The 44772-nt window shown below is 59.4% G+C and carries 37 protein-coding genes; 10 read left to right on the plus strand and 27 right to left on the minus strand.

Going from position 1 to position 44772, the window contains the following annotated elements; genetic code table 11:
- Positions 1-122: 122 nt before the first annotated feature.
- A complete protein-coding gene (locus AC3WMT_RS28770; protein WP_103306806.1) occupies positions 123-1556 on the minus strand; it encodes a heavy metal sensor histidine kinase in 1434 nt (477 codons plus the stop codon).
- Positions 1553-2227, minus strand: a complete 675-nt coding sequence (locus AC3WMT_RS28775; RefSeq protein ID WP_103306805.1) for a heavy metal response regulator transcription factor — start codon at positions 2225-2227, stop codon at positions 1553-1555. The genes AC3WMT_RS28770 and AC3WMT_RS28775 overlap by 4 nt, the downstream gene beginning before the upstream one ends.
- Positions 2228-2638: 411 nt before the next feature.
- On the opposite strand from AC3WMT_RS28775, the gene AC3WMT_RS28780 reads away from it, so the two are divergent.
- The 6 genes from AC3WMT_RS28780 to AC3WMT_RS28805 all read left to right on the plus strand — a co-directional run bounded on the left by AC3WMT_RS28780 (position 2639) and on the right by AC3WMT_RS28805 (position 9887).
- The gene (locus AC3WMT_RS28780; protein WP_103306804.1) at positions 2639-3886 is read left to right on the plus strand and encodes a TolC family protein; all 1248 of its coding nucleotides are present in this window, start codon (positions 2639-2641) and stop codon (positions 3884-3886) included.
- A 49-nt stretch (positions 3887-3935) separates the two neighbouring features.
- Positions 3936-5138, plus strand: coding sequence for an efflux RND transporter periplasmic adaptor subunit (locus AC3WMT_RS28785; RefSeq protein ID WP_103306803.1), 1203 nt, complete (start codon positions 3936-3938; stop codon positions 5136-5138).
- A 15-nt stretch (positions 5139-5153) separates the two neighbouring features.
- Positions 5154-8300: a CusA/CzcA family heavy metal efflux RND transporter gene (locus AC3WMT_RS28790; RefSeq protein WP_103306802.1), complete on the plus strand. Its 3147-nt coding sequence runs from the start codon at positions 5154-5156 to the stop codon at positions 8298-8300.
- 235 nt (positions 8301-8535) lie between these two features.
- A complete protein-coding gene (locus AC3WMT_RS28795; protein WP_103306801.1) occupies positions 8536-8736 on the plus strand; it encodes a co-regulatory protein PtrA N-terminal domain-containing protein in 201 nt (66 codons plus the stop codon).
- 68 nt (positions 8737-8804) lie between these two features.
- A complete protein-coding gene (locus AC3WMT_RS28800; RefSeq protein WP_103306808.1) occupies positions 8805-9137 on the plus strand; it encodes a DUF2790 domain-containing protein in 333 nt (110 codons plus the stop codon).
- Positions 9138-9506: 369 nt separating this feature from the next.
- On the plus strand, positions 9507-9887 hold the full coding sequence (locus AC3WMT_RS28805; protein ID WP_103306800.1) for a DUF6124 family protein: 381 nt from the start codon (positions 9507-9509) through the stop codon (positions 9885-9887).
- Positions 9888-9954: 67 nt separating this feature from the next.
- Here AC3WMT_RS28805 and AC3WMT_RS28810 read toward each other — a convergent pair whose 3' ends face one another.
- Positions 9955-10737: a hypothetical protein gene (locus AC3WMT_RS28810; protein ID WP_256583596.1), complete on the minus strand. Its 783-nt coding sequence runs from the start codon at positions 10735-10737 to the stop codon at positions 9955-9957.
- Between the two features lie 217 nt (positions 10738-10954).
- The gene (locus tag AC3WMT_RS28815; RefSeq protein WP_103306799.1) at positions 10955-12280 is read right to left on the minus strand and encodes an OprD family porin; all 1326 of its coding nucleotides are present in this window, start codon (positions 12278-12280) and stop codon (positions 10955-10957) included.
- Positions 12281-12799: 519 nt separating this feature from the next.
- Here AC3WMT_RS28815 and AC3WMT_RS28820 point away from each other — a divergent pair.
- On the plus strand, positions 12800-13267 hold the full coding sequence (locus AC3WMT_RS28820; protein ID WP_103306798.1) for a GNAT family N-acetyltransferase: 468 nt from the start codon (positions 12800-12802) through the stop codon (positions 13265-13267).
- Between the two features lie 70 nt (positions 13268-13337).
- Here the strand turns inward: AC3WMT_RS28820 and nuoN are convergent, their stop codons facing one another.
- The 22 genes from nuoN to AC3WMT_RS28930 form a co-directional block, all read right to left on the minus strand.
- Complete coding sequence (gene nuoN, locus AC3WMT_RS28825; protein ID WP_007920173.1) at positions 13338-14801, minus strand: NADH-quinone oxidoreductase subunit NuoN; 1464 nt, start codon at positions 14799-14801, stop codon at positions 13338-13340.
- A gap of 7 nt (positions 14802-14808) precedes the next feature.
- Entirely contained in the window at positions 14809-16341 is a 1533-nt protein-coding gene (gene nuoM, locus AC3WMT_RS28830; RefSeq protein WP_103306797.1) for an NADH-quinone oxidoreductase subunit M, read from the minus strand.
- Between the two features lie 39 nt (positions 16342-16380).
- Positions 16381-18234, minus strand: a complete 1854-nt coding sequence (nuoL, locus tag AC3WMT_RS28835; RefSeq protein WP_103306796.1) for an NADH-quinone oxidoreductase subunit L — start codon at positions 18232-18234, stop codon at positions 16381-16383.
- Entirely contained in the window at positions 18231-18539 is a 309-nt protein-coding gene (gene nuoK, locus AC3WMT_RS28840; RefSeq protein WP_003180046.1) for an NADH-quinone oxidoreductase subunit NuoK, read from the minus strand. Before nuoK ends, nuoL begins: the two co-directional genes overlap by 4 nt.
- Before the next feature lie 3 nt (positions 18540-18542).
- Positions 18543-19043 (minus strand): NADH-quinone oxidoreductase subunit J, encoded by a 501-nt coding sequence (gene nuoJ / locus AC3WMT_RS28845; protein WP_025108991.1) that lies wholly within the window; start codon positions 19041-19043, stop codon positions 18543-18545.
- 9 nt (positions 19044-19052) lie between these two features.
- Positions 19053-19601 carry an NADH-quinone oxidoreductase subunit NuoI gene (gene nuoI / locus AC3WMT_RS28850; protein ID WP_016987418.1) on the minus strand — a complete coding sequence of 183 codons (549 nt, stop codon included), beginning with the start codon at positions 19599-19601 and terminating at the stop codon, positions 19053-19055.
- A gap of 11 nt (positions 19602-19612) precedes the next feature.
- Positions 19613-20620, minus strand: coding sequence for an NADH-quinone oxidoreductase subunit NuoH (gene nuoH / locus AC3WMT_RS28855; RefSeq protein ID WP_007964859.1), 1008 nt, complete (start codon positions 20618-20620; stop codon positions 19613-19615).
- Positions 20617-23331 (minus strand): NADH-quinone oxidoreductase subunit NuoG, encoded by a 2715-nt coding sequence (nuoG, locus tag AC3WMT_RS28860; protein WP_103306795.1) that lies wholly within the window; start codon positions 23329-23331, stop codon positions 20617-20619. The genes nuoH and nuoG overlap by 4 nt, the downstream gene beginning before the upstream one ends.
- A 134-nt stretch (positions 23332-23465) precedes the next feature.
- On the minus strand, positions 23466-24821 hold the full coding sequence (gene nuoF, locus AC3WMT_RS28865; protein WP_103306794.1) for an NADH-quinone oxidoreductase subunit NuoF: 1356 nt from the start codon (positions 24819-24821) through the stop codon (positions 23466-23468).
- Entirely contained in the window at positions 24818-25315 is a 498-nt protein-coding gene (nuoE, locus tag AC3WMT_RS28870; RefSeq protein ID WP_007920186.1) for an NADH-quinone oxidoreductase subunit NuoE, read from the minus strand. The genes nuoF and nuoE overlap by 4 nt, the downstream gene beginning before the upstream one ends.
- Before the next feature lie 2 nt (positions 25316-25317).
- Positions 25318-27102: an NADH-quinone oxidoreductase subunit C/D gene (gene nuoC, locus AC3WMT_RS28875; RefSeq protein WP_103306793.1), complete on the minus strand. Its 1785-nt coding sequence runs from the start codon at positions 27100-27102 to the stop codon at positions 25318-25320.
- 73 nt (positions 27103-27175) lie between these two features.
- Complete coding sequence (locus tag AC3WMT_RS28880; protein WP_103306792.1) at positions 27176-27850, minus strand: NuoB/complex I 20 kDa subunit family protein; 675 nt, start codon at positions 27848-27850, stop codon at positions 27176-27178.
- A 10-nt stretch (positions 27851-27860) separates the two neighbouring features.
- On the minus strand, positions 27861-28274 hold the full coding sequence (locus AC3WMT_RS28885) for an NADH-quinone oxidoreductase subunit A (RefSeq protein ID WP_003223812.1): 414 nt from the start codon (positions 28272-28274) through the stop codon (positions 27861-27863).
- Between the two features lie 644 nt (positions 28275-28918).
- Positions 28919-30244, minus strand: a complete 1326-nt coding sequence (gene aceA, locus AC3WMT_RS28890) for an isocitrate lyase (protein ID WP_093434273.1) — start codon at positions 30242-30244, stop codon at positions 28919-28921.
- 477 nt (positions 30245-30721) lie between these two features.
- Entirely contained in the window at positions 30722-31486 is a 765-nt protein-coding gene (locus AC3WMT_RS28895) for a secretin N-terminal domain-containing protein (protein WP_103306791.1), read from the minus strand.
- Positions 31487-31740: 254 nt separating this feature from the next.
- Positions 31741-32166 (minus strand): GNAT family N-acetyltransferase, encoded by a 426-nt coding sequence (locus AC3WMT_RS28900; RefSeq protein ID WP_034155132.1) that lies wholly within the window; start codon positions 32164-32166, stop codon positions 31741-31743.
- Positions 32159-33328, minus strand: a complete 1170-nt coding sequence (locus AC3WMT_RS28905; protein WP_103306790.1) for a ribosomal protein uL16 3-hydroxylase — start codon at positions 33326-33328, stop codon at positions 32159-32161. The genes AC3WMT_RS28900 and AC3WMT_RS28905 overlap by 8 nt, the downstream gene beginning before the upstream one ends.
- A gap of 86 nt (positions 33329-33414) precedes the next feature.
- Entirely contained in the window at positions 33415-34785 is a 1371-nt protein-coding gene (gene purB / locus AC3WMT_RS28910) for an adenylosuccinate lyase (protein WP_003223822.1), read from the minus strand.
- Positions 34786-34911: 126 nt separating this feature from the next.
- Positions 34912-35535 (minus strand): high frequency lysogenization protein HflD, encoded by a 624-nt coding sequence (hflD, locus tag AC3WMT_RS28915; RefSeq protein WP_103306789.1) that lies wholly within the window; start codon positions 35533-35535, stop codon positions 34912-34914.
- Complete coding sequence (gene mnmA / locus AC3WMT_RS28920; RefSeq protein ID WP_103306788.1) at positions 35532-36656, minus strand: tRNA 2-thiouridine(34) synthase MnmA; 1125 nt, start codon at positions 36654-36656, stop codon at positions 35532-35534. The genes hflD and mnmA overlap by 4 nt, the downstream gene beginning before the upstream one ends.
- A gap of 59 nt (positions 36657-36715) precedes the next feature.
- Positions 36716-37162: an NUDIX hydrolase gene (locus AC3WMT_RS28925; protein WP_103306787.1), complete on the minus strand. Its 447-nt coding sequence runs from the start codon at positions 37160-37162 to the stop codon at positions 36716-36718.
- Positions 37163-37367: 205 nt separating this feature from the next.
- Positions 37368-39593, minus strand: coding sequence for an NADP-dependent isocitrate dehydrogenase (locus tag AC3WMT_RS28930; RefSeq protein WP_103306786.1), 2226 nt, complete (start codon positions 39591-39593; stop codon positions 37368-37370).
- 481 nt (positions 39594-40074) lie between these two features.
- Here AC3WMT_RS28930 and icd point away from each other — a divergent pair, with 481 nt between their 5' ends.
- Complete coding sequence (icd, locus tag AC3WMT_RS28935; RefSeq protein ID WP_095192705.1) at positions 40075-41331, plus strand: NADP-dependent isocitrate dehydrogenase; 1257 nt, start codon at positions 40075-40077, stop codon at positions 41329-41331.
- Between the two features lie 78 nt (positions 41332-41409).
- Here icd and AC3WMT_RS28940 read toward each other — a convergent pair whose 3' ends face one another.
- Positions 41410-41697, minus strand: coding sequence for a cold shock domain-containing protein (locus AC3WMT_RS28940; RefSeq protein WP_103306785.1), 288 nt, complete (start codon positions 41695-41697; stop codon positions 41410-41412).
- A gap of 224 nt (positions 41698-41921) precedes the next feature.
- On the opposite strand from AC3WMT_RS28940, the gene clpS reads away from it, so the two are divergent.
- A complete protein-coding gene (gene clpS, locus AC3WMT_RS28945; protein ID WP_011334948.1) occupies positions 41922-42305 on the plus strand; it encodes an ATP-dependent Clp protease adapter ClpS in 384 nt (127 codons plus the stop codon).
- A 30-nt stretch (positions 42306-42335) separates the two neighbouring features.
- A complete protein-coding gene (gene clpA, locus AC3WMT_RS28950) occupies positions 42336-44606 on the plus strand; it encodes an ATP-dependent Clp protease ATP-binding subunit ClpA (RefSeq protein ID WP_103306784.1) in 2271 nt (756 codons plus the stop codon).
- Positions 44607-44772 lie beyond the last annotated feature (166 nt).

Consider the following 44772-nt stretch of genomic DNA (forward strand, 5'->3'; position numbering starts at 1 on the left):
GTGAGCCTGCTCGCGATAGCGGTGTGTCAGACAACAAGGATATTGACTGACCCGCCGCTTTCGCGAGCAGGCTCACTCCTACAGGTTTCGGTGGTGTCCAAAAAATCCTGGAACAGTCGAGATCATTGTGGGAGCTGGCTTGCCAGCGATGGGGCCGTTGGAGTCACCGCAGGAAATCCAAGTCTGAACACGGTCATCGCGCCAGGCAGGCTTTTTACGTCGGCCACACCCTGATGCAGGCTCATGATCGAACGGACGATGGCCAGCCCCAATCCGGTGCTGCCCTGTGAACGCGAACGGCTGCTGTCGACACGGTAGAAGCGGTCGAACAGATGCGGCAGATGCTGTGCCTCGATCCCCGCGCCGGGGTTGCTGACCAGCAGTGAGGTTTGCGTTGCGCTTTGTTCAATCAGCAATGTCACGGTTTTTCCGGACGGACAATGCCGCAAGGCGTTGGACAGCAAATTGGAAATCGCCCGCTGAATCATCAACCGATCACCCAGCACCGACGCGTTGCCAAGCACATTCAAATGAATCTGCTTGTCCTGCGCCGACAGCGAAAACATATCGGCCACTTTTGTCGCCTCAACTTCCAGCGCAACCGATTCAAAAGGCGCCAGCGCCGACGGATGACTGACCTGCGCGAGAAACAGCATGTCCGAGACAATCCGCGCCACGCGCTCCAGTTCCTCGGTGCAGGACACCAGCACGTCCTTGTATTCCTCGGTGGTGCGCTCGCGGGACAAGGTCACCTGCGCCTTGCCCATCAGGTTGTTGATCGGCGTGCGCAGTTCATGCGCCAGGTCATCGGAGAACTGCGACAACTGCTGCACCCCGGCATCCAGCCGATGCAGCATGAAGTTGATGCCTTGGGCCAGTTCGCTCAACTCCTGCGGCATGTTCACCACCGACAGCCGATGGTCCAGGTCCTGGGTCGAGACCATCGCCGCGACCTTGCGAAACTCACGCATCGGCGCCAGCCCGCGCTGCACCGCGCCCCAGGCCGTCAGGCCAATGAAAATCAGCAGCAACGGCAAGGCCATCAGCGTCGAGCGCAGGTAGGCACTGAGCAAGGCCTGATCGTGCGCGTTGTCCATCGACAGCAGCACCGGTACTCGGGTGCCGTCCTTGAGGCTGATCAGCTTCGAGACGGTGAGGAATTTAGCGCCATCGGCGTCGGTGCTGGTCGAGTAGGCGAGGTCATCGGTGATCGCCCGCACGACCTTCAATTCAAGCCGCGGATCAGCCAGGCCGGTGCCGGACTTGAGCAGCGGCGTGCGCAAATTGCGACGGTCGTAGATCGTCAGCGTCAGGTTGTCATGGCCCATGACCTGATCGAGCAGAATGTGCGGTTTGCCGCTGATTTCATTGGCGTCGACGTACAGCGACAGGCTGTGCTCGACCTGCGCCATCTTCTTCTCAAGACTGTCGCGGGACAGCGCATTCAGCTCATGGGTCAGCGCGAAATACGCGAGGATCGCCAGAAACACCACCAACAGCGCGCCGAGAATACTCACCGTCAAACCCAGGCGCATCGACAGGCTGGCCGGCTTCATTCCCGCGCCTCCAGCACGTAGCCGACACCGCGCAGTGTGTGGATCAACTTGTGCTCAAACGGGTCGTCGATTTTCGCCCGCAACCGGCGGATCGACACTTCGACCACGTTGGTGTCGCAGTCGAAATTCATGTCCCATACCAGCGAGATGATCTGCGTGCGGGTCAGCACCTCGCCGGACTGGCGCATCAGCAGATGCAGCAGGGCGAATTCCTTGGTGGTCAGGTCGATGCGCTGCGCGCCGCGAAACGCGCGATGACGGCCCGGGTCGAGTTCCAGATCGGCGACTTTCAGCACTTGCGGTACCGGGATGTTTTCGCTGCGCCGCATCAATGTGCGCACCCGCGCCAGCAACTCGGGGAATTCGAACGGCTTGACCAGATAATCGTCGGCGCCCAGATCCAGCCCGCGAATCTTGTCGGCCAGACGTCCGCGGGCGGTGAGCATCATCACTCGCGTGGAGTGGGTGCGGCGCAGTTGCTCCAGCACGCCCCAGCCGTCGAGTTCCGGCAGATTGATGTCGAGAATGATCAGGTCATAGACCTGTTGTTGCGCCAGGTGTAAACCATCGGCGCCAGTGGCGGCGCGGTCGACGATATAACCACTTTCGGTCAAACCCTGATGCAAGTATTCGGCAGCTTTAAGCTCGTCCTCGATCACAAGGATTCGCATGATCTATCACCACTTTTATTTAATGGATATTTAATTAAGGGTGGCCGGGAAAGTTGTTGTTTTTGTAGGGGCTTCCGGGTGCAGTAAATAACTGAGTGACGTGCACGGTAAACGCTGTAGTGGCTACAGGGTCAACGTTTGACCCCTTTAATTCGGCCATCTGCGACAGCCTGTCGCAGCAGGAAGGTGCAAATAGCTATGTGTTGCGTTCAGGCAAGTGCTGTTGGGCAGATAACTTCGGCGTATTTGTTTCCATGTATTGCATAGTTGCGTTGCGCACTCCGCATGCTAGAGCAAAACAACTTCCTGCAACCGTGGATAACGGATTTGTAATCTTCCAGTCACCTTGTCGATAAGTTCAAAACCCTACCGTGGCGGCATCAAAGATTCTTGATTAAAGGAAGTCTTCCATTGCCCGGTTTAACAGAACTGATGGCGCGATCACGCCTGAAAAAAATAGCCAGCGGCATTCTGTTGCTGGCCACTGCAAACCTTGCGGTCGCATCGACCCTGACTCTGGAGCAGGCCCTGCAAACCGCATTCGCCGGCAACCCCGATCTGGCCGCTGCCCAATGGGAAATCGGCATCGCCGAGGGCGACCGCAAACAGGCTGGCCTGATCCCCAACCCTGAAGTCTCGTGGGAGGCCGAGGACACCCGCCGCGAATCCCGCACCACCACAGTGAAGCTCAGCCAGCCGATCGAACTGGGTGGCAAACGCGGCGCGCGCATTGACGTCGCCAGCCGTGCGCAGGATGCCGCCGGAATCGAGCTTGAACGCAAGCGCAACACCTTGCGCGCCGATGTCATTCAGGCGTTCAACGGCGCCCAGACCGCGCAGCAACGCTTGCAGTTGTCGCGCCAGTCACTGCAATTGGCCGAGCACGGCTTGCGCGTGGCGAAAGGGCGGATCGAGGCCGGTAAATCATCGCCAGTCGAAGGTACGAGGGCGCAAGTGCAACTCTCCGAAGTGCGCCTGGAACTGAGCCGCGCCGAACGCGATCAGGCCAACGCCTATCAACAATTGGCGCAGATCATGGGCGCGCCGTTGCCGAGCTCGACCACGGTGCAAACCGCGACGCAAAACCTCGCCAATGTGCCGCCGCCGAACCGTTTGCTTGAGCGTCTGAACGAGACCGCCGAGCTGCGTCTGGCCCAATTGCAGATCGATCAGCGCGAAGCGTCGCTGGGGCTGGAAAAATCCCAACGCATCCCCGACCTGACCGTGAGCATCGGTAGCCAGTACAGCGAAACCGAGCGCGAGCGGGTCAACGTGGTCGGCCTGTCGATGCCTATTCCGCTGTTCAATCGCAATCAGGGCAACGTCCTCGCGGCGGCGCGGCGCACCGATCAGGCGCGGGATCTGCGCAACGCCACCGAGCTACGCTTGCGCACGGAAATCCAGACCAGCCTTGCGCAATGGCAGACCGCCAACGGCGAAGTCACAGCGTTCAACCAGACCATCCTGCCCGCCGCGCAGAGTGCGGTTGAAACCGCCACACGCGGCTTCGAAAGGGGCAAGTTCGGCTTCCTTGATGTGCTCGACGCCCAGCGCACCCTGATCGCTGCGCGCAGCCAATACATCCAGGCCGTCAGCGAGGCGACCGACGCCCGCGTACGCATTGAACGGATCTTCGGCGACCTCAGCGTCCGCCCTTGAATTTCATTTTTCAGATCACTGCGCGAAGTCACGGCGCAGAGGAGTTTCCATGGATAAAAAACTGATTGGGGTCGCTGCGGCGACGCTGGCTTTGGGCATCGGCATCGGCTCGATGTGGGCGGGCAACGGCGCTATCGACGCGCACGCCGATGAGGCTGCGGAACATGCCGATCACGCGGATCACGCCGAGGAGGGCGCCGCTGCCGAAGGCGAACATGGCGAAGAAGGCCACATCGAATTGAGCGCCGAACAGATCACCGCCGCCGGCATTCAACTGGTCGAAGCGCGGGCGCAGACCATCAGCCTCGGCCTGCCGTTCCCCGGCGAAGTGCGTTTCGACGAAGACCGCACCGCCCACGTCGTGCCGCGTGTTCCCGGTGTGGTCGAGTCGGTGGCAGTCAACCTCGGCCAATCGGTGAAGAAGGGCCAGTTGCTGGCTGTCATCGCCAGTCAGCAGATCTCCGATCAGCGCAGCGAGCAGGCGGCAGCGCAACGCCGTTTGGCCTTGGCGCGCACCACCTATGAGCGCGAAAAGAAGCTGTGGCAGGACAAGATCTCCGCCGAGCAGGATTTTCTGCAGGCGCGCCAGGCCTTGCAAGAAGCCGAAATCGCCGTGAGCAATGCCCGGCAAAAAATCAGCGTGCTCAGCGGCAGTATGGTTGCCACCGGCGGCAACCGCTACGAATTGCGCGCGCCGTTCGACGGTGTCGTGGTGGAAAAGCACCTGACGCCGGGGGAAGTGGTCGATGAGTCTACGGCAGCGTTCACCCTCTCGGATTTGTCGCGGGTGTGGGTGACGTTCGGCGTATCACCGAAGGATCTGAACAAGGTCCAGGTGGGCAAAAAAGTCACGGTCAGCGCAGCGGAGCTGAATGCCGAAGTGGTCGGCAGTGTGGCTTACGTCGGCAGTCTGCTCGGCGAGCAGACTCGTACCGCAACGGTTCGCGTGACGCTGGAAAATCCGCAGGGTTCTTGGCGACCGGGCCTGTTCGTCACCGCGCTGGTCGCTACCGACAGCCGCGAAGCTAAAGTCGCCGTGCCGGAAACTGCGATCCAGACGGTCGAGGACAAACCCTCGGTGTTCGTGCGTACCGACGACGGCTTCGAGACGCGAGCCGTGGAGCTGGGCAGCCGCGCCGATGGTTTTGTGGAAGTCACCCAAGGCCTGGACGCAGGCGCACAAGTCGCCAGCGCCGGCAGCTTTGTCCTCAAATCGGAACTGGGCAAAGCCTCAGCCGAGCACAGTCATTAATCCTGGAAGGTCCTCATGTTCGAACGCCTGATCCAGTTTGCCATCGAGCAGCGCATCATCGTCCTGCTCGCCGTTTTGCTCATGGCCGGCCTCGGCATCGCCAGTTATCAAAAACTGCCGATCGACGCCGTGCCCGACATCACCAACGTCCAGGTGCAGATCAACACCGGCGCCGCCGGGTTCTCGCCGCTGGAAACCGAGCAGCGCATCACTTTCCCGATTGAAACCGCCATGGCCGGTTTGCCGGCCCTGGAGCAGACCCGTTCGCTGTCGCGCTCGGGGCTGTCGCAGGTCACGGTGATCTTCAAGGACGGCACCGACCTGTTCTTTGCCCGCCAATTGGTCAACGAGCGTTTGCAAATCGCCAAGGAGCAATTGCCCGAAGGTGCAGAAGCGGTCATGGGGCCGATCTCCACCGGCCTCGGCGAGATTTTCCTGTGGACGGTTGAAGCCAAGGAAGGCGCGCTGAAGGACGACGGCACGCCGTACACGCCAACCGATCTGCGGGTGATTCAGGACTGGATCATCAAGCCGCAATTGCGCAACGTCCCGGGCGTGGCCGAGATCAACACCATTGGCGGCTTCGCCAAGGAATATCAGATTGCCCCGGACCCGAAACGCCTGGCCGCCTACAAGCTGACCCTCACCGATCTGGTCACGGCGCTGGAGCGCAACAACGCCAACGTCGGCGCCGGTTACATCGAGCGCAGCGGCGAGCAGTTGCTGATTCGTGCGCCGGGGCAAGTGGCGAGTACCGAGGACATCGCCAACATCGTCATGGCCAATGTCGACGGCACGCCGATCCGCATCAAGAACGTCGCCACCGTGCAAATCGGCCGCGAACTGCGCAGCGGCGCGGCCACCGAAAACGGCCGTGAAGTGGTGCTCGGCACCGTGTTCATGCTGATCGGCGAGAACAGCCGCACGGTCTCGCAAGCGGTCGCCAGCAAGCTCGAACAGATCAATAAATCGTTGCCCGTCGGGGTGATCGCCGTGCCGGTGTACGACCGCACGCACTTGGTCGACAAAGCCATCGCCACGGTGAAAAAGAACCTCATCGAAGGCGCGATCCTGGTGATCGCGATTCTGTTCCTGTTCCTCGGCAACATCCGCGCCGCGTTGATCACGGCGATGGTGATTCCGCTGTCGATGCTGTTCACCTTCACCGGGATGTTCAGCAACAAGGTCAGCGCCAATTTGATGAGCCTCGGTGCGCTCGACTTCGGCATCATCGTCGACGGCGCGGTGGTGATCGTCGAAAACACCCTGCGCCGGCTCGCTCATGCGCAGCAGCACCATGGGCGCTTGCTGACTCGAAGCGAGCGATTCAAGGAAGTGTTTGCGGCAGCCAAAGAAGCACGGCGGCCGCTGATTTTTGGCCAGTTGATCATCATGGTCGTGTACCTGCCGATCTTCGCCCTGAGCGGCGTTGAAGGGAAAATGTTCCACCCGATGGCGTTCACTGTGGTGATTGCGTTGCTCGGTGCCATGTTGCTTTCGGTGACTTTTGTTCCAGCGGCGATTGCGCTGTTCGTCACTGGCAAGGTCAAGGAAGAAGAGGGCGCGGTGATGCGCGGCGCACGCAAGGTGTATGCGCCGGCACTGGCCTGGGTCATGTCGCATCGCGCTGTCGCCGTGGGCGCGGCGGTGGCGGTGATCGTGCTCAGCGGCGTGCTCACCAGCCGTATGGGCAGCGAGTTTGTGCCGAGTCTCAGCGAGGGCGATTTTGCCTTGCAAGCCTTGCGCGTGCCGGGCACCAGCCTGACGCAATCGGTGGATATGCAGCAGCGGCTGGAGACGTTGATTCTGGCCAAGGTGCCGGAAGTCGAACGTGTATTTGCCCGCACCGGCACCGCCGAAATCGCCTCCGATCCAATGCCGCCGAACATCTCCGACAGCTATGTGATGCTCAAACCCAAGGAGCAGTGGCCGGACCCGGGCAAGTCCCGCGAAACCCTGATGGCCGAACTGCAAGCCGCCGCCGCGGCGCTGCCGGGCAGTAACTATGAACTGTCGCAGCCGATCCAGTTGCGCTTCAACGAACTGATCTCCGGCGTGCGCAGTGACGTGGCGGTGAAAGTGTTTGGCGATGACATGGATGTGCTCAATGCCACCGCCGCGAAGATCGCTACGGCGATGCAGAAGGTCAACGGCGCCTCTGAAGTGAAGGTCGAGCAAACCACCGGGTTGCCAGTGCTGACCATCAACATTGATCGCGATAAAGCGGCACGTTATGGGCTCAACGTCGGTGATGTGCAGGACACCATTGCCGTGGCGGTGGGTGGTCGCAAGGCCGGGACGTTGTATGAGGGCGATCGGCGTTTCGACATGGTCGTGCGTTTGTCCGATGCCATGCGCAAGGACATCGATGGCTTGTCGGCGCTGCTGATTCCCGTGCCCGCCGTGAACGGCGCGGCCAACCAGATCGGCTTCATCGCACTGCAAGAAGTCGCCAGCCTCGACCTGGTGCTCGGGCCGAATCAGGTCAGCCGTGAAAACGGCAAGCGTCTGGTGATCGTCAGCGCCAACGTGCGGGGGCGTGATATTGGTTCGTTTGTCAGCGAGGCGGGCGCAGTGATCGAGCGTGATGTGCAGGTGCCGGCCGGTTACTGGACCAGTTGGGGCGGGCAGTTCGAGCAACTGCAATCGGCGGCCAAGCGCTTGCAGATCGTGGTGCCGGTGGCATTGCTGCTGGTGTTCGGGTTGTTGTTCATGATGTTCAACAACTTGAAGGATGGTTTGCTGGTGTTTACCGGGATTCCGTTTGCGTTGACCGGTGGGGTCATGGCGCTGTGGTTGCGCGATATTCCGCTGTCGATCTCGGCCGGGGTCGGGTTTATTGCGTTGTCCGGGGTGGCAGTGCTCAACGGCTTGGTGATGATCGCGTTTATCCGCAATCTGCGGGAGGAGGGGCGCTCTCTCACGGATGCGATCAACCTCGGTGCGCTGACACGCCTGAGGCCGGTCTTGATGACGGCGCTGGTGGCTTCTCTGGGGTTCATTCCGATGGCGCTCGCGACCGGCACCGGTGCAGAAGTGCAACGGCCATTGGCGACGGTGGTAATTGGCGGAATTCTGTCTTCGACCATTCTCACGCTGCTGATCTTGCCGGCGCTGTACCAACTCGCCCATCGCCGGGATGAGGACTCAATGCCCACCTGATTGTGAACACAACCCTGTGGCGAGGGGATTTATCCCCGATGGGTCGCGCAGCGGCCCCAAAAAAGCAGGCCTGCTGCGCAGTCCATCGGGGATAAATCCCCTCGCCACAGGTATTGCGCAGGCTGCTCAGTGGTGGGGTAAGGCCAGATAACGGATATGTAATTTCCCCGCCACCGTCCCGATAGGTTCGGATTGTTACCTTGATCCCGTCAGCTACTTAAACGAGGAATCAAAGATGAAATTCGCTCAGATCAGTGCCTTTACCGCAGCTTTGGCGTTGTCTTCCCTGGCCATGGCCGAAGGTGGCGGCGACCGCACTTTCGAAAAAATGATGACCGCCAACGACCGCTCCGTAGAGCTGTACGTTGCCCGCGAACAGGCCCGCGATCCGGTCGTCGTCAATGACAAGAAAGACGACAAGACTCAAGACCTGTAAACGCAGCCATGCTGGAACAAGCCTGTCATCGCGCATCGATGCCGGGCTTTTTTATGGAGGAATTGAACATGAAATTGATCAAGTGGATGGTGTTCGCTGGGGTGATGGCGATGTCCATTAATGTGCTGGCCGAGGGCGGGGGCGACCGCGCGTTCGAGCGCGCATTCAGCGCCAATGCCAAAGCCATGGCGCAATACGCCGCCAACCAGGGCAAAGCGCCGCCTGTGGTGAGGGATTACGCGTACGGGATGAAGCTGGACGTGGTGAAAATCGTCAGCGTGGTGAAGCCGCAGCCTGCCTGCTCGGTCGTCCCCACCGCCATGACCTATGAAGATTCGCAAGGGCAGCTCAACACCCTCAAATACAGCGTGGCGGGCGTTTGCCGGAACAGCGGTGGATAGCCGACACCGGGGGTATTGCAATATCACGATCTGTATTTCGCTTCGGGATGTTTAAGTGTGTAGGTCAATCGCAGAACCTTCCCACAATGTTTTCAGGTTGTCCGTCGGACGTCGGCTCTCTAGTGTGTGGATGTCGCTGCCAAATCAGCGATCGGGATTGGAACCCCGGAGAACGTGTCAGCGCCAAAGCGTCATTCATGACGTATGCTTGCGCACCTTCACGGTGTGCAGCCTGTTATGGCGGCTGTGCGCGGGAGACTTTCGAGTCTGCCGGGTTTCTCCGTTCCCCGGGTTCCAACCTGCGTACAGCTGCCACCCCTTCGCGTGGAACCGAATGGATCAGCTTCATCGTTCAGAAGGAGAAACAACATGAAAAAGCCAACGCCGAATCCGCCGGAAACAACCGTTCCAGCGGACGCCGACACAACATCCCCCTACGTCTCCGCCGATATTCGAAAACTCCACAAAGCCGCCGACCGCGCCCTCGACTTTTACCTCAAACCCAGCGCCGCCATCATGGCCACGCCCTACACCCCCAATCAGATGTTCCTGGCCAATCCCAAAGCCGACACCGAATCCCTGCTGGCCAACGCCTGCGAATCCCTGGCCTCCGCCTCCGTCATGCTCGGCGACTTCGCCGCGCTGCTGGAAGGCACGCATCGCAAGACGATTCTGGGGATTGCCCAAGTTGTGATGCTCGGTGAACTGGCGGTGAACAGGGCTTTGGATAACGTCGAGCCTGCTGGCTGATCAATCTGCCGAGAGGGGTGAAAAAACGCGGCGCTATCCAGGCCGCGTTTTATTGAAAGACTGATCGTCAGGCGAACACTGCGAAGATCCACGCCGTGCAGTAAACCGCGACAAAACCCGGAACAGAGTAGCCAAACATCCGGGCCGGAATATTGACCCACTGCCGCAGAGGCAACGGGAAACGGTCAATCTCGGGAATGGCATCGGGATCACTGGCCTGCAGATAGCCATAGTCCAGGAACAGAATGTTCGAGATGTGGTACAGGCGGCAGGAGCGGCCATAAACACTGTCACCCAGCACCCGCCTGTTTCGTTCGACGAAGTAGGACTCTTTCAGAAAAGACTCGATTTCAGTCAGTTTGAAAAAACTGACGTACGTCCGCACGAGCAGCGCCACAGCTGCCATCAGTACACAGGCGATCAAGACTGCCGCGTACAGCAGCTTGGCGTCGCTCGCCGGTGTGGAAAGCGTCGTACATAGCCGCTCGAAACCGAGCCAAAGCAACAGTAGACAGGCCCCCATCAGAGCCATTCGCAGAAGGCATCGTGGCATCGCCAGCCACTTTTTCAGATGCGCCGGTAAGCGCTCGGCCTCCATGACCGCGTGGCGCTCCAGCATAAGGGGGTAAGTGATTCGGCCGGTGAGTGTGCGAATCTGCCTGACTCTCTTCATTCGCCCCAACGGGCCATTGCCCAGTCTTTTTCGTTCAGTGCCGACAAAGTCAGACTCGATGAATTGGCGTTCCATCTGATCGAGCCGGAACCCGGCGGCAAACAGCGTTATTGCTTCGCTGAGGAAAATCAGCAGCAGTACAACGCCCCATGAAGCGCGGTAAATGAGGTCAAGCACAATTGATCCTTGGAATTGATCCACCTGACTCCGATTCAGGTGTAGGGAACGTCGGAACGCCACTCTTTACCTGATAGTTCTTGGGGTCACAAGCGCTCTCGCCACTCTGTCTGTTAAACACCGGGCATAAAAAAGGCGCCCCGAAGGACGCCAAAAGATTCACCTCTTACCAAAGGAGCAAGGAGCTTCTAAAGGTGAATGTGTTGTGCTCGTGAACTCAGAGAATCGCCAACGGGTATTCGACAATCACCCGAACTTCATCCAGATCGGACTCAAACGCCGTGGCGCGGGTTGTGGCCTGGCGCAAGCGCAATGACAGGTCTTTCATCGAACCACTCTGCACCACGTATTTGACTTCGATGTCGCGCTCCCAACGCTTCTGATCGGTCAGCGGGTTACCTTCGGCATCCCGGCGCATGTACACCGCGTTGGCGTTGGAATAATCGGCATCGGTGCCGCGCGCGTAACGGGTCATGAACGACAGACCGGGCACGCCGTAGGTCGTCATGTCGAGGTCGTAACGCACCATCCACGAACGCTCTTTCGGCGAGTTGAAGTCGCTGTACTGGATGGAGTTGTCGAGGAAGATCGAGTCGGATTGGCGCAGGTAATCGAAGTCGTCATTACCATTGTTGCGCTGGTGGGAGAGGGCGACGGAGTGGGCGCCGAACTTCACGCCGGCACGGCCGCTCCAGATGTTGTTGTCGAATTCGCCGAGCAGTTGTTTGCCCTCGTCGACTGCCTTGTAGTAATTCAAACCACCAAACAGCGACAAGTCATCCGACAGCGGATATGTCCACGCCGTGCCGGCGTAGTACTGATTCCAGGCATCCTTGAGACGACTGGAGTACAGGCTGAAACTGAGGTTTTTGTTCATCACATAGTCGCCGCCGCCGTAAGCGATCCACGGCGAATTGACCGGGCCGGCATAGAAGGTCGCGAAGTTCTCGCGCATGTCGCTGGACACCGGTTGGCTCATCGCGTGCAGTCGACCGCCCTGCACCGACAGACCTTCAATGCTGGTGTTGGTCGCTGTCACGCCGCGAAAGCTTTCTGGCAGCAAACGAGAGTCACCCGCCGCCACGACCGGGTTTGCCGGGAATACATCACCGACCCTGACCACCGTATCGAATGCCCGCACTTTCGCGGCCCCCCCGATCTTGGTGTATTCGTCCCGCGCCTCGCCGTCGCTGTTGACCGGCAGCACATCAAACGAACTGCGGCCACCGTTGCGCCCGTCACCGGTGTCGAGTTTCAAGCCGATCATGGCAAACGCATCAACACCGACCCCGACGGTGCCTTGGGTAAAGCCGGACTCGAACTTGCTGATCACCGCGTGCGACCAGGCCTCGGAATAACCGTTGCCGGTCGGGCTGGACTGGCCGTTGCGGTGCTCACGATTGAAATAGAAATTACGGTTGAGCACCGTCAGGCTGCTGCCTTCGATAAAGCCCTCGGCTTTTTCTTCTGCAAACACCATGGACGGCCCGGAGCCAACCACCACCGCTAAAGCGGCCATCGATATTTTTGTATTGTTAACCATCAAACACTCCTTGGGTTCGGCAGAACGGGAACGTGCTTCGGCGTGGGTTTTATTGTTCGGCGGGGCAGGGCCCGCCGGCATGGTCGCCGGGTGACATCGTTGCAAGCTGCGGATAACGCCAAGGTGATGCGGGAATTACAATTTCGTCATGTGGCTGTAACGCCAAGCCATGCGGGTGTACCTGGATTTATGAACACCACTGAAACCTGTGGGAGCGGGCTTGCCCGCGAAAGCGTTGGGTCAGGCAATGATGATGCTGAATGTGCCGGCGTCATCGCGGGCAAGCCACGCTCCCACATGGGTTTAGGGGAAACTTCGCGATTGACGCGTCGGAACAATCCACAGCACTATCGCCCAATGAATACCCAACACCGAATGAACATGATGTGCTCCTCTATGACCGCTTCCGGCGGGCCATAAGGTCATACGTGTTTTCCATTTCACGTGTTACCCGAAGCCCCGCCAGAAATGGACGGGGCTTTTTCATTGCCCGTCCGCACATGGCTCATGGAGAGAGAAATGTTCGAAATCAGAAGAGCGACCCCGGACGATGCCCAGATTGCCTTCGATATCCGGCGACTAGCGATTCGGCATCAGTGCATCGGTGCCTACAGCGAGCAGCAAATGCTCGATTGGACGAGAGGTTCGGCCGAGGACGGTTACGACACACTCATGGCAAAGCATTTCTATTTGGGGTGCGTGGACGGTGAAGCGGTAGCGACCGGGATGCTTGATCTGCAGCATCGTGAAATCGGCGCGATCTTTATTCTTCCTGATTTCATGCAGCGGGGGTTGGGTCAGCGTGTACTGTATTTTCTTGAGAGCCTGGCGCGAGAGCTGGGGCTGACAGAGGTGTGTCTGGACGCAACGTTGAACGCTGCCGACTTTTACCGGCGTTGCGGTTACGTCGGGGAGGGGAGTGCGATTTATCAATCGCCTTCGGGTCTGCAACTGGCGTGTGTGCCAATGGTGAAAGCGTTGCGATAAAGATCAAGAGACCGCACAAAACAAAAACGGCACCCGAAGGTGCCGTTTCCGTTTCCAGCCAGCCAAGCAATCAGCCCGCCAGACCCGCCTGCTGAACCAGTGTCAGCAATGGCTGCGGGTAAACGCCGAGGAAGAACGCAACCAAGGCGATGGCCAGCAGCATCACGCCGCCTGCCTTCTGTTCCCAGTGCAGTTGCGCATCGTGGCGGCGCAGGTTTGGTTCGATCAGGTACAGGGTGACCATCACGCGCAGGTAGTAGAAGACGCCGATGGCGCTGCCCAGTACCAGCGAACCGACCAGCCACCATTGGTGCGACTCGACACCGGTAGCGATGATGTAGAACTTGCCGATGAAGCCTGCGGTAAGCGGGATACCGGCCAGGGACAGCATCATCACGGTCAGTACGGCGGTCAGGTACGGACGGCGCCAGAACAGGCCGCGATACTCGTACAGGGCATCTGCGTCACGGCCGTTGTACGGCGAGGACATCAGAGTGATCACGCCGAACGCGCCAAGGCTGGTGATCACGTAGGTGACCAGGTAGACGCCGATGGCTTCCACCGCCAGACCCTTGCTCGCCACCAGTGCGATCAGCAGGTAGCCGAAGTGCGCGATGGACGAGTAACCGAGCAGACGCTTGAGGTTGCTCTGGGTCAGGGCCAGCAGGTTACCGAACAGGATCGAGGCGATGGCGATGACAGTCAGCACATCGCTCAGTACGCCACTGCTCGCGGCAGGGGAGATCTGGAACAGACGCACCATCACCGCAAACACGGCAACCTTGGACGCAGTGGCGAGGAACGCAGCGACCGGTGCCGGCGCACCTTCGTAGACGTCCGGCGTCCACAGGTGGAACGGTACCAGCGACAGCTTGAACGCCAGACCGATCAGCATCATGCCCAGGCCCAGTTGTGCCAGCGAGCTAGGCAGGCCAGTTGCAGCCAGTGCCTGACCGATACCGACGAAGCTCAGCGAACCCGAGTCTGCGTACAGCAGTGCCATACCGAACAACAGGAACGCGGAACCGGCGGCCGACAGCACCATGTATTTGATGCCGGCTTCCAGCGAGCGCTTGTTGAAGAAGGCGTAAGCCACCAGACCGTAAACCGGCACCGACAGCAGTTCCAGACCGATGAACAAACCGGCCAGGTGCTGCGCGCTGACCAGAACCAGACCACCGGCGGCGGCCATCAGGATCAGCAGGTACAGTTCTTCACGGTTGCCCGGGTAACCCGAACCGCCATCGCCCAGGTAGGCGTGGGCGAGGGTCACACAGGCGAGAGTGGCGACCAGGATCAGCGCCATGTACAGGCAGGCGAAGGTGTCGATCTGCAGCAGTGGAGTCACGGCCAGAGGCGCGACTTTCAGGGCTGGCAGGATCGACAGCAAAGCCAGGTTCAGACCGGCGACCGAGATCAGGAAGGTCTGCGAGTGGTTGCGGCGCCAGGCGATTGCCAGCATCACCACGATAATGGTGAGGCTGGTGATCAACAGTGGCGCAAGCGCAATAAAGTGTTGAATCGTGAATTCCATAGCGCTCTTACCGGGCCGAAGCGAGTTGAGTGAAGGCGGTGCCGAGCCACTGCTGAACGCCATGCATCGTGGCGGCAGAAGTGTCGAGGAACGGTTGCGGGTACACGCCGATGTAGATCAGCAACACCGCAAGGCCCAGCACCATGATCAGTTCGCGAGCGTCCATACCGTGCAGGATCGAATCCGATTTGGACGGACCGAAATACGCACGGTGGATCATGATCAGCGAGTAGACCGAACCGAACACCAGACCGGAGGTGGCAATCGCAGTGATCCAAGGCCAGCTGGCGAAAGAGCCGATCAGGATCAGGAACTCGCCGACGAAGTTACCAGTGCCCGGCAGACCCAACGAAGCGGCTGCGAAGAACAGGCTGATTGCCGGCAGGTAAGCGATACGCGACCACAGACCGCCCATCTCACGCATGTCACGAGTGTGCAGACGCTCGTACAACTGACCGCTGAGGATAAACAGTGCTGCCGCCGACAGACCGTGCGCGAGCATCTGGATGACTGCACCTTGCAGTGCCAGTTGGCTACCGGAGTAGATGCCGATCAGTACGAAGCCCATGTGGGAAACGGACGAGAAGGCGATCAGACGCTTGATGTCGGTTTGCGCGAACGCGAGGAACGCACCGTAGAAGATCCCGATCAGACCGAGGGTCATGGCGATCGGCGCGAACTCGGCCGAGGCATTCGGGAACAGCGGCAGGGCGAAACGCAGCAGGCCGTAGGCAGCGGTTTTCAGCAGGATACCGGCGAGGTCGACGGAACCGGCAGTCGGCGCCTGGGCGTGAGCGTCAGGCAACCACGAGTGGAACGGTACGACGGGCAGCTTGACCGCGAAGGCGATGAAGAAGCCGAGCATCAGAATGTACTCGGTGGTCATCGACATCTTGGTTTTCAACAGGTCGGCGTAGTTGAAGGTAATCACGCCAGTGTTGTTGAAGTTGACCAGTACCAGACCGAGGATCGCCACCAGCATGATCAGGCCGGAAGCCTGAGTGAAGATGAAGAACTTGGTCGCTGCGTAGATCCGGGTTTTCTTGCCGTCCGAAGAACTGTGACCCCAGAGCGCGATGAGGAAGTACATCGGCACCAGCATCATTTCCCAGAAGAAGAAGAACATGAACAGGTCGAGGGCGAGGAACACGCCGACAACGCCGCCCAGGATCCACATCAGGTTCAGGTGGAAGAAGCCAACATGACGTTGAATCTCTTTCCACGAGCAGAGTACCGAGAGGATACCCAGCAGACCGGTCAGCAGGATCATCAACAGCGACAGGCCGTCGAGGGCCAGGTGCACGTTGATGCCGAAGCGCTGGATCCAGACATGCTTGAACTCAAGCGCCCAGGTCGGATCGGCGCCGGGCGCCGGAGCAAATGAATAGTCACCGTGGGCCCACAGCCAGAGGCCGAGGGCGAGTTCCAGGGTCATGGTCAACAGCGCAATCCAGCGGGGGAGGGTAGCGCCGAAGCGCTCACCCATCCAGCACAGCAGGCCGCCGATGAAGGGGATCAGGATTAGCCAAGGCAGAATCATGACGGGCTCGTTTCCTTTCGCAAATTCGCAAGGTTCATATCAGACCGCTACCAGCACGATGGCGCCGATTACCAGCACGGCACCAGCAGCCATCGAAGCAGCGTACCAACGCAGTTGACCGGTCTCGGTGCGGCTCAGGGCAGTGTGACCACCCTTGGCCATACGCGGGATCAGACCGATGGTCTGGTCGAGCGGGTCTTTGCGCAGCATGTGGCTGATCGCAAGGTACGGCTTGACGAACAGTTTGTCGTAGATCCAGTCGAAGCCCCAGGCAGCGAACCACCAGGCCGAAAGGAAACGGCCGATGCCGCTGTTGGCGATTGCCGTCACGAAGCGACGCTTGCCAAGGAACAGCAGGGCCGCCAGCAGGATACCGGCCAGGGCGATGGCGCCCGAAGCGATTTCCAGACTGTGCTTGGCTTCGCCGCCGGCATGCCCAACGCTTTCCGGCAGGACGCCGTGCAGCGGTGGAACGATCATCGCGCCGATGAAGGTCGACAGCACGATCAGCACCGACAGTGGCAGCCAGTGAGCGATGCCGTGACCGGCGTGGGCTTCGGTCTTGGCTTCACCGTGGAACGTGATGAAGATCAGGCGGAAGGTGTACAGCGAAGTCATGAACGCGCCGACCAGACCTGCGTAGAGCAGACCGTGGTTGCCGCTGGCAAACGCTTCCCAAAGGATTTCGTCCTTGGAGTAGAAGCCTGCGGTAACCAGTGGCAGGGCAGCCAGGGCCGCGCCGCCGACGATGAAGCTGGCGTAGGCCAGTGGCAGTTTTTTCCACAGACCGCCCATCTTGAAGATGTTCTGCTCGTGGTGGCAGGCAACGATAACCGCACCGGAAGCAAGGAACAGCAGGGCCTTGAAGAAGGCGTGGGTCATCAGGTGGAAAATCGCGCCATCCCATGCACCAACGCCCAGCGCCAGGAACATGTAGCCGATCTGGCTCATGGTCGAGTAGGCGAGGATACGTTTGATGTCGGTTTGTACCAGTGCGGCGAAACCGGCCAGAACCAGAGTCACGCCGCCGACGATGCCGACCAGGTGCAGGATGTCCGGCGCCAGGGTGAACAAGCCGTGGGTACGGGCGATCAGGTAAACACCTGCGGTCACCATGGTGGCGGCGTGGATCAGTGCCGAAACCGGGGTAGGGCCGGCCATCGCGTCCGCGAGCCAGGTTTGTAGCGGCAGTTGTGCCGATTTACCGACTGCGCCACCCAGCAGCATCAGAGTCGCCAGGGTGATCCAGAAGTCACCGACCTGGAATTTCTGTGGTGCCAGCACCAGCAGTTCCTGGATGTTCAGCGTGCCCACTTGCTGGAACAGGATGAACAGGCCGATGGCCATGAACACGTCGCCGATCCGGGTCACGATGAAGGCCTTGAGTGCGGCGTTACCGTTGTTGCGGTTGCTGTAGTAGAAACCGATCAACAGGTACGAGCACAGGCCTACGCCTTCCCAGCCGAAGTACAGGAACAACAGGTTATCGCCCAGGACGAGGAACAGCATGCTGGCGATAAACAGGTTGGTGTACGAGAAGAAGCGCGAGTAACCCGCTTCACCGCGCATGTACCAGGAGGCGAACAGGTGGATCAGGAAACCGACGCCCACCACCACGCCGAGCATGGTGATCGACAGGCCGTCGACGTAGAGGGCGAAGTCAGGCTTGAAGCCTTCGACCGCCATCCACTGCCAGAGCACCAGGGTGTAGTGACCGCCTTCGGGTGGCGCGACGTTGAATTGCCAGATGACGTAAGCGGCGACAATCGCCGACAAGCCAATGGAACCCACGCCGATCAGCGCCGAGAGGTTTTCCGACCAGCGTCCACGGGAGAACGACAGCAGCAGGAAACCGATCAGAGGGAATACGAAAGTCAGAAAGATCAGGTTCATCCGCGCATCTCACTGGCAGCGTCGATATCGAGCGTGTGGAAGCGGCGATACAGTTGCAGCAGGATCGCCAGACCAATACTGGCCTCGGCAGCTGCAAGGCTGATCACCAGGATGAACATGATCTGTCCATCCGGCTGCGCCCAGCGGGCGCCCGCGACGATGAAGGCCAGTGCAGAGGCGTTCATCATCACTTCCAGACTCATCAACACGAACAAAATGTTGCGGCGGACCATCAGGCCGACCAGACCAAGGCAGAACAGGATGCCGGCAACGGCCAATCCATGTTCGAGAGGGATAGCAGGCATGTCTTACTCCTTCGCCTCGTTACGGCCCAAATGGAACGCCGTGACGGCTGCGGCAAGCAGCAGCATCGAGGCGAGTTCGACCACCAGCAGGTACGGGCCGAACAGGCTGATGCCCACGGCTTTCGCGTCTACGGTGGTGTGGCCGATGGCCTGACCGCTCTGGTGAGCGAACAGCACATACAGCAATTCGGCCAGCAGCAGCGCGGCGAGAATCACCGGCCCGGCCCAGATGCCAGGCTTGAGCCAGCTGCGTTCTTGCTGAACCGAGGCGGGCCCCAGGTTCAGCATCATCACCACGAACACGAACAGCACCATGATGGCGCCGGCGTAGGCGATCACTTCCAGCACGCCGGCGAACGGTGCGCCGAGTGCGAAGAAGGTCATGGCCACGGCGATCAACGAGATGATCAGGTAGAGCAGGGCGTGCACAGGGTTGGTGTTGGTGACCACGCGAAGCGTGGACACAACAGCGATACCCGATGCGAAATAGAAAGCGAATTCCATCGTTCTTCCTTAAGGCAGCAAGCTCTTCACGTTGATCGGTTCGGCTTCGTTCTGCGCGGCGCCTTTCGGCTTGCCAGCGATTGCCATACCTGCAACACGATAGAAGTTGTAATCAGGGTTTTTGCCGGGGCCGGAGATCAGCAGATCTTCTTTCTCGTACACCAGGTCCTGACGTTTGAACTCGGCCATCTCGAAATCCGGAGTCAACTGGATTGCGGTGGTCGGACAGGCTTCCTCGCAGAGACCGCAGAAAATGCAGCGCGAGAAGTTGATACGGAAGAAGTCCGGGTACCAGCGACCGTCTTCGGTTTCAGCTTTCTGCAGCGAGATGCAACCCACCGGGCAAGCCACGGCGCACAGGTTGCAGGCTACGCAACGCTCTTCGCCATCGGGGTCGCGGGTCAGGACGATACGGCCACGGTAGCGTGGTGGCAGGTAGACCGCTTCTTCCGGGTATTGCAGGGTGTCGCGCTTGCGGAAGCCATGGCCGAAGACCATGACCAGGCTGCGCAACTGGGTACCAGTACCCTTAACGATGTCGCCAATATATTTGAACATGGGTCAAATCCTCACTGAACCGCAACCGCAGGTGTGTTCCACAACACAACCGCAGCGGTTATCAGCAAATTGATCAGGGTCAGTGGCAGGCAGAATTTCCAGCTGAAATCCATCACCTGGTCATAACGCGGACGCGGGATGGAAGCGCGCAGCAGGATGAACAGCATGATGAAGAACGCGGTCTTCAGTGCGAACCAGACGAAGGACAGTTGCGGCAGGATGCCGAACGGACCGTGCCAGCCACCGAAGAACAGGGTGACCAACAGCGCCGAGATCAGGATGATGCCGATGTATTCACCGACGAAGAACATGCCCCATTTCATACCGGCGTATTCAATGTGGTAACCGTCTGCCAGTTCCTGTTCCGCTTCCGGCTGGTCGAACGGGTGACGGTGAGTCACGGCGACGCCAGCGATGAAGAAGGTACAGAAGCCGAAGAACTGCGGAATGATGAACCACAGGTTCTGCGCCTGGTACTCGACGATGTCGCGCATGTTGAACGAGCCGACCTGCACCACGATGCCCATCAGGGCCAGGCCCATGAACACTTCGTAGGACACGGTCTGCGCCGAGGCACGCAAGCTGCCGAGCAGGGCGAACTTGTTGTTACTCGACCAGCCGGCGAACAGCACCGCGTAGACCGACAGACCGGCCATGGCGAAGAAAAACAGCAGGCCGATGTTCAGATCCGCCACACCCCAGGTAGGGGTGATCGGGATGATCGCAAACGCGATCAGCAGGGCGGACATGGCCACCACCGGTGCCAAAGTGAAGATCACTTTATCGGCGAACGGCGGGGTCCAGTCTTCCTTGAAGAACATCTTCAGCATGTCAGCGGCGATCTGGAACATACCAAACGGGCCAACGCGGTTCGGACCGTAACGGTCCTGCCACCAGCCCAGCAGGCGACGTTCGACAAAGCTGAGCAACGCGCCTGCGACCACAACGGCCAGCAGAATCACGATGGCTTTGATGACCGTCAGGATCACATCGATCACTTCAGGGGTGAACCAGGTCATTGCGCTGCCTCCTGCAGACCGTCGACGGATACGCCGGCGAATGCCGGTGGAATGCCGGCGATGCCCGCAGGCAATGCCACCAGACCTGCGCCCAGTTCTTCATTGATACGCAGCGGCAGACGCAGGGTCTGGCCGGCGACGTTCAGGCTCAGCAGGGCACCGTCGTTGACGCCCAGACGATCTGCTTCCGACTTGGCCAGAGCAACGTATGGAGCCGGAATGCGCTCTTGCACCGGCGCGGCTTTCGACGAGTTCTCGTCGCTGCCGAACAGGTGATAGAACGGCACGGCTTGCCAGGTGCCCGGCGCCGGGTTGAACGCACGCGGAGCGGCAGCGAACCAGTTCAGCGAATCGCCAGTGCTTTCGATCAGGCGGGTGCCCGGATCGCCAGCGCGCAGGTGACCACCGACTTCGTCCTGGAACTTGTTCCACGCTTGTGGCGAGTTCCAGCCCGGCGACCAGGCGAATGGCACTTGCTGACGTGGCTCAGCCGAACCCGAGTAACCTTCCATGGAGAAGGCGAACGCGGTGTCTTTGTCTTGCGGGGTGCGTGGTTCGTGAACGCTGATGTCGGCGCGCATCGCGGTGCGACCGGAATAACGCAGCGGCTCACGCGCCAGTTTCAGACCCTTGATGCGGAACGCGGCGGACGGTGCAGCGTCGACGATACGTGCCAGTTGCTCGGTGCTCGAAGCCACGGCAGCGGTGACGTGGTCGAGTTGCGTCCAGTCGATCGGCTGGTTCAGCAGGGTGGCGCGCAGGGCGTGCAGCCAACGCCAGCCTTCGTGAACCAGAATGCTTGCGTCCAGGTATTGCGGATCGAACACCTGGAAGAAGCGCTGGGCGCGACCTTCCTGGCTGACCAGCGTGCCGTCGCCTTCAGCGAAGCTCGCCGCTGGCAGAACCAGATGTGCGCGGTCGCTGGTGGCGGTCTTCTGATGGTCGGCAACGATCACTACTTTCGCAGCGTTCAATGCCGCATCGACCTTGGCTTTCGAGGTGCGGGTGTACAGATCGTTTTCCAGCACGACGATAGCGTCGGCCTTGCCGTCGATGACTGCTTGCAGCGCAGCATCCACCGATTCGCCACCGAGCATGGCCAGACCGAGGCTGTTGGCTTCCGGCACGATCAGGCTGATCGAACCGTTCTTCTCGCGCAGCTTCAGGGCTTTGGCGATGTTCGCCGCCGCTTCGATCAGCGCTTTGGAACCCAGCGAAGTACCGGCGATGATCAGCGGACGTTTGGCCGCGAGCAGGGCATCAGCAATGCGCTTGGCCAGTTCCAGTGCTTCGGCGTCCAGACCTTCGACGGCCGGCGCGCTGGCATCCAGAGCGTGAGCCACGGCGAAACCGATGCGCGCCAGATCGTCGGGAGCGGCGTGTACGCATTCTTCGGCAACGTCGTCGAGCTTGGTTTCCGCCAGGCTGGCGATGAACAGTGGGTTCAGCGCGTGCTGACCGATGTTCTTCACTGCGGCGTCGAGCCAAGGCTGAACGCGCATGGCTTCAGCCATGTCTTCAGCTTTGCCTTTGACCGATTGACGCAGGGCCAGGGCCATACGGGCGGCGGTCTGGGTCAGATCTTCACCGAGGACGAAAATGGCGTCGTGGTCTTCGATGTCGCGCATGTTCGGCACTGGCAGCGGGCTGTCTTTGAGCACTTGCAGGACCAGACGGATGCGCTCCAGTTCGGAGGCTTCGATACCGGAGTAGAAGTGCTCGGCGCCGACCAGTTCGCGCAACGCGTAGTTGCTTTCGAGGCTGGCACGCGGCGAACCGATACCGACGATATTGCGACCGCGCAGCAGATCAGCGGCTTTATCCAGTGCGGCGTCGAGGCCCAGCTTGGTGCCGTCGGCCAGCAGCGGCTGACGTGGACGGTCGGTGCGGTTGACGTAGCCATAACCGAAACGGCCACGGTCGCACAGGAAGTACTGGTTCACCGAACCGTTGAAACGGTTTTCGATGCGACGCAGTTCGCCGTAACGCTCACCCGGGGAGATGTTGCAACCGCTGGAGCAGCCATGGCAGATGCTCGGCGAGAACTGCATGTCCCATTTACGGTTGTAGCGCTCGGAGTGAGTCTTGTCGGTGAACACACCGGTCGGGCAGACCTCGGTGAGGTTGCCGGAGAACTCGCTTTCGAGGGTGCCGTCTTCAACGCGACCGAAGTACACGTTGTCGTGGGCGCCGAATACACCGAGGTCGGTGCCGCCGGCGTAGTCCTTGTAGAAACGCACGCAGCGATAGCAAGCGATGCAGCGGTTCATTTCATGGGAAATGAACGGGCCCAGTTGCTGGTTCTGGTGGGTGCGTTTGGTGAAGCGATACCGGCGCTCGTTGTGGCCGGTCATCACGGTCATGTCTTGCAGGTGGCAATGACCGCCTTCTTCGCACACAGGGCAGTCGTGCGGGTGGTTGGTCATCAGCCATTCGACAACACTGGCGCGGAACGCCTTGGATTCTTCATCGTCGATGGAGATCCAGGTGTTATCGGTGGCCGGGGTCATGCAGGACATGACGATGCGACCACGGGTGTCGTTCTCGTCGGTGTACTGCTTGACCGCGCACTGGCGGCAAGCCCCGACGCTACCAAGCGCGGGGTGCCAGCAGAAATAAGGGATGTCGAGGCCCAGCGACAGACATGCCTGTAACAGGTTGTCTGCCCCGTCGACTTCGAGCGCTTTGCCGTCTACGTGGATAGTGGCCATGGTTCAAAGGTCTTCGTTGGCCCGGTGTCAGCGGGCGTGGCTAATGGAATCTTGTTATCCGTGCGAATCAATCCAGCCTCGAAAGGCGTCATCGCAGGAGGCGAAGGGCACGGGCCCTTCACCTTATTAAGCGTTTACGCGCCGATAACGATCGGCCTTGCCAGAGGCGGGACGGCGGCGCTGACAGGCGCGATACCGGCTTCGAACTCTGGACGGAAGTATTTGATGGCACTGCCCAACGGCTCCACGGCACCCGGTGCGTGAGCACAGAAGGTTTTGCCTGGGCCGAGGAAACCGACCAGACCCAGCAGGGTCTCGATGTCGCCTGGCTGACCGCGGCCTTCTTCGATGGCCATCAAGAGCTTGACGCTCCATGGCAAACCATCACGGCACGGGGTGCAGAAGCCGCAGGACTCGCGAGCGAAGAACTGCTCCATGTTGCGCAGCAGGGAAACCATGTTGACGCTGTCATCCACCGCCATGGCCAGGCCGGTACCCATACGGGTGCCCACTTTGGCGATGCCGCCGGCGTACATTTGTGCGTCGAGGTGTTCTGGCAAGAGGAAACCGGTACCGGCGCCACCTGGCTGCCAGGCCTTGAGCTTGAAGCCGTCGCGCATGCCGCCGGCGTAGTCTTCGAACAGCTCGCGACCGGTGACGCCGAATGGCAGTTCCCACAGGCCCGGGTTTTTCACTTTGCCGGAGAAGCCCATGAGCTTGGTGCCCATGTCTTCGCTGCCTTCGCGGGCCAACGATTTGTACCAGTCAACGCCGTCGGCAATAATCGCCGGCACGTTGCACAGGGTTTCCACGTTGTTCACGCAAGTCGGCTTGCCCCACACGCCGACGGCGGCAGGGAAGGGCGGCTTGGAGCGCGGGTTGGCGCGGCGACCTTCGAGGGAGTTGATCAGTGCGGTTTCTTCACCGCAGATGTAACGCCCGGCGCCGGTGTGGACGAACAGTTCGAAATCAAAACCGCTGCCCAGAATGTTTTTGCCCAGCAGGCCCGCTGCCTTGGCTTCTTCCACGGCACGGTTGAGGTGCTTGGCAGCGGTGGTGTATTCGCCACGCAGGAAGATGTAGCCACGGTAGGTTTTCAGTGCGCGGGCACTGATCAGCATGCCTTCGATCAGCAGATGGGGCAGTTGCTCCATCAGCATGCGGTCTTTCCAGGTGTTCGGCTCCATCTCGTCCGCGTTGCACAGCAGGTAGCGGATGTTGATGGATTCGTCTTTGGGCATCAGGCCCCACTTCACACCCGTGGGGAAGCCTGCACCACCGCGACCTTTCAAACCTGCGTCTTTCACGGTCTGGACGATGGCGTCCTGATCCATGTCGGCGAAGGCTTTGCGTGCTGCGGCGTAACCGTTCTTGGCCTGGTATTCGTCGAGCCACACGGCTTCGCCGTCGTCACGCAGACGCCAGGTCAGCGGGTGAGTCTCGGCCGAACGCTGAATGCGGTTGGCAGGACCGAAAGATGTCAGGGTCATACGTAGCCCTCGAGCAGTTTGGCGACGCCAGCAGGTTGCACGTCGCCAAAGGTGTCGTCGTCGATCATCAGCGCCGGAGCCTTGTCGCAGTTGCCGAGGCAGCAGACAGGCAGCAGGGTGAAACGACCGTCGGTGGTGGTCTGACCCAGGCCGATGCCCAGATTGTTCTGGATTTCGCTGACCACCGACTCGTGGCCGCCGATGTAGCAGACCATGCTGTCGCAGACGCGAATGATGTGACGGCCGACCGGCTGACGGAAGATTTGGCTATAGAACGTCGCCACACCTTCAACGTCGCTGGCCGGAATGCCGAGGATCTCGCCGATCGCGTACAGGGCGCCATCCGGCACCCAGCCGCGTTCTTTCTGAACGATCTTCAGGGCTTCGATCGACGCCGCGCGCGGGTCTTCGTAGTGATGCAACTCGTGCTCGATGGCCGAGCGCTCGGTTTCACTCAGGGTGAAACGGTCTGTCTGGATAAGCGTGCTGTTCATGCTTAGCGGTCCACGTCGGCCATAACGAAGTCGATACTACCCAGGTACGCAATCAAGTCCGCGACCATGCTGCCTTTGATCACCGAAGGGATCTGTTGCAGATGCGGGAAGCTCGGAGTACGGATCCGGGTACGGTAGCTCATGGTGCCGCCGTCGCTCGTCAGGTAATAACTGTTGATGCCCTTGGTCGCTTCGATCATCTGGAAGGATTCGTTGGCCGGCATGACCGGGCCCCACGAAACTTGCAGGAAGTGCGTGATCAAGGTTTCGATGTGCTGCAGCGTGCGCTCTTTCGGCGGCGGCGTGGTCAGCGGGTGATCCGCCTTGTACGGGCCTTCCGGCATGTTGCGCATGCACTGGTCGATGATCTTGATGCTCTGACGCATCTCTTCGACGCGGACCATGCAGCGGTCGTAGGCATCGCCATTGGCGGCCAGCGGCACTTCGAACTCGAAGTTCTCGTAGCCGGAGTACGGACGCGCTTTACGCAGGTCGAAGTCGCAACCGGTCGAACGCAGGCCAGCACCGGTGACACCCCATTCCAGGGCTTCTTTGGTGTTGTACTGGGCGACGCCGATGGTACGACCCTTGAGGATGCTGTTCTGCAGGGCAGCCTTGGTGTATTCGTCGAGGCGTTTTGGCAGCCATTCAACGAAGTCTTTCACCAGTTTGTCCCAGCCGCGCGGCAGGTCGTGGGCGACGCCACCGATGCGGTACCAGGCCGGGTGCAGACGGAAACCGGTAATGGCTTCAATCACCGTGTACGCCTTCTGGCGGTCGGTGAAGGTGAAGAACACCGGGGTCATGGCGCCGACGTCCTGGATGTAGGTCCCCAGGAACAGCAGGTGGCTGGTGATCCGGAAGAACTCGGCCATCATGATGCGGATGACGTCGACCTTCTCTGGCACCTTGATGCCGGCCAGCTTCTCGACCGAGAGCACGTACGGCAGGTTGTTCATCACGCCGCCGAGGTAGTCGATACGGTCGGTGTACGGGATGAAACTGTGCCAGGACTGACGCTCAGCCATCTTCTCGGCACCACGGTGGTGGTAACCGATGTCCGGCACGCAGTCGACGATCTCTTCGCCGTCCAGTTGCAGGATGATGCGGAACGCACCGTGAGCCGAAGGGTGGTTCGGGCCCAGGTTGAGGAACATGTAGTCCTCGTTGGCCCCGGAGCGCTTCATGCCCCAGTCTTCAGGACGGAAGCGCGCGGCTTCTTCCTCAAGCTGTTGCTTGGCGAGGTTGAGGCTGTACGGATCGAATTCGGTTGCGCGCGCCGGGAAGTCCTTGCGCAGCGGGTGACCTTCCCAGGTCGGCGGCATCATGATGCGCGACAGGTGCGGGTGGCCTTTGAAGTCGATGCCGAACATGTCCCAGACTTCACGCTCGTACCAGTTGGCGTTCGGCCAGATACCGGTCACGGTCGGCAAGCTCAGGTCGCTCTCGGACAAGGCGACCTTGATCATCACGTCACTATTACGCTCAAGCGACATGAGGTGATAGAACACGGTGAACTCGGCGTCCGATGGCAGCCCTTGACGCTTGGTGCGCAGACGCTCGTCCACGCCGTGCAGGTCATAGAGCATGACGTACGGCTTGGGCAGGTTGCGCAGGAAAGTCAGGACTTCAACGAGCCTGGCGCGAGCGACCCACAATACCGGCATACCGGTGCGGGTCGACTGAGCGGTGAACGCTTCGGCGCCAAAACGGTTGTTCAATTCAACGACCACATCCTGGTCGTCTGCCTTATAAGGCGGGATGTACAGAGCGCTGCCTGTAGTCATGGTTATTTTTTCGCTTTCGGTCAACGTAAAGAATGAAGCCAGCTTCTCGTTTCTTTGTAAGAACAGATCTGGATCAGACTTCGTCAGGGCTGCGCAGGTTTGTGACTGCGATTCGCTGTTCGCGGCGCTGTTCTTTCTGCGAAGGCATGTCGGCGCGATAAACGCCTTGATCACCAACGACCCAGGACAGTGGGCGACGCTCCTGGCCAATTGATTCCTGCAACAGCATCAAGCCTTGCAGAAATGCTTCTGGACGGGGCGGGCAGCCAGGTACGTAGACGTCCACGGGCAAGAACTTGTCCACCCCTTGAACCACAGAGTAGATGTCGTACATGCCACCGGAGTTGGCGCACGAACCCATGGAGATAACCCATTTCGGTTCGAGCATTTGCTCGTAGAGACGCTGAATGATCGGCGCCATCTTGATGAAGCAGGTACCGGCGATAACCATGAAGTCGGCCTGACGCGGTGATGCCCGGATAACTTCGGCGCCGAAGCGCGCGATGTCGTGGGGCGCCGTGAAGGCGGTGGTCATTTCCACGTAGCAGCACGACAAGCCGAAGTTGTACGGCCACAGGGAGTTTTTACGTCCCCAGTTGACCGCACCGTTCAGCACGTCTTCCAGCTTGCCCATGAAAATGTTTTTGTGAACTTGATCTTCTAACGGATCGGAAACGGTTTCCCGTTCGCCAATCGGATACTGCTCGTTAGGAGCATCGGGGTCGATTCTGGTGAGATTGTATTGCATTGCCAAAGCCTCATTGTTTCAGCTTCGCCTGCCGCTTGCGACGAGCTTCCGGAGCCCAGTCAAGGGCGCCCACTCGGAACAGGTAGACAAGACCTGCCAACAGAATTGCTATGAAAACGAGAGCTTCGACGAATCCGGTCCAGCCGCTTTCGCGGACGGACACAGACCATGCAAAGAGAAAGAGGGCTTCGATATCGAAGATCACGAACAGCATCGCGACCAGATAGAATTTGGCTGAGAGCCGCAAGCGGGCGCCACCGGTAGGTAGCATGCCGGACTCGAACGGTTCGTTTTTGCTGCGGCCCCAGGCTTTTGACCCGAGGAGGCTGGAGACGCCGAGCATGAAGGCACACAGGCCGACTACACCCAGAAGGAAAATGGCAAAGCCCCAGTTGTGGGCCATGAGTCCTGTCGCTTCGGGCATGCTGGTAATCCTTAACAGAGAGCAAAGGTCTCTGAGCTTGATAAAGAAAAAGGCAGTGACGATATGTCGCAGCAATCAATCGCGCTGATTTTATGGCTAAACACCCTGCAAGTAAAATTCCTATAGCGAAATTATTTATTGGAATAAGGACATAGCGCACCTCCGATGCCCCACAGCCCAAGCATAGCGGGCATTAGCCGGGTTTCTGCGAATTATGTTTTGTGCGAGATGTAACGAACATAGTTGCGGCTAAATGATAATTAATATCGTTTGAGGTGGTTTTGTAACTGTTTAGCGGTGCAGTAATCAGGAAGTTGTCTTATATGCCTGTTACTGCAAGTAGCGGTGGCGCCCGTTTTAACCGATTTTTCTGATGTCGATACCGCTCTGGGTCAATGTTTTTTCAGAAAGGTCTGACACTGTACCTGTGGGAGCGGGCTTGCCCGCGATAGCGGTGTATCAGTTTGCTCATGTGTTGAAGCTGAGCCGCCATCGCGGGCAAGCCCGCTCCCACAGGGTTCTTCAGGTGTCTGAGAAAACGTGGGCAAAAAAAACGCCCCGAACCAGTCGGGGCGTCAGTTTTGCGGCTCTGCGGTTAGCTTTCTATACGATCCGCAGAGGCCGTTTGCTCAGGCGAAGCAGAATCAGTGGAACTGTTCTTCTTCAGTCGATCCGGTCAGTGCGGTTACCGAAGACGAGCCACCCTGAATCACGGTGGTCATGTCGTCGAAGTAGCCGGTGCCCACTTCCTGCTGGTGAGCCACGAAGGTGTAACCCTTGGCAGCGTCAGCAAATTCCTGCTCTTGCAGCTTCACGTAGGCAGTCATGTCGTTGCGGGCGTAGTCGTGCGCCAGGTTGAACATGCTGTGCCACATGTTGTGAATGCCGGCCAGGGTGATGAACTGGTGCTTGTAGCCCATGGCGGACAGTTCGCGCTGGAACTTGGCGATGGTCGCGTCGTCCAGGTTTTTCTTCCAGTTGAAGGAAGGCGAGCAGTTGTACGACAGCAGTTGGTCCGGGTATTCCTTTTTGATCGCTTCAGCGAAGCGACGAGCCTCGTCCAGATCCGGCTTGGCGGTTTCGCACCAGATCAGGTCGGCGTACGGCGCGTAAGCCAGGCCACGGGCAATGGCTTGATCCAGACCGGCACGCACCTTGTAGAAGCCTTCCTGAGTACGCTCGCCAGTCACGAACGGCTGGTCGTACGGGTCGCAGTCGGAAGTCAGCAGGTCGGCAGCGTTAGCGTCGGTACGGGCCAGGATGATGGTCGGCGTACCGGCAACGTCTGCAGCCAAGCGAGCAGCGGTCAGCTTCTGTACGGCTTCCTGAGTAGGCACCAGTACTTTACCGCCCATGTGGCCGCATTTTTTCACGGAAGCCAGTTGGTCTTCGAAGTGGACGCCGGCGGCGCCTGCTTCGATCATGCTCTTCATCAGCTCGTAGGCATTCAGCACGCCGCCGAAACCGGCTTCAGCGTCAGCCACGATTGGCGCGAAGTAGTCGATGTAGCCGTCGTCGCCAGGGTTCTTGCCGGCTTTCCACTGGATCTGGTCAGCACGACGGAACGAGTTGTTGATGCGCTTGACCACGGTTGGCACCGAGTCCACCGGGTACAGCGACTGGTCTGGATACATCGATTCTGCGGAGTTGTTGTCCGCAGCAACCTGCCAGCCCGACAGGTAGATTGCCTGGATACCGGCCTTGACCTGTTGAACAGCCTGGCCGCCGGTCAGGGCGCCCATGCAGTTGACGAAATCTTTCTCTGGGCGGAAGGACGGCTTGGCACCCTGGGTGACCAGGTTCCACAGCTTCTCGGCGCCCATTTTCGCAAAGGTGTGCTCAGGTTGAACCGAGCCACGCAGACGGACGACGTCAGCAGCGGAATAAGTGCGAGTCACGCCTTTCCAGCGCGGGTTTTCAGCCCAGTCTTTTTCAAGGGCTGCAATTTGCTGTTCGCGTGTCAGTGCCATGGAGATAAACCTCGTCGCGTCTTTATGAAAAGTTGTTCTGCGGTGGAAAATTCCTTGCGCTCGCTGACCAGAAGCTTAGGTGGTCAGGTCGGGTTCGGCGGGGCAGGCGACGGGATGAACGATGGGCTCGAGGGGAAGTGAGCAGGTAGTGGCGAAACTGGCGGGCGCATTCGGGCGTCGTGGGCCTTTATACGAACTACAGTGTGATGCCGGGTTACCTAATTACGCTTCCGTCCCTCGGGACAACTTCGTTCCAGTCGGCAACCTCGTCAAACACACCTTGTGGGCGGTACAGACACGAAACGGTTCGCGGGGGTAGGTGCGAACATCGCTTCGAAGGCCCTTGCCAGGGCCTCTGATTAGCGGGAGCGAGGCCATCATGCCTTCGCTTTTTTGCCTCGTCAAACGTTTTGTAGTGCTTTTTTTCAAGCACTACATCTTTCGTCTAATACGACTAATCAGTCAGTTTTCGGTGCTTTAGTCCAAGGCGTCGACTTTGACCTTCAGGGTCATGTCATCCCGGCCTTGAGTCGAGTAGCTGCGGGCCAGGCCCTGTTTGTCAGCCTGAGTCTGGCGATTCACCCCCGCCAGCGCGATCCATTCACCCAGGCGTCCACTGACCGTTGTGTCGGTGCTTTGCACGTTCACTACATCGGGACGTTCCTGGCTCATGCGGTCACGGTTGGTACTGATCGCCAGATGAACGATGTCGCCGGTGACGCTGGCGGTGACATAGAAACCCTGAGTGACGTTGCGATATTGGGTCTGGCTGCTGTAGTCGCCGTAGGAATTGCCCTGGCTGCTGGTGATCGGCACGCTCTGGCCAACCTGAATCAGTGCGGGCATGCCGTCGGTGGCCTGCACCTGCTGCACGCCGCCGTCGCGGCTGGCGGTGCTGCGACTGATGATGCGCGTTTGCGCGCCGTTGACTGAATAACCTTCGTCGCCACGACCATTGTTTTCATTGGTGTCGACTGTTATCAGCAGGCGCTTCGGCGCGGTGTCGAGCTGGGTGATCAGTGCCTTGAGTTCCTGGATCTTGTCCGGCTCGGCCTTGATGATCAGTTGATTGCCATAGGCACTGACCTGGCCGTCCTTGCCGAGAAAGTCTTGCGCCATCGGCAGCATGTCGGTGCTGGTGCGGTAATTGAGTGGCACGATTTCTGTGGCTGCCATCACCGAGAAACTGCAACCAAGCAGCAGGGTGGTGAGCAGGGTGGTGAGCAGGGTGCGTAGGGACATGTCCGTTATCTCCGCTTTCGAAAGGCTTGATATTGCCAGTTTGTCGGCCCGGGGTGGGGCAAGTTGAATCGTAGACAGCAAAACGCCCCGGCATCCGAAAATGGCGGGGCGTTTTGAGAGCTGCTCTTGTGGTGATCGTTCCCACGCTCCGCGTGGGAATGCAGCCAGTGACGCTCTGCGTCACATGTCGCAAGGGACGCGGAGCGTCCCGAGAGGCATTCCCACGCAGAGCATGGGAACGATCAGCGCAGCGTTCAGGCCGAATGGCGAACCATGTCGACATGCGGAATCCCAGCTTCCAGGAATTCCTCGCTGACCAGACTGAAACCCAAACGCTCGTAGAACGCCGTGGCCTGAACCTGCGCGCTGAGCATCTGCTGTTTCAGGCCGCGCTCTTCGGCTTCAGCAATCACCGCTTGCATCAGCGCATCGCCGACCTTCATCCCGCGCCAGTCCTTCAGCACCGAAACCCGGCCGATGTGCCCATCGGGCAACAGGCGCGCAGTGCCGATCGGAAAGTCGCCTTCGAACGCCAGAAAATGCACTGCAGTCGCGTCATCCGCGTCCCATTCCAGCTCAGGGGGTACCGATTGTTCGGCGATGAACACCGTTTCACGAATGCGCCGGATCTCGGCGATGTCCTTTTGCCAGTCTGCGACACGTACGCGAATCTTATTCATCGGCGAACCCCAGGCTGCCCTGCTTGACCAGTTCGCACAGCAGACCGCGACCGTCTTCATCGTTCAGCCACTCACCGAGGTTGTCGGTGTGCAGGGCGTCGGCGGCGCAGATCAGCTTCAGCAGCTCGCGCAGTTTGCCCGGCAGATAACGGCTCTGGCCGCTGGCGAACAGTAGCAGATCGTCATCGACTTCCGACCAGGCCAGGCGCGCGCTCGGGTTGCGGATTAGTATCGCGCCATCTTGCAGGGCGCTGAGGAAGTCTTCTTCTTCGACTTCTTCCGGGCCAACCACCAGTTCCGGGTAGCGCGGCTCGGTCATGTACTGGCCGAACCAGGTCAGCAGCAGGCGCTCGTCGCTCATGTGTTCGGCGAGCAGGCTCTTCAGGCGATCCAGTGCGTCATGTTGAATCTGGTGTGGATCGGCCGCTGGCTGCGCGTCGGCATCGGTGTAACGTTCTTCGTCGGTCAGGAACTGGCTGAGGAAGTCGGTGAAGTGGGTCAGTACTTCGGAGGCGCTCGGTGCGCGGAAGCCAACCGAATAGGTCATGCAGTTGTCGACCGCGACACCGCAGTGGGCCAGGCGTGGCGGCAGGTAGAGCATGTCGCCCGGTTCCAGCACCCACTCTTCGGTCTCATGGAATTCGGCGAGGATGCGCAGGTCCGCGTGTTGCAGCAGCGGGCTCTCGGAGTCGCACATCTGGCCGATTTTCCAGTTGCGCTTGCCGTGACCTTGCAGCAGGAACACGTCGTAGTTGTCGAAGTGCGGGCCGACGCTGCCACCGGGGGCGGCGAAGCTGATCATCACATCGTCGACGCGCCAGCTCGGCAGGAAGCGGAAGTTTTCCAGCAATTCACTGACTTCCGGTACGAACTGGTCAACGGCTTGCACCAGCAGGGTCCACTCTGTTTCCGGCAGCTTGCTGAACTCGTCTTCAGCGAACGGGCCGCGACGCAGTTCCCATGGGCGCTCGCCGTGCTCGATCACCAGGCGCGATTCGACTTCTTCTTCCAGGGCCAGACCGGCCAGTTCGTCGGCGTCGATCGGGCTTTCGAAGTCAGGAATCGCCTGACGGATCAGCAGTGGCTTTTTCTGCCAGTAGTCGCGCAGGAATTCGCGCGCCGTGAGGCCGCCCAGAAGTTGAAGAGGAATATCGGAATTCATATGTAACCTATTGAAAAAAAGCACTTTTCAGACGGGAATAAAAACGCCCGGCGCGGCCGGGCGTCTCAAACGGGTCAAGCGGTCGATCAGATGCGTTTGGCTTGCGCTACAGCGTTGCCGATGTAGTTGGCCGGGGTCAGCTGTTTCAGCTCGGCTTTCGCTTCGGCTGGCATGTCCAGGCCGTCGATGAAAGTCTGCAACGCTTCAGGGCTGATGCCCTTGCCGCGGGTCAGTTCTTTCAGCTTCTCGTACGGGTTTTCGATGTTGTAACGACGCATTACGGTCTGGATCGGCTCAGCCAGGACTTCCCAGCAAGCGTCGAGGTCAGCGGCAATCTTCTGCTCGTTGAGCTCCAGTTTGCTGATGCCTTTGAGGCTGGCTTCGTAAGCGATCACGCTGTGGGCGAAGCCGACACCGAGGTTGCGCAGTACGGTGGAGTCGGTCAGGTCGCGCTGCCAGCGGGAGATTGGCAGTTTGCTAGCCAGATGCTGGAACAGTGCGTTGGCGATGCCCAGGTTGCCTTCAGAGTTTTCGAAGTCGATCGGGTTGACCTTGTGCGGCATGGTCGACGAACCGATTTCGCCAGCGATGGTGCGCTGCTTGAAATAACCCAGGGAGATATAGCCCCAGATGTCGCGGTCGAAGTCGATCAGGATGGTGTTGAAGCGCGCAATGGCGTCGAACAGCTCGGCAATGTAGTCGTGCGGTTCGATCTGCGTGGTGTACGGGTTGAAGCCCAGACCCAGTTCGTCTTCGATGAAAGCGCGAGCGTTGGCTTCCCAGTCGATCTGCGGGTAGGCCGACAGGTGCGCGTTGTAGTTGCCGACAGCACCGTTGATCTTGCCCAGCAGCGGCACGGCAGCGACTTGAGCGATCTGGCGCTCGAGACGGTAAACCACGTTCGCCAGCTCTTTACCCAGAGTGGTCGGAGAGGCTGGTTGGCCGTGGGTACGCGACAGCATTGGCACGTCGGCAAAACGGATGGCCAGTTCGCGGATGGCGTTGGCAGTCTGGCGCATCAGCGGCAGCATCACGTCGTCACGGCCTTCGCGCAGCATCAGGGCGTGGGACAGGTTGTTGATGTCTTCGCTGGTGCAGGCAAAGTGGATGAACTCGCTGACCTTGGCCAGCTCCGGCAGCTTGGCCGCCTGCTCTTTGAGCAGGTATTCGATCGCCTTGACGTCGTGGTTGGTGGTGCGCTCGATTTCTTTGACGCGCTCGGCGTGCTCCAGCGAGAAGTTTTCAGCCAGTTCATTGAGAACGGCGTTGGCCTCGGCGGAGAAGGCTGGCACTTCCGGGATACCGGCGTGGGCGGCGAGGCGCTGGAGCCAGCGCACTTCAACCAGAACGCGGGCACGGATCAGGCCGTACTCGCTGAAAATCGGGCGCAGGGCCTGGGTTTTGCCGGCGTAGCGGCCGTCAACAGGGGAAACCGCAGTGAGCGAAGAAAGCTGCATGGGGTGTTCTCGGACAGTCGGGCAACGAAATGGGGCGCGTATCATACATGAAAAAATCCGCCGGTCCGTTGCCAACTGACCGGCGTATTACGCGTTACAGGCTACAAAACTTTTATTGCGTGGCGTTTACTCGCTGCGCAGCAACGGATACAGCTCTTTGAGCAATTTGCGACGGCTGATCACCAATTGCCAGCGGTGCCCGCCGAGCTGTCGCCACAGGCGCGCTGAACGGATACCGGCGAGCAGCAGGGCGCGGATCTTCGAGGCGTTGCTCGGCTGCTGCAGGTTGCGCATGTCGCCATGCACCTGAATGCGTTGGCGCAGGGTGCTCAGGGTGTCCTGATACAGCGCACCGCAAGCGGCGACGACGTTTTCGTGGGCCGGGCCGAAGTGTTCGACCTGCGACTGAATCTGCGGCAGGCGCTTGCCGATGGTGTCGAGCATGTCGTCACGCTTGGCCAGTTGACGTTCCAGACCGAGCATCGACAGGGCATAACGCAACGGCTCGCGCTGCAAAGTGCTCGGATCGCGCTCAAGTGCGCCGATCAGCGCTCGATAGCCCTCGCGCAGATTGAGGTCGTCGCCGCCGTACACGTCCAGCGTATCTTTCGGGTCGCGCACCAGCAGGCTACCGAGCATGCAGCTCAGGCCGGCCTCGCTGGTCTGGCCGGTCTTGGCGATCCGGTCGACCAAAACAGCGGCGAGAAACACACCGCCGAGCGCCGTCAGTTGCTCCTGAGTCGGGCTCATGCCTGACCGCTCCATGGCTCGGCGATTTCGATCACGCCGCCACCGAGGCAGATTTCACCGTCATAGAACACCACGGACTGGCCCGGCGTCACTGCGCGTTGCGGTTCGTCGAACACGGCGCGGTAGCCGCTGGCGGTTTTTTCCAGGGTGCAGGCCTGATCGCTCTGGCGATAACGCACTTTCGCGGTCAGGCGCAGCGGCTGGCTCAGGTCGATCGGGTTGACCCAATAGATTTCCGAGGCGAGCAGGGCGCTGGAGAACAGCCACGGATGGTTGTTGCCCTGGCCGACGATCAGCTCGTTGGTGTCGAGATCCTTGCGCAGCACGTACCACGGCTCGTCGCCGGCATCTTTCAGACCACCGATGCCGAGGCCCTGGCGCTGGCCGATGGTGTGGTACATCAAGCCGTGGTGGCGGCCGATGACTTCGCCTTCGGTGGTCTTGATCTCGCCCGGTTGCGCCGGCAGATATTGCTTGAGGAAATCGCTGAAACGACGCTCGCCGATGAAGCAGATCCCGGTGGAATCCTTCTTCTTGGCGGTCGCCAGCTCGTATTTCTCGGCAATCGCGCGCACTTGCGGCTTTTCCAGTTCGCCGACCGGGAACAGCGTCTTGGCGATCTGTTCGCCGCCGACGGCGTGGAGGAAGTAGCTCTGATCCTTGTTCGGATCGAGGCCCTTGAGCAGTTCGGTGCGGCCATCGATATCGCGACGACGCACGTAGTGGCCGGTGGCGATCAGGTCGGCGCCGAGCATCATGGCGTAGTCGAGGAACGCCTTGAACTTGATCTCGCGGTTGCACAGGATGTCCGGGTTCGGTGTACGTCCGGCCTTGTATTCGGCGAGGAAGTGCTCGAACACGTTGTCCCAGTACTCGGCGGCGAAGTTGGCGGTGTGCAGCTTGATACCGATCTTGTCGCACACAGCCTGGGCGTCCGCCAGGTCGTCCATGGCGGTGCAGTATTCCGTTCCGTCGTCTTCTTCCCAGTTCTTCATGAACAGGCCTTCCACTTCAAAGCCCTGCTCGATCAGCAGGAGAGCGGAAACGGAAGAGTCCACGCCGCCGGACATGCCGACAATGACGCGCTTCTTGGATGTGTCAGAAGGGGCTGGATCACGCATAGGGATTCAATGAGTGTCTTGAAAAAGGACGCGATTCTAGCAGGCTCACGTCCTCAAGGCTAAAGAGAAGGGCGGATCAGTTCGAGGCTGAAGTGATGGCCGGCCAGATAATCGTCGATGCAGCGGATGATCAGCTCGCTGCGCCAGTTGTCGCGCTGGGCGATTAATTCATTGCGGGTCAGCCACTTGGCGCCGACGATGCCGTCGTCGAGTTGATAATCCGGGTGGTGTTTGACGGCTTTGGCACTGAAGCACACGCGCTGATAAGTCACGCCGTTGCTCGGCGCGGTGTACAGGTAAATGCCGACCACGCCGGTGGGCTCGACGTCCCAGCCTGTTTCTTCGAGGGTTTCGCGGATGGCAGCCTCAATCAGGGTTTCATCCGGGTCGAGATGGCCGGCGGGCTGGTTCAGCACGTTACGTCCGGCTTTGTGTTCTTCGACCATCAGGAAACGGCCGTTGTCCTCGACGATAGTGGCGACGGTGATGTGGGGGAGCCATTCCATACGGTGTCCTCGTTTTTGAATTTTGGAACCCGATCCTTGTGGGAGCTGGCTTGCCAGCGATGGCGGCCTATCATTCAGCATTGAAGGTGACTGATCCACCGCTATCGCTGGCAAGCCAGCTCCCACAGGGTTTTGTGGTGATCATAAAACCCGGAAACACAAACCCCGGCGCTGGGCCGGGGTTTGTGATGTTCCCTTTACAACCTTAAACCAGCGCAGCAATCGCCGCGTTGAAGGTTGCGCTTGGGCGCATGGCCTTGCTGATCAGCTCGGCGTCGGCGTGGTAGTAACCGCCGATGTCCACTGGCTTGCCCTGAACGGCGTTGAGCTCGGCAACGATGGTTGCTTCGTTCTCGGTCAGGGTTTTGGCCAGGGTCGCGAACTGCGCTTGCAGTGCAGCGTCTTCGGTCTGGGCGGCCAGGGCCTGAGCCCAGTACAGCGCCAGGTAGAAGTGGCTGCCGCGGTTGTCGATGTTGCCGACTTTGCGCGATGGCGACTTGTTGTTGTCGAGGAACTGGCCGGTGGCCTGATCCAGGGTCTTGGACAGAACCAGTGCTTTCGGGTTGTTGTAGTTCACACCCAAATGCTCAAGGGACGCCGCCAGTGCGAGGAACTCGCCCAGCGAATCCCAGCGCAGGAAGTTCTCTTCAACCAGTTGCTGCACGTGCTTCGGAGCCGAACCGCCGGCACCGGTTTCGAACAAGCCACCGCCGTTCATCAGCGGCACGATCGACAGCATCTTGGCGCTGGTGCCCAGTTCCATGATCGGGAACAGGTCGGTCAGGTAGTCGCGCAGTACGTTGCCGGTCACCGAGATGGTGTCCTTGCCTTCGCGGGTGCGCTGCAGGGTGTATTTCATGGCGTCGACCGGCGCCATGATCTGGATGTCCAGACCGGCAGTGTCGTGATCCTTCAGGTAAGCCTGAACTTTCTCGATCACTACGCCGTCGTGAGCGCGCATCGGGTCCAGCCAGAAAATAGCCGGGGTGCTGCTTGCGCGGGCACGGTTGACGGCCAGTTTGACCCAGTCCTGGATCGGCGCGTCTTTGGTCTGGCACATGCGGAAGATGTCGCCGGCTTCAACGGCCTGTTCCATCAGCAGGGTGCCTTTGCTGTCGGTCACGCGAACGACGCCGTCAGCCTTGATCTGGAAGGTCTTGTCGTGCGAGCCGTACTCTTCGGCTTTCTTCGCCATCAGACCAACGTTTGGCACGCTGCCCATGGTGGTCGGATCGAAAGCGCCGTTGGCTTTGCAATCTTCGATCACAGCCTGGTAGATGGTCGCGTAGCAACGATCCGGGATCACAGCCTTGGTGTCGTGCAACTGACCGTCGGTGCCCCACATCTTGCCGGAGTCACGGATCATCGCTGGCATCGAGGCGTCGACGATAACGTCGCTCGGCACGTGCAGGTTGGTGATGCCTTTGTCGGAGTTGACCATCGCCAGCGACGGACGAGCGGCGTAGACCGCGGCCATATCAGCTTCGATCTGTGCTTGCTGCTCGGCCGGCAGGGCCTTGATGCGCGCGTACAGATCGCCGATGCCGTTGTTCAGGTTGAAGCCGATCTGGGCCAGCACGTCAGCGTGCTTGGTCAGTGCGTCTTTATAGAACTCGGCAACGATCTGGCCGAACATGATCGGGTCGGAGACCTTCATCATGGTCGCTTTCAGGTGCACCGACAGCAGCACGCCTTGCGCCTTGGCGCTGTCGATTTCAGCAGCGATGAACGCGCGCAGAGCGTTTTTGCTCATCACAGCGCAGTCGAGGATCTCGCCAGCCTGAACGGTGGTTTTTTCTTTCAGGACGGTCGCGGTGCCGTCTTTGGCGATCAGCTCGATCTTCACAGCGTCAGCGGCGTCGATCAGGGCAGCTTTTTCGCTACCGTAGAAATCGCCGGTGCTCATGTGAGCGACGTGGGACTTGGAGTCTTTGGCCCAGGCGCCCATTTTGTGCGGGTGCTTGCGAGCATAGTTTTTAACCGACAGCGGAGCGCGACGGTCGGAGTTGCCTTCACGCAGAACCGGGTTCACGGCGCTGCCCTTGACCTTGTCGTAACGCGCCTTGGCGTCTTTGTCGGCGTCGCTGGTCACGGTTTCCGGGTAGTCCGGCAGGTTGTAACCCTGAGCTTGCAGCTCTTTGATCGCGGCTTGCAGCTGTGGCACCGAAGCACTGATGTTCGGCAGCTTGATGATGTTGGCTTCAGGCGTAACGGCCAGGTCGCCCAGTTCGGCGAGGTGGTCGGCTACGGCTTTGTCACCCAGTTGCTCGGGGAAGCTGGCCAGAATGCGCGCTGCAAGAGAGATATCGCGGGTTTCCACGGCGATATCGGCCGAGGCGGTGTAAGCCTCGATGATCGGCAGCAGGGAATAGGTGGCGAGGGCTGGAGCTTCGTCGGTGAAGGTATAGATGATCTTCGAGCGGGTGGGCATATTCGGATTAACTCTCTCTTCTTTGCTAAAGCGTGCGCAGAAACTCGAGGGGCGCCGGGTAAGCGCGTTCGTTCAAAGTCATCCATGAACCGAATGTCGAGATTCTTCGCGGTGATGTTGGGTGCATCAGTAGAGCGTCAAGCAGTCGGACTGCGGTAACAACCCGACCAATCAGGCGGAAAGTCTCGTGCTAGAGAGGCCAGCCGTCGTGACCCTGTGGTCAGCGGGCGGCATTATACATAGGTAGCTGGCAATCTGCCGATGGTTCATATGCAACGAATCTCGTCCATTGGTCTAAAGGTCGCAGGGCAGGGTGGGGCGTAGAGTCGTCGCGAATGCTTGAGTTTGGCGCTTTTCCCTTTGCTTTCAGGCTTGTACGAAACCAGATGTGCTCGCGCCGTGAACAGAGGGTTTGCGTGTTGATTTAACTGGGTTACGCTCGAACCAAGCCAGATGTTCAATCCAAACAATGGAGTTCAGCATGGGTTACAAGAAGATTCAGGTTCCAGCCGTCGGCGACAAAATCACCGTCAATGCAGACCATTCTCTCAATGTTCCTGATAACCCGATCATCCCCTTCATTGAAGGTGACGGCATTGGCGTCGACGTCAGCCCTGTGATGATCAAAGTGGTTGATGCTGCCGTAGAGAAAGCCTACGGAGGCAAGCGCAAGATTTCCTGGATGGAAGTCTACGCTGGCGAAAAAGCGACTCAGGTCTATGACCAGGACACCTGGCTGCCCCAGGAAACACTGGACGCGGTCAAGGATTACGTGGTTTCCATCAAAGGCCCGCTGACCACGCCGGTCGGTGGCGGTATCCGCTCGCTGAACGTGGCCCTGCGTCAGCAACTCGATCTGTATGTATGCCTGCGCCCGGTGGTGTGGTTCGAAGGTGTGCCAAGCCCGGTGAAAAAGCCCGGCGACGTCGACATGGTGATCTTCCGCGAGAACTCCGAAGACATTTATGCCGGGATCGAATGGAAGGCCGGCTCCCCTGAAGCCACCAAGGTCATCAAGTTCCTCAAAGAAGAAATGGGCGTCACCAAGATCCGTTTCGACCAGGATTGCGGCATCGGCATCAAGCCGGTTTCCAAAGAAGGCACCAAGCGCCTGGTGCGCAAGGCCCTGCAATATGTCGTGGACAACGATCGCAAGTCGCTGACCATCGTGCACAAGGGCAACATCATGAAGTTCACCGAAGGTGCCTTCAAGGACTGGGGCTACGAGGTGGCGAAGGAAGAATTCGGTGCCGAGCTGCTCGATGGCGGCCCGTGGATGAAGTTCAAGAACCCGAAAACCGGGCGTGAAGTCATCGTCAAGGATGCCATCGCCGACGCCATGCTCCAGCAGATCCTGCTGCGCCCGGCCGAATACGATGTGATCGCCACCCTGAACCTCAACGGTGACTACCTCTCCGACGCGCTGGCGGCGGAAGTGGGCGGTATCGGTATCGCGCCGGGCGCCAACCTGTCCGACACCGTGGCCATGTTCGAGGCCACCCACGGCACTGCGCCGAAATATGCCGGCAAGGACCAGGTCAACCCGGGTTCGGTGATTCTGTCGGCCGAGATGATGCTGCGCCACCTGGGCTGGACCGAGGCGGCAGACCTGATCATCAAAGGCACCAACGGCGCGATCAAGGCCAAGACCGTGACCTACGACTTCGAACGTCTGATGGAAGGCGCCACGCTGGTGTCTTCTTCGGGCTTCGGTGAGGCGCTGATCAAACACATGTAAGCATCGCAGGCATGCGAAAACCGCCCGACTCGAATGATCGAGTCGGGCGGTTTTTTTCTGGCAGGCGATAAACTGGTTTTAGCTGGTGACCGATTGCGCCAGAGCGGCGGCCGAGGCTGCATCTGTTGCCGGCGCGGCCGGGACATTCTCAATTTTTATCGCATGCAGGCCTTTCGGGCCTTGCACGATGTCGAATTTCACCTGCTGTCCCGCTTTCAGGGTTTTATACCCGTCCATCTCAATGGCGGAGTAGTGCGCAAAGAAATCGATCTCTTTGCCATCCTCATCGCGACCCTCATGGGTATCGGTGTTGATGAAACCGAACCCCTTGGCATTGTTGAACCATTTCACCTTGCCGACAGCCATGCTCAAATCCCTCTGCAACAGACTCCATCGCTGGAGTATCATCCAAGTCATCCGCAATCTAATCCGTTAAAAGGATTGACTCCGCGGATCTTTTTTACCCACTGTGGGCTCTATTGGTTGTAACACCGTTTTCCCGATAGTCAAGGTGACCGGGCAGTCGGAGTTGAAAACGTGAACAACCGCCCCCACCACTGTATTTGCACAACTGACGAACCTTTCTTTCCATGCATGCAATCAGCCAGATTCGACTAACATTCAATCAGGATCGCCCGCTTCTCCAAAAGGATCTTCCACAGGAGCACGACGACGATTCGGCAGGCGTTGCTGTTCAGGAAGCAAAGCCTGCGTTACAGGCGCCGCCGATGTACAAGGTGGTTTTGTTCAACGATGACTACACACCGATGGATTTCGTCGTCGAAGTGCTCGAGGTGTTTTTTAACCTGAATCGCGAGCTGGCGACCAAGGTCATGCTGGCCGTCCACACAGAAGGGCGGGCAGTATGTGGAGTGTTTACCCGCGACATCGCCGAGACAAAGGCCATGCAGGTCAACCAGTACGCCAGGGAAAGCCAGCATCCGCTACTCTGTGAAATCGAGAAGGACGGTTAATCGCCGACCACTTGGGTATGAGGTGAAGCTATGTTAAACCGCGAGCTCGAAGTCACCCTCAATCTAGCCTTCAAGGAGGCTCGTTCGAAACGTCATGAATTCATGACCGTCGAACACCTGCTGCTGGCCCTATTGGACAATGAGGCTGCCGCCACCGTTTTGCGTGCCTGCGGCGCAAACCTCGACAAACTCAAGCATGACCTGCAGGAGTTCATCGACTCCACCACGCCATTGATCCCCGTTCATGACGAAGATCGCGAAACCCAGCCAACCCTGGGCTTCCAGCGTGTACTGCAACGTGCTGTTTTCCACGTACAGAGCTCGGGCAAACGCGAAGTGACTGGCGCCAATGTGCTGGTTGCAATCTTCAGTGAGCAAGAGAGTCAGGCAGTGTTCCTGCTGAAACAGCAGAGCGTTGCGCGCATCGATGTCGTCAATTACATCGCACACGGCATTTCCAAAGTGCCGGGGCATGGCGATCACTCTGAAGGTGAACAAGATATGCAGGACGACGAGGGCGGTGAGTCTTCTTCCTCAGGCAATCCTCTGGATGCTTATGCCAGCAACCTCAACGAACTCGCGCGCCAGGGTCGCATCGATCCGTTGGTCGGCCGCGAATCGGAAGTCGAGCGTGTCGCGCAGATTCTTGCGCGTCGGCGCAAAAACAATCCGCTGCTGGTCGGTGAGGCAGGTGTGGGTAAAACCGCGATTGCCGAAGGTCTGGCCAAGCGCATTGTCGACAACCAGGTGCCGGATCTGCTGGCCAACAGCGTCGTTTACTCGCTCGACCTTGGTGCTCTGCTCGCGGGCACCAAGTATCGCGGTGATTTCGAGAAGCGCTTCAAGGCGCTGCTCAATGAACTGAAAAAGCGTCCGCAGGCGATCCTGTTCATCGACGAGATCCACACCATTATTGGTGCCGGCGCTGCTTCCGGTGGCGTCATGGATGCCTCGAACCTGCTCAAGCCGCTGCTGTCGTCTGGCGACATTCGTTGCATCGGTTCGACTACGTTCCAGGAATTCCGTGGCATCTTCGAGAAGGATCGTGCCTTGGCACGGCGCTTCCAGAAAGTCGATGTCGTCGAGCCGTCGGTGGAAGACACCATCGGCATCCTGCGCGGCCTGAAAGGGCGTTTTGAAGCGCACCACAACATCGAATACAGCGATGAGTCGTTGCGCGCCGCTGCTGAACTGGCGTCGCGCTACATCAATGACCGGCATATGCCGGACAAGGCCATCGACGTGATCGACGAGGCGGGGGCCTACCAGCGTCTGCAGCCGGTCGAAAAGCGTGTGAAGCGCATTGAAGTGCCACAGGTCGAAGACATCGTGGCGAAGATCGCGCGAATTCCGCCGAAGCACGTCACCAGTTCCGACAAGGAACTGCTGCGTAATCTGGAGCGTGACCTGAAGCTGACGGTGTTTGGTCAGGACGCCGCGATCGATTCGCTGTCGACTGCGATCAAGCTGTCCCGTGCCGGCCTCAAGTCGCCGGATAAGCCAGTCGGTTCGTTCCTGTTCGCAGGTCCGACCGGTGTCGGTAAAACCGAGGCTGCGCGGCAATTGGCCAAGGCCTTGGGGATCGAGCTGGTTCGCTTCGACATGTCCGAGTACATGGAGCGCCACACCGTATCGCGTCTGATTGGTGCGCCTCCAGGCTATGTCGGTTTTGATCAGGGCGGTCTGTTGACCGAAGCGATCACCAAGCAACCGCATTGCGTATTGCTGCTCGATGAAATCGAGAAGGCGCATCCGGAAGTCTTCAACCTGCTGCTGCAGGTCATGGATCACGGCACGCTGACCGATAACAACGGGCGCAAGGCGGATTTCCGCAATGTGATCGTGATCATGACGACCAACGCCGGTGCCGAAACGGCGGCGCGTGCTTCGATCGGTTTCACTCATCAGGACCACTCGTCTGATGCGATGGAAGTGATCAAGAAGAGCTTCACGCCGGAGTTCCGTAACCGTTTGGACACCATTATCCAGTTTGGTCGCCTCAGTCATGAGGTCATCAAAAGTGTGGTGGACAAGTTCCTTACCGAGCTTCAGGCGCAGCTGGAAGACAAGCGTGTGTTGCTTGAGGTTACTGATGCGGCGCGCAGTTGGTTGGCGGCGGGTGGTTATGACTCGGCGATGGGTGCGCGTCCGATGGCGCGTCTGATTCAGGACAAGATCAAGCGTCCGTTGGCGGAGGAGATTCTGTTTGGCGAGCTGGCCGAGCATGGCGGTGTGGTTCACATCGACATCAAGGATGGTGAGTTGACCTTTGACTTTGAGACTACCGCTGAGATGGCCTGACGGCCTGTTGTAAGCGAAAGGCGCCTTCGGGCGCCTTTTTGTTTTCTGGAGTTTTTGGGTTTTGGGTGTATATCCGTTGCTGCGGTGATGGCTGCTTAGGGTTCCGCCCTTACGGCGGGTCACTTTTTCCAGACGCCGAAAAAGTAACCAAAAAGGCTTTACCCTG

Source organism: Pseudomonas sp. FW305-7 (genome assembly GCF_058786735.1).

Bases quoted from the DNA above. Each gene is read 5' to 3' on its own strand.
- AC3WMT_RS28770 (WP_103306806.1), bottom strand. From the start codon at position 1,556: ATGAAGCCGGCCAGCCTGTCGATGCGCCTGGGTTTGACGGTGAGTATT.
- AC3WMT_RS28775 (WP_103306805.1), bottom strand. From the start codon at position 2,227: ATGCGAATCCTTGTGATCGAGGACGAGCTTAAAGCTGCCGAATACTTG.
- AC3WMT_RS28785 (WP_103306803.1), top strand. From the start codon at position 3,936: ATGGATAAAAAACTGATTGGGGTCGCTGCGGCGACGCTGGCTTTGGGC.
- AC3WMT_RS28790 (WP_103306802.1), top strand. From the start codon at position 5,154: ATGTTCGAACGCCTGATCCAGTTTGCCATCGAGCAGCGCATCATCGTC.
- AC3WMT_RS28795 (WP_103306801.1), top strand. From the start codon at position 8,536: ATGAAATTCGCTCAGATCAGTGCCTTTACCGCAGCTTTGGCGTTGTCT.
- AC3WMT_RS28800 (WP_103306808.1), top strand. From the start codon at position 8,805: ATGAAATTGATCAAGTGGATGGTGTTCGCTGGGGTGATGGCGATGTCC.
- AC3WMT_RS28805 (WP_103306800.1), top strand. From the start codon at position 9,507: ATGAAAAAGCCAACGCCGAATCCGCCGGAAACAACCGTTCCAGCGGAC.
- AC3WMT_RS28815 (WP_103306799.1), bottom strand. From the start codon at position 12,280: ATGGTTAACAATACAAAAATATCGATGGCCGCTTTAGCGGTGGTGGTT.
- AC3WMT_RS28820 (WP_103306798.1), top strand. From the start codon at position 12,800: ATGTTCGAAATCAGAAGAGCGACCCCGGACGATGCCCAGATTGCCTTC.
- nuoN (WP_007920173.1), bottom strand. From the start codon at position 14,801: ATGGAATTCACGATTCAACACTTTATTGCGCTTGCGCCACTGTTGATC.
- nuoM (WP_103306797.1), bottom strand. From the start codon at position 16,341: ATGATTCTGCCTTGGCTAATCCTGATCCCCTTCATCGGCGGCCTGCTG.
- nuoL (WP_103306796.1), bottom strand. From the start codon at position 18,234: ATGAACCTGATCTTTCTGACTTTCGTATTCCCTCTGATCGGTTTCCTG.
- nuoK (WP_003180046.1), bottom strand. From the start codon at position 18,539: ATGCCTGCTATCCCTCTCGAACATGGATTGGCCGTTGCCGGCATCCTG.
- nuoJ (WP_025108991.1), bottom strand. From the start codon at position 19,043: ATGGAATTCGCTTTCTATTTCGCATCGGGTATCGCTGTTGTGTCCACG.
- nuoI (WP_016987418.1), bottom strand. From the start codon at position 19,601: ATGTTCAAATATATTGGCGACATCGTTAAGGGTACTGGTACCCAGTTG.
- nuoH (WP_007964859.1), bottom strand. From the start codon at position 20,620: ATGACCTGGTTCACCCCTGAAGTGATCGATGTGATCCTGACGGTCATC.
- nuoG (WP_103306795.1), bottom strand. From the start codon at position 23,331: ATGGCCACTATCCACGTAGACGGCAAAGCGCTCGAAGTCGACGGGGCA.
- nuoF (WP_103306794.1), bottom strand. From the start codon at position 24,821: ATGACCCTGACATCTTTCGGTCCTGCCAACCGCATTCAGCGTTCGGCC.
- nuoE (WP_007920186.1), bottom strand. From the start codon at position 25,315: ATGAACAGCACGCTTATCCAGACAGACCGTTTCACCCTGAGTGAAACC.
- nuoC (WP_103306793.1), bottom strand. From the start codon at position 27,102: ATGACTACAGGCAGCGCTCTGTACATCCCGCCTTATAAGGCAGACGAC.
- AC3WMT_RS28880 (WP_103306792.1), bottom strand. From the start codon at position 27,850: ATGCAATACAATCTCACCAGAATCGACCCCGATGCTCCTAACGAGCAG.
- AC3WMT_RS28885 (WP_003223812.1), bottom strand. From the start codon at position 28,274: ATGCCCGAAGCGACAGGACTCATGGCCCACAACTGGGGCTTTGCCATT.
- aceA (WP_093434273.1), bottom strand. From the start codon at position 30,244: ATGGCACTGACACGCGAACAGCAAATTGCAGCCCTTGAAAAAGACTGG.
- AC3WMT_RS28895 (WP_103306791.1), bottom strand. From the start codon at position 31,486: ATGTCCCTACGCACCCTGCTCACCACCCTGCTCACCACCCTGCTGCTT.
- AC3WMT_RS28900 (WP_034155132.1), bottom strand. From the start codon at position 32,166: ATGAATAAGATTCGCGTACGTGTCGCAGACTGGCAAAAGGACATCGCC.
- AC3WMT_RS28905 (WP_103306790.1), bottom strand. From the start codon at position 33,328: ATGAATTCCGATATTCCTCTTCAACTTCTGGGCGGCCTCACGGCGCGC.
- purB (WP_003223822.1), bottom strand. From the start codon at position 34,785: ATGCAGCTTTCTTCGCTCACTGCGGTTTCCCCTGTTGACGGCCGCTAC.
- hflD (WP_103306789.1), bottom strand. From the start codon at position 35,535: ATGAGCCCGACTCAGGAGCAACTGACGGCGCTCGGCGGTGTGTTTCTC.
- mnmA (WP_103306788.1), bottom strand. From the start codon at position 36,656: ATGCGTGATCCAGCCCCTTCTGACACATCCAAGAAGCGCGTCATTGTC.
- AC3WMT_RS28925 (WP_103306787.1), bottom strand. From the start codon at position 37,162: ATGGAATGGCTCCCCCACATCACCGTCGCCACTATCGTCGAGGACAAC.
- AC3WMT_RS28930 (WP_103306786.1), bottom strand. From the start codon at position 39,593: ATGCCCACCCGCTCGAAGATCATCTATACCTTCACCGACGAAGCTCCA.
- icd (WP_095192705.1), top strand. From the start codon at position 40,075: ATGGGTTACAAGAAGATTCAGGTTCCAGCCGTCGGCGACAAAATCACC.
- AC3WMT_RS28940 (WP_103306785.1), bottom strand. From the start codon at position 41,697: ATGGCTGTCGGCAAGGTGAAATGGTTCAACAATGCCAAGGGGTTCGGT.
- clpS (WP_011334948.1), top strand. From the start codon at position 41,922: ATGCATGCAATCAGCCAGATTCGACTAACATTCAATCAGGATCGCCCG.
- clpA (WP_103306784.1), top strand. From the start codon at position 42,336: ATGTTAAACCGCGAGCTCGAAGTCACCCTCAATCTAGCCTTCAAGGAG.